The sequence below is a fragment of the Rhodopseudomonas sp. BR0M22 genome (assembly GCF_010907035.1).
Taxonomy (GTDB): domain Bacteria; phylum Pseudomonadota; class Alphaproteobacteria; order Rhizobiales; family Xanthobacteraceae; genus Rhodopseudomonas.
Genome location: NZ_QUMK01000041.1, coordinates 1 through 51,362 on the forward strand (window position 1 = coordinate 1; position 51,362 = coordinate 51,362).

General features: G+C 66.1%; 44 protein-coding genes. 19 read left to right on the forward strand and 25 right to left on the reverse strand.

The genetic code is table 11. From position 1 onward, the window contains the following. Positions 1–99 precede the first annotated feature (99 nt). The 5 genes from argH (at position 100) to DY468_RS14405 (ending at position 6,774) form a co-directional block, all read left to right on the forward strand. Positions 100–1,497: an argininosuccinate lyase gene (gene argH / locus DY468_RS14385; protein ID WP_164605490.1), complete on the forward strand. Its 1,398-nt coding sequence runs from the start codon at positions 100–102 to the stop codon at positions 1,495–1,497. Between the two features lie 55 nt (positions 1,498–1,552). After that, a complete protein-coding gene (gene lptM / locus DY468_RS14390) occupies positions 1,553–1,834 on the forward strand; it encodes an LPS translocon maturation chaperone LptM (RefSeq protein WP_164605491.1) in 282 nt (93 codons plus the stop codon). 8 nt (positions 1,835–1,842) lie between these two features. Next, positions 1,843–3,108, forward strand: coding sequence for a diaminopimelate decarboxylase (gene lysA / locus DY468_RS14395; protein WP_164605492.1), 1,266 nt, complete (start codon positions 1,843–1,845; stop codon positions 3,106–3,108). Positions 3,109–3,475: 367 nt separating this feature from the next. Further along, positions 3,476–4,045: a cytochrome b gene (locus DY468_RS14400; protein ID WP_164605493.1), complete on the forward strand. Its 570-nt coding sequence runs from the start codon at positions 3,476–3,478 to the stop codon at positions 4,043–4,045. Positions 4,046–4,224: 179 nt separating this feature from the next. Further along, positions 4,225–6,774, forward strand: coding sequence for a TIGR02302 family protein (locus DY468_RS14405; RefSeq protein WP_164605494.1), 2,550 nt, complete (start codon positions 4,225–4,227; stop codon positions 6,772–6,774). Between the two features lie 180 nt (positions 6,775–6,954). Here DY468_RS14405 and DY468_RS14410 read toward each other — a convergent pair whose 3' ends face one another. Continuing rightward, positions 6,955–7,332, reverse strand: a complete 378-nt coding sequence (locus tag DY468_RS14410) for a response regulator (protein WP_164605495.1) — start codon at positions 7,330–7,332, stop codon at positions 6,955–6,957. 59 nt (positions 7,333–7,391) lie between these two features. After that, positions 7,392–8,288, reverse strand: coding sequence for an MJ0042-type zinc finger domain-containing protein (locus tag DY468_RS14415; protein ID WP_164605496.1), 897 nt, complete (start codon positions 8,286–8,288; stop codon positions 7,392–7,394). Positions 8,289–8,431: 143 nt separating this feature from the next. Here DY468_RS14415 and ftsE point away from each other — a divergent pair, with 143 nt between their 5' ends. The 4 genes from ftsE (at position 8,432) to DY468_RS14435 (ending at position 11,777) form a co-directional block, all read left to right on the forward strand. After that, complete coding sequence (gene ftsE / locus DY468_RS14420) at positions 8,432–9,091, forward strand: cell division ATP-binding protein FtsE (protein ID WP_011160268.1); 660 nt, start codon at positions 8,432–8,434, stop codon at positions 9,089–9,091. Next, positions 9,084–10,070: a cell division protein FtsX gene (locus DY468_RS14425; protein ID WP_164605497.1), complete on the forward strand. Its 987-nt coding sequence runs from the start codon at positions 9,084–9,086 to the stop codon at positions 10,068–10,070. Before ftsE ends, DY468_RS14425 begins: the two co-directional genes overlap by 8 nt. A 158-nt stretch (positions 10,071–10,228) precedes the next feature. After that, positions 10,229–10,954, forward strand: a complete 726-nt coding sequence (locus tag DY468_RS14430) for a YdcF family protein (RefSeq protein WP_164605498.1) — start codon at positions 10,229–10,231, stop codon at positions 10,952–10,954. Between the two features lie 13 nt (positions 10,955–10,967). Next, positions 10,968–11,777 (forward strand): lysophospholipid acyltransferase family protein, encoded by an 810-nt coding sequence (locus DY468_RS14435; RefSeq protein WP_164605499.1) that lies wholly within the window; start codon positions 10,968–10,970, stop codon positions 11,775–11,777. An 18-nt stretch (positions 11,778–11,795) separates the two neighbouring features. On the opposite strand, the gene DY468_RS14440 is transcribed toward DY468_RS14435, so the two are convergent. Next, positions 11,796–12,374 (reverse strand): gamma-glutamylcyclotransferase, encoded by a 579-nt coding sequence (locus DY468_RS14440; protein WP_164605500.1) that lies wholly within the window; start codon positions 12,372–12,374, stop codon positions 11,796–11,798. 161 nt (positions 12,375–12,535) lie between these two features. Here DY468_RS14440 and DY468_RS14445 point away from each other — a divergent pair, with 161 nt between their 5' ends. Next, positions 12,536–13,729 (forward strand): DUF2125 domain-containing protein, encoded by a 1,194-nt coding sequence (locus DY468_RS14445; RefSeq protein WP_164605501.1) that lies wholly within the window; start codon positions 12,536–12,538, stop codon positions 13,727–13,729. A gap of 146 nt (positions 13,730–13,875) precedes the next feature. Here DY468_RS14445 and DY468_RS14450 read toward each other — a convergent pair whose 3' ends face one another. From DY468_RS14450 to DY468_RS14465, 4 genes are all read right to left on the reverse strand, one after another. Then, entirely contained in the window at positions 13,876–15,495 is a 1,620-nt protein-coding gene (locus tag DY468_RS14450; protein ID WP_011160262.1) for an ABC-F family ATP-binding cassette domain-containing protein, read from the reverse strand. A gap of 218 nt (positions 15,496–15,713) precedes the next feature. Next, positions 15,714–16,697 carry an arginase gene (rocF, locus tag DY468_RS14455; protein WP_164605502.1) on the reverse strand — a complete coding sequence of 328 codons (984 nt, stop codon included), beginning with the start codon at positions 16,695–16,697 and terminating at the stop codon, positions 15,714–15,716. A 53-nt stretch (positions 16,698–16,750) separates the two neighbouring features. Continuing rightward, the gene (locus DY468_RS14460; protein WP_164605503.1) at positions 16,751–17,584 is read right to left on the reverse strand and encodes an acyl-CoA thioesterase; all 834 of its coding nucleotides are present in this window, start codon (positions 17,582–17,584) and stop codon (positions 16,751–16,753) included. A gap of 284 nt (positions 17,585–17,868) precedes the next feature. After that, a complete protein-coding gene (locus DY468_RS14465) occupies positions 17,869–20,415 on the reverse strand; it encodes a glycogen/starch/alpha-glucan phosphorylase (RefSeq protein WP_164605504.1) in 2,547 nt (848 codons plus the stop codon). Positions 20,416–20,699: 284 nt separating this feature from the next. Between DY468_RS14465 and DY468_RS14470 the strand changes: the two genes are divergently transcribed. Beyond that, positions 20,700–21,131: a hypothetical protein gene (locus DY468_RS14470; protein ID WP_164605505.1), complete on the forward strand. Its 432-nt coding sequence runs from the start codon at positions 20,700–20,702 to the stop codon at positions 21,129–21,131. A gap of 204 nt (positions 21,132–21,335) precedes the next feature. Here DY468_RS14470 and DY468_RS14475 read toward each other — a convergent pair whose 3' ends face one another. The 3 genes from DY468_RS14475 to polA form a co-directional block, all read right to left on the reverse strand. Continuing rightward, positions 21,336–22,142 (reverse strand): DUF2865 domain-containing protein, encoded by an 807-nt coding sequence (locus DY468_RS14475; RefSeq protein ID WP_164605506.1) that lies wholly within the window; start codon positions 22,140–22,142, stop codon positions 21,336–21,338. Between the two features lie 101 nt (positions 22,143–22,243). Further along, the gene (gene pyrE / locus DY468_RS14480) at positions 22,244–22,807 is read right to left on the reverse strand and encodes an orotate phosphoribosyltransferase (protein ID WP_013504533.1); all 564 of its coding nucleotides are present in this window, start codon (positions 22,805–22,807) and stop codon (positions 22,244–22,246) included. Between the two features lie 324 nt (positions 22,808–23,131). After that, entirely contained in the window at positions 23,132–26,206 is a 3,075-nt protein-coding gene (polA, locus tag DY468_RS14485; protein ID WP_164605507.1) for a DNA polymerase I, read from the reverse strand. Positions 26,207–26,363: 157 nt separating this feature from the next. Between polA and DY468_RS14490 the strand changes: the two genes are divergently transcribed. Next, positions 26,364–26,678: a hypothetical protein gene (locus DY468_RS14490; protein WP_164605508.1), complete on the forward strand. Its 315-nt coding sequence runs from the start codon at positions 26,364–26,366 to the stop codon at positions 26,676–26,678. Positions 26,679–26,802: 124 nt separating this feature from the next. Here DY468_RS14490 and DY468_RS14495 read toward each other — a convergent pair whose 3' ends face one another. Continuing rightward, a complete protein-coding gene (locus DY468_RS14495; protein WP_164605509.1) occupies positions 26,803–29,637 on the reverse strand; it encodes a sulfide/dihydroorotate dehydrogenase-like FAD/NAD-binding protein in 2,835 nt (944 codons plus the stop codon). After that, positions 29,634–34,622, reverse strand: coding sequence for a 2-oxoacid:acceptor oxidoreductase family protein (locus DY468_RS14500; protein ID WP_164605510.1), 4,989 nt, complete (start codon positions 34,620–34,622; stop codon positions 29,634–29,636). The genes DY468_RS14495 and DY468_RS14500 overlap by 4 nt, the downstream gene beginning before the upstream one ends. 484 nt (positions 34,623–35,106) lie before the next feature. Between DY468_RS14500 and DY468_RS14505 the strand changes: the two genes are divergently transcribed. Further along, positions 35,107–35,676, forward strand: a complete 570-nt coding sequence (locus tag DY468_RS14505) for a DUF2478 domain-containing protein (protein ID WP_164605511.1) — start codon at positions 35,107–35,109, stop codon at positions 35,674–35,676. 44 nt (positions 35,677–35,720) lie between these two features. Here the strand turns inward: DY468_RS14505 and DY468_RS14510 are convergent, their stop codons facing one another. Then, positions 35,721–35,930: a TOBE domain-containing protein gene (locus DY468_RS14510; RefSeq protein WP_110786639.1), complete on the reverse strand. Its 210-nt coding sequence runs from the start codon at positions 35,928–35,930 to the stop codon at positions 35,721–35,723. A gap of 98 nt (positions 35,931–36,028) precedes the next feature. Between DY468_RS14510 and DY468_RS14515 the strand changes: the two genes are divergently transcribed. The 5 genes from DY468_RS14515 to DY468_RS14535 all read left to right on the forward strand — a co-directional run bounded on the left by DY468_RS14515 (position 36,029) and on the right by DY468_RS14535 (position 40,366). After that, positions 36,029–36,820 carry a TOBE domain-containing protein gene (locus DY468_RS14515; RefSeq protein WP_164605512.1) on the forward strand — a complete coding sequence of 264 codons (792 nt, stop codon included), beginning with the start codon at positions 36,029–36,031 and terminating at the stop codon, positions 36,818–36,820. A gap of 144 nt (positions 36,821–36,964) precedes the next feature. After that, a complete protein-coding gene (gene modA / locus DY468_RS14520) occupies positions 36,965–37,738 on the forward strand; it encodes a molybdate ABC transporter substrate-binding protein (RefSeq protein ID WP_011160249.1) in 774 nt (257 codons plus the stop codon). A 113-nt stretch (positions 37,739–37,851) separates the two neighbouring features. Next, the gene (modB, locus tag DY468_RS14525; RefSeq protein WP_164605513.1) at positions 37,852–38,538 is read left to right on the forward strand and encodes a molybdate ABC transporter permease subunit; all 687 of its coding nucleotides are present in this window, start codon (positions 37,852–37,854) and stop codon (positions 38,536–38,538) included. After that, the gene (gene modC / locus DY468_RS14530) at positions 38,535–39,656 is read left to right on the forward strand and encodes a molybdenum ABC transporter ATP-binding protein (protein WP_164605514.1); all 1,122 of its coding nucleotides are present in this window, start codon (positions 38,535–38,537) and stop codon (positions 39,654–39,656) included. Before modB ends, modC begins: the two co-directional genes overlap by 4 nt. A gap of 146 nt (positions 39,657–39,802) precedes the next feature. Further along, complete coding sequence (locus DY468_RS14535; RefSeq protein WP_164605515.1) at positions 39,803–40,366, forward strand: DUF2478 domain-containing protein; 564 nt, start codon at positions 39,803–39,805, stop codon at positions 40,364–40,366. Here the strand turns inward: DY468_RS14535 and DY468_RS14540 are convergent. Further along, complete coding sequence (locus tag DY468_RS14540) at positions 40,339–41,310, reverse strand: S8 family serine peptidase (protein WP_164605516.1); 972 nt, start codon at positions 41,308–41,310, stop codon at positions 40,339–40,341. The genes DY468_RS14535 and DY468_RS14540 overlap by 28 nt on opposite strands. Positions 41,311–41,862: 552 nt before the next feature. On the opposite strand from DY468_RS14540, the gene DY468_RS14545 reads away from it, so the two are divergent. Further along, a complete protein-coding gene (locus DY468_RS14545) occupies positions 41,863–43,302 on the forward strand; it encodes a tetratricopeptide repeat protein (protein ID WP_246700983.1) in 1,440 nt (479 codons plus the stop codon). 52 nt (positions 43,303–43,354) lie between these two features. On the opposite strand, the gene DY468_RS14550 is transcribed toward DY468_RS14545, so the two are convergent. The 11 genes from DY468_RS14550 to ligA form a co-directional block, all read right to left on the reverse strand. Further along, complete coding sequence (locus DY468_RS14550) at positions 43,355–44,080, reverse strand: hypothetical protein (protein ID WP_164605518.1); 726 nt, start codon at positions 44,078–44,080, stop codon at positions 43,355–43,357. Between the two features lie 128 nt (positions 44,081–44,208). Further along, a complete protein-coding gene (locus tag DY468_RS14555) occupies positions 44,209–44,463 on the reverse strand; it encodes a hypothetical protein (protein ID WP_164605519.1) in 255 nt (84 codons plus the stop codon). A gap of 192 nt (positions 44,464–44,655) precedes the next feature. After that, on the reverse strand, positions 44,656–45,429 hold the full coding sequence (locus DY468_RS14560; protein ID WP_164605520.1) for a thioesterase family protein: 774 nt from the start codon (positions 45,427–45,429) through the stop codon (positions 44,656–44,658). A 147-nt stretch (positions 45,430–45,576) separates the two neighbouring features. Further along, positions 45,577–46,545 carry an NAD(P)H-dependent flavin oxidoreductase gene (locus tag DY468_RS14565; RefSeq protein WP_164605521.1) on the reverse strand — a complete coding sequence of 323 codons (969 nt, stop codon included), beginning with the start codon at positions 46,543–46,545 and terminating at the stop codon, positions 45,577–45,579. Between the two features lie 145 nt (positions 46,546–46,690). Continuing rightward, positions 46,691–47,305, reverse strand: a complete 615-nt coding sequence (locus DY468_RS14570; protein ID WP_164605522.1) for a hypothetical protein — start codon at positions 47,303–47,305, stop codon at positions 46,691–46,693. A 49-nt stretch (positions 47,306–47,354) separates the two neighbouring features. Further along, a complete protein-coding gene (locus DY468_RS14575; protein WP_164605523.1) occupies positions 47,355–47,936 on the reverse strand; it encodes a YqaA family protein in 582 nt (193 codons plus the stop codon). Between the two features lie 99 nt (positions 47,937–48,035). Continuing rightward, complete coding sequence (gene hisE, locus DY468_RS14580) at positions 48,036–48,437, reverse strand: phosphoribosyl-ATP diphosphatase (protein ID WP_164605524.1); 402 nt, start codon at positions 48,435–48,437, stop codon at positions 48,036–48,038. A 104-nt stretch (positions 48,438–48,541) separates the two neighbouring features. Continuing rightward, positions 48,542–48,940, reverse strand: coding sequence for a hypothetical protein (locus DY468_RS14585; RefSeq protein WP_164605525.1), 399 nt, complete (start codon positions 48,938–48,940; stop codon positions 48,542–48,544). Positions 48,941–49,139: 199 nt separating this feature from the next. Further along, on the reverse strand, positions 49,140–50,099 hold the full coding sequence (locus DY468_RS14590; protein ID WP_164605526.1) for a Gfo/Idh/MocA family oxidoreductase: 960 nt from the start codon (positions 50,097–50,099) through the stop codon (positions 49,140–49,142). Position 50,100: 1 nt separating this feature from the next. After that, the gene (locus DY468_RS14595) at positions 50,101–50,955 is read right to left on the reverse strand and encodes a class III extradiol dioxygenase subunit beta (protein WP_164605527.1); all 855 of its coding nucleotides are present in this window, start codon (positions 50,953–50,955) and stop codon (positions 50,101–50,103) included. Continuing rightward, entirely contained in the window at positions 50,955–51,344 is a 390-nt protein-coding gene (gene ligA / locus DY468_RS14600) for a protocatechuate 4,5-dioxygenase subunit alpha (RefSeq protein ID WP_164605528.1), read from the reverse strand. The genes DY468_RS14595 and ligA overlap by 1 nt, the downstream gene beginning before the upstream one ends. Positions 51,345–51,362: the final 18 nt, after the last annotated feature.

A 51,362-nucleotide genomic window follows, 5' to 3' on the forward strand; every position in this document is an offset into this window, starting at 1 on the left:
GTCATCGAGCAAACGAGGTCGGCAAGCTGCGCAGGTTCGCGGGCGGCTGCTGGTGATGAGATGTGATTGAGACGCGAGCATGATCGTGAGCGGCGACAGATGAGCAACAAGATGTGGGGCGGCCGATTCACCGATCGCCCCGACGCGATCATGGAAGAGATCAACGTCTCGATCGACGTCGATCGTCATCTCTATGCCCAGGACATCACGGCGTCCAAGGCTCATGCGGCCATGCTCGCTGCGCAGGGCATTATCACCGCGAACGATGCGAAAAATATCGGCAAGGGTCTAGACACGATCCTGTCAGAGATCGGCGCCGGTAAATTCACCTTCAAGCGTGCGCTCGAAGACATTCATATGAATGTCGAGAGCCGGCTCGCCGAACTGATCGGCCCTGCCGCCGGCCGCTTGCACACCGCGCGCTCGCGCAACGATCAGGTCGCCACCGACTTCCGGCTCTATGTTCGGGATGTGCTCGACGAGACCGATGCGGCGCTGGCGGCGCTGCAGCAGGCGCTGGCCGAGCGCGCGCTCGAGCAGGCCGAGACGGTGATGCCCGGCTTCACCCATCTGCAGACCGCGCAGCCGGTCACCTTCGGCCACCATCTGATGGCCTATGTCGAGATGGTGGCGCGCGATCGCGGCCGGTTCCAGGACGCCCGCAAGCGGCTCAACGAAAGCCCGCTCGGCGCCGCGGCGCTGGCCGGCACCTCGTTCCCGATCGACCGTCACGCCACCGCCGCCAAGCTCGGCTTCGACCGGCCGATGGCGAACTCGCTCGATGCGGTGTCGGACCGCGACTTCGTGCTGGAGACGCTGTCGGCGGCCTCGATCTGCGCGGTGCATCTGTCGCGCTTCGCCGAGGAGATCGTGATCTGGACCTCGCCGCTGGTCGGCCTGATCCGGCTGTCGGACAAGTTCACCACCGGCTCGTCGATCATGCCGCAGAAGCGCAATCCGGACGCCGCCGAACTGGTCCGCGCCAAGACCGGCCGGGTGATCGGCGCGCTGAACGGCCTCTTGATCGTGATGAAGGGTCTGCCGCTCGCCTATCAAAAGGACATGCAGGAAGACAAGCAGGGCGCGATGGAAGGCTTCGCGGCGCTGTCGCTGGCGATCCGTGCGATCACCGGCATGGTCCGCGATCTCGAGCCGGAGCCGGAGCGGATGAAGGCGGCCGCGGGTGAGGGCTACGCCACCGCCACCGATCTGGCCGACTGGCTGGTGCGGACGCTGAAGATGCCGTTCCGCGAGGCGCATCACGTCACCGGCCGGATCGTCGGGCTGGCCGCCAAGAAGGGCGTGGCGCTGCACGAGCTGCCGCTCGCCGAGATGCAGGGGATCGAAAAACGCATCACCAAGGACGTGCTGGCGGTTCTCAGCGTCGAATCCTCGGTGAAGAGCCGTACCTCCTATGGCGGCACCGCGCCGAAGAACGTCCGCAGCCAGGCCAAGGCCTGGCTCAAGCGGCTCGCCAAGAACGGCAAAACGCGCTGAGGGCGGCCGCCGTCCGGCGTATTCGGGGGGCTCGCCAGCGCGGCGCAATCTCGGTATGGTGCCGCGCCAATTGGGGATATTCGACGTGAATCGCGTGACCAACCCATCGCGATGGGCGCTTCTGGTGATTGTGGCGGCGACGCTGGCGCTGGCGGGCTGCGGCCGTAAAGCCGGCCTGGATCTGCCGCCGGGCGTCGCCGATACGCCATCGGCCGCGCCGGCGACCAAGCCGGAGGCCAAGGGCGACGTGTTCGACTCGTCCTACGGCACCAACGCCCCGCCGTCCGCCGCCAAGGGGCGTAAGCGAAGCACCATTCTCGATCCGCTGCTGGACTAAGCGCCAAGATGCGTCATTTCGACTATCGCGACGGCGTGCTGCACGCCGAAGGCGTCAGCCTTGCGTCGATCGCGCAAGACGTCGGCACGCCGTTTTACTGCTACTCGACCGCCACGCTGGAGCGGCACTACCGGGTGTTCACCGAGGCCTTCGCCGGCCTTGATACGCTGGTGTGCTACGCCATGAAGGCCAATTCCAACCAGTCGGTGCTGCGCACGCTGGCCAAGCTCGGCGCCGGCGCCGACGTGGTGTCGGGCGGCGAATTGCAGCGGGCGCTGGCCGCCGGTATTCCGCCGAGCAAGATCGTGTTTTCCGGCGTCGGCAAGACCGAGCCCGAGCTGCGCGCCGCGCTCGCCCACGACATCAAGTGCCTCAACGTCGAATCCGAGCCCGAGCTCGAACTGCTGTCGCGGCTCGCGGTCGAGACCGGTCGCACCGCGCGGATTTCCCTGCGGGTCAACCCGGACGTCGACTCCGGCACCCACGCCAAGATTTCGACCGGCAAGTCCGAAAACAAGTTCGGCATTCCGATCCGTCACGCCCGCGAGGTCTATGCCCGCGCCGCCAGGCTGCCGGGCATCAAGGTTACCGGCGTCGACGTCCATATCGGCAGCCAGATCATCGACTTGGCGCCGATGGAAGCGGCATTTCGTATCGTCGCCGAATTCATCCACGTGCTGCGCGGCGATGGCCACACCGTCAGCCACGTCGATTTCGGCGGCGGCCTCGGCATCCCGTACTACGAGGATCGCGACGCGCCGCCGGAGCCGTTCGCCTATGCGGAGATGGTCAAGCGCGTCACCCACAATCTCGGCTGCGCGCTGCTGTTCGAACCCGGGCGGATGATCGTCGGCAATGCCGGCATCCTGGTCGCCAAGGTGATCTACGTGAAGCACGGCGACGGCAAGACCTTCGTGATCATCGACGCGGCGATGAACGACCTGATCCGCCCGACGCTGTACGAGGCGTATCACGAGATCCTGCCGGTGGCGGAGCCGGCGCCCGGCGCCAAGATGATGGTGGCCGATGTGGTTGGCCCGGTGTGCGAAACCGGCGACTACCTCGCGCTCGACCGCAAGCTGCCGGAGCTGAAGTCCGGCGATCTGATCGCGATCATGACCTCGGGCGCTTACGGCGCGGTGCAGGCGTGTACTTACAATACGCGCGCGCTGGTGCCTGAAGTGCTGGTGAAGGACGATCAGGTCGCGGTGGTGCGTCCACGCATCGAGGTCGAGCAACTGATCGCGATGGACAAGCCGGCGCCGTGGCTGTGAGCAGGTCGTTCCCCTGAGAAAAGTCGTCCCCCTGAGAGAAGGGGGGGACCGCCAGACGCGGCGTACAAATTCCTGGCGGTCCCGGCCGCGCTTGAAATCCATAGCCGTGAACATGCGGCTTCGCCGGCCACGCGCGCGACCGGCCGACCGTAGCGCTCCGGCGGATCAGAGCAATTTGAAGTGCTTTTTAACCTAACCGATCAACCTTAACGGAGCAGCGCCGGCTCCAATTGGAGCGCGCCGGGCTGCACATCATCGGTGGCTACTGCGATGAAACAGCCTTAGTTCGGCCCCCAAGGCATCCCAACAGGGGGGCGGCGTGGCTACGTGCCGGACCGCCACCGACCCTCGGCGAGACCTTACCACTATGACGGACCTGACTGCCGCGAATACACCCGCCGGGCCCGACAAGTACCCGGTCGTTCTCCGCATCCTGCATTGGCTGCGCGCGATTCTGATTCTTGGACTGATTGCGGCAGGCTGGACGATGACTTCGCTCGACGACGGCACCGAGGCGAAGTTTGCCCAGCTCTATCCACTGCACAAATCATTCGGCGTCCTGGTCTTCCTGATCGTGCTGGTTCAACTGGCGATTCGGAGTGCGGTGCGTCTGCCCTCAGAGCCGGTGCTGCCCGCACACGAGCGAGTACTGTCGCGCGTCGTTCACATCGCGATCTACGTGCTGCTGTTGACCGTTCCATTGATGGGTTACGCGATGTCCAGCACCTATCCGGATAGCGACGGTGTGACACTGTTCGGCCTCCCTCTCCCCGAACTGCTACCCAAGAGCGAGCCGTGGTTCCGCGTGTTCCAATTCCTGCACAAGGTCTTTGCGTACAGCCTGCTGGGGCTGGTCGGATTGCACGTCGCGGGCGCTTTGAAGCATCGCTTTGTCGATGCCGATCCGAACGCCGACGTGTTGCGGCGGATGTGGTAGGGCCTGCGCGCTCGCGCGGCGGCTGAGCAGGTTCGGGCCGGCCGTGGCCGGCACTGTGACGAGGTCCGCACGACGACGTCACGTCTTTGTGTCGGGGCCGGTCTGTCCGGGCTCGGGCCTGCTGTGCCTCATTGCCGCCGTTGTGCTACGCTGCTGTGAGCAGCAATCCGGAGAGATGGTTGAGCGGCAGCATTCCCGATCCGTCGCAGGCCCCGCACGATGAAGAGGCGGTCGCGCGGCTGCACCTGGACAAGGCGATCGGGCGCGCGACGCTGGCGATTGCCTGGGAACGGGCATGGCCGCACCTGGCGCGATTGATCAGCGTCGTCGGGCTGTTCCTGGCACTGTCGTGGGCTGGTCTCTGGCTGGTGTTGCCGTTTTCCGGCCGCATCGTCGGCATGGTGCTGCTGGCCGCGCTCGCGCTCGCCGCCCTGATCCCCGCCGTCAGGTTCCGCTGGCCGAGTCGCGACGAGGCGCTGGCGCGGCTCGACCGGAACACCGGCCTGAAGCATCGCCCGGCCACCGCTCTCGGCGACACGCTGGCGACCGGCGATCCGGTGGCGCGGGCATTGTGGCAGGCGCAGCGTGACCGCACCCTGGCGACGATCCGCGGGCTCAAGCCGGGGTTGCCGTCGCCGCGGCTGCCGATCCACGATCCTTGGGGGCTGCGGGCTCTTGTGGTGATCCTGTTGGTCGCGACCTTCTTTGCGGCCGGCGAGGAACGCACCGCGCGGGTGATGGCGGCGTTCGACTGGAACGGCGCGATGGCGCCGTCGAATGTCCGGGTCGACGCCTGGGTGACGCCGCCGGTCTATACCAACAAGCCGCCGATCATTCTGACCTCCGCGTCCAACAAGGATCTCGCCACCCCGAGCAGCGGCGCGCTGGCCGTACCAGTCGGCTCCACCTTGCTGGTCCGGTCGAGCGGCGGCGACCTCGATGTCGCGGTCAGCGGCGGCGTGGTCGAGATCAAGCCGGACAACGAAGTCCCGAAGGGCGTCAGCGAGCGGCATTTCCGCATCACCGGCGACGGCACCGCGCGCGTGCGCGCGCCGGCGAGCGAAGCCCCGTGGAGTTTCTCAGCGACGCCGGACAAGCCGCCCGCAATCGCGCTCGCCAAGGAGCCGCAGCGCCAGGCGCGCGGCTCGCTGCAACTGTCCTACAAGCTCGAAGACGATTACGGGGTGACGGAGGCCGAGGCGCGTTTCACCGCTGCGCCGGCCGCCAAGACCCCTGACGCTAAACCGGCTGATGCGCCGCGGCCGTTGTTCGAGCCGCCGCAGATCAAGCTGGTGCTGCCGAATGCCCGCACCCGTGCCGGCGTCGGCCAGACCGTGAAGGATTTCAGCGAAGATCCCTATGCGGGCGCCGAAGTGGAGCTGACGCTCACCGCCAAGGACGAGGCCGGCAACGAAGGCCGTAGCGAGCCGTTTGCGATGCGGCTGCCGGAGCGGCTGTTCACCAAGCCGCTGGCCCGCGCTTTGATCGAGCAACGCCGCATCCTGGCGCTCGACGCCAACGCCAACAAGAAAGTCCACACCGCGCTCGATGCGTTGATGATCGCCCCCGAGGTGTTCACCCCGAACGCCGGTCAGTATCTCGGGCTCTACACGATCGCCGATCAGCTCGAACGCGCCGGCACCGACGACCAGCTCCGCGAGGTCGTGAGCAATCTGTGGTCGCTGGCGGTGTCGATCGAAGACGGCGATGCGTCGGATGTCGAGAAGGCATTGCGGGCCGCGCAGGATGCTCTGAAGGACGCGCTGGAGCGCGGCGCGCCGGACGAGGAGATCAAGCAGCTCACCGACAAGCTGCGTGCGGCGCTCGACGCCTACATGCGCCAGCTCGCCGAGCAGCTTCGCAACAATCCGCAGCAGCTCGCCCGGCCGCTCGATCCGAACACCAAGGTGATGCGGCAGCAGGATCTCGACGCCATGATCCAGCGGCTGGAGCGGATGTCTCGCTCCGGCGACAAGGAGGCCGCCAAGCAACTGCTCGATCAGCTCGCGCAGATGCTCGAGAACCTGCAGATGGCCCAGCCCGGCCAGGGCGGCGACAGCGACATGGAGCAGGCGCTCAACGAACTCGGCGACATGATCCGCAAGCAGCAGCAGCTCCGCGACAAGACCTACAAGCAGGGGCAGGATCAGCGCCGCGACCGGATGCGCGGCCAGGACGGCGAGCAGAATCTCGGCGATTTGCAGCAGGATCAGCAGAACCTGCACGACCGCTTGCGCAAGCTGCAGCAGGAACTCGCCAAGCGTGGCTTCGGCCAGAACCAGCCCGGCGACAAGGGCGAGCAGGGTCAGCAAGGCCAGCAAGGCGAGGGCGGTCTCGATCAGGCCGACTCGGCGATGGGCGACGCCGAAGGCCGGCTCGGCGACGGCAATGCCGACGGCGCGGTGGACTCACAAGGCCGCGCGCTCGAAGCGCTGCGCCAGGGCGCGCAGAAACTCGCCGAAGCGATGCAACAGGGCGATGGAGACGGCCAGGCCGATGGCCAGGGCAACCGTCCCGGCCGACAACAGAGCGGCGCCAACCAGACCGATCCGCTCGGCCGTCCGCTCCGCGGCCGCGACCTCGGCGACGATCTCACCGTGAAGATTCCCGGCGAAATCGACGTTCAGCGCGTCCGCCGCATTCTCGAAGAACTCCGCCGCCGCCTCGGCGATTCCGGCCGCCCGCAGATCGAACTCGACTATATCGAGCGGCTGCTGAAGGATTATTAGGGCGGCTCACCGCCAGCCCCGTCATTCCGGGCGCTCGCGTCGCGAGCGAGCCCGGAATCCAGAAGTTGGGGCGCCGGGCGGCGCCCAAATAGGAAACTCACTGCCCGCGTCGCCCTCACCCCAGCCCTCTCCCGCAAGCGGGAGAGGGGGCGCGCTGCGAAGCGGGGATGGCGTTGGTGATTAGTTTCTCTTCTTCGCCGTGAGCGCATCCGCGACTGCTGTGCGGATGTCGGCCACCGAGAACGGCTTGGTGACGACGTCGTGCACGATCGCGTCGAGGCCGGAGGCGCGTTCGCGTTGATCGGCGAAGCCGGTCATCAGCAGGATCGTCAGTTCCGGGAAGTCGCGCGCCGCTGCCAGCGCCAGCGCGATGCCGTCCATGATCGGCATCTTGATGTCGGTCAGCAGCAGGTCGAATCTGCCGTTCTGGTTGGTGAGGATCTCCAGCGCTTCGCTGCCGTCCTCGGCCGTCACGGTTTCGTGGCCGTCCATGCCGATCGCGCGTGCGACCAGCATGCGCATCGATTCTTCGTCGTCGGCGATCAGGATGCGCGCCATCGTTCTATTCCCTCGTCGCGGCCGGCGCCGGTCCGCGTGCAACTATACTCATCATGACCTCAGGCGCCGCCTGCGGCAATGTCACGCCGGTTGAAGAAGCGCACGTCGATCGATCGCGCTTCGGCGGGCGGCGACGCCAGCCGTGTCCGGAACCAAGCGGTCTCGCCGGGCCGCAGCGCCTGCTGTTCCAGCACCGCGTTCCAGGCGTAAATCTCGGTGCCCTTGCCGTCGCGCACCGAGAATCGCAGTCGCGGCACATCGACGGTCTTCTTGGCTTGGCCGACGATCACGCCTTCGATCACCAGCACCGGCTTGGATTCCACCGTCTCGCGGCTGATCTTGACGTCCTTGATCGCCAGCCCACGCAGGTTCACGTCGAAACCGATCGTCTGGTAGAACGCCGCCGTCTGCGGCATCAGCCGGACGATGTCGACGCGCCAGATCAGCAGGCCGAGCGCCACCGACCCGAACACCGCGATCGCAAGCTGCGCGTTGAGGAGCGACTTGACCGCCTTGATCGGCTCCTGGCGCAGTTCCGTCAGCCGTTCCTTGATGCTGCTGTGGCGGCGCCTGGTGCCGAACGACGGTTTGCGTTTGCGCCGCCGCGGCAGCGGCTCTTCGTCGTCGCCCGGTGCGGGCTCGTTGGCAAGCGCGCGCACGAACGGATCGAAGTCGCCCTGCCCGGGCAGGTCCGCGGTGATCGGCGGGCTCTCGACAACGGGGGGGTCTTGCTCATCCTCGGTCACGCCCCAACCGGGGTTATTGGCAAGGTCGTTGGTGGCCGGCTGCTGTTGGTCGACCGTCATCGCGGCGACACGGACGTCGCTCTGCACGTCTTCGGGGCGCGCCAGCCAGACTTCCTTGCACCGGGAACAACGTACCGTCCGGCCGGCATCTCCCAGTTTGGCCGGATCGATCGCATAGGATGTCGTACAATGCGGGCAGACGATATGCATGGCGAATCGCTGGCTATAAGGTTCGTCCGATCGTACCGGCGTTCCGTTAACGAATCGGAAACCATAGCCGCCTCACAACGGCGGCACGGGCAGATGGCGTGGCGTGCCCTTTCTCCCCGCGCCGATCGAAATCGGAGCTGAACGTGGTCCGCTTCGAAAATGTCGGCCTGCGCTATGGGCTTGGTCCGGAGATTCTCCGCGACCTCAATTTTGCAATTCCGGCGCACTCGTTCCAGTTCCTCACCGGCCCGTCCGGTGCGGGCAAGACCTCGCTGCTGAGGCTGCTGTTCCTGTCGTTGCGGCCGACCCGCGGGCTCGTCAATCTGTTCGGCAACGACGTGTCGCTGCTCGGCAAGGACGAGGTCGCGGCGCTGCGCCAGCGCATCGGCATCGTGCTGCAGGACTTCCGCCTGCTCGACCACATGACCACCTATGAGAACGTTGCGCTGCCGTTCCGGGTCACCGGGCGTGACGAGTCGAGCTATCGCAAGGAGGTCATCGATCTGTTGAAGTGGGTCGGACTCGGCGACCGGATGGACGCGCTGCCGCCGGTGCTGTCGGGCGGCGAGAAGCAGCGCGCCGCGATCGCCCGCGCGGTGATCGGCCGGCCGCATCTGCTGCTCGCCGACGAGCCGACCGGCAACGTCGACCCGACGCTCGGGCGCCGGTTGCTGCGGCTGTTTGTGGAATTGAACAAGACCGGGACCGCGGTGGTGATCGCGACACACGACATCAATCTGATGGATCAATACGAAGCGCGCCGGCTGGTGCTGCACCAGGGTCGGCTTCACGTTTATGAATAGGCTGGGGCCGGTGCGCAGAGCCGACGAACGCGACATCATGGTCGACCTCGGGCACGAGCGCCCGCAGGTGCCGCCGAAGGCGCGCAACGCCTCGCCGATCGTGCCGCGGGCTTCGATCTCCGGCCGCGCGCTGGTCGCCGTGGTGGCGATCATGACGTTCCTGGCGTCGATGACCACCGGCGTGGTGATGTTGATCAGCGCCTCGGCGACGGAGTGGCAGTCGGAGGTCTCCAGCGAGCTGACCGTCCAGGTGCGCTCGGTGCGCGGTCGCGACCTCGATCGTGACGCCGAACAGGTCGCCGAGGTGGTGCGCAGCCAGCCCGGGATGGTCGAGGTGCGGATCTTCACCAAGGAAGAATCCGCCAAGCTGCTGGAGCCGTGGCTTGGAACCGGCCTGTCGCTCGACGACCTGCCGGTGCCGCGGGTGATCGTGGCGCGCACCGTCCCAGGCCGCGGTCTCGATTTGGCCGAACTGCGTCGCCGTGTCGCTGAAGCGGCGCCGAGCGCGACGGTCGACGATCATCGCGCCTGGATCGAACGGATGCGGTCGATGACCGGTGCCACGGTGTTCGCGGGGCTCGGCGTGCTCGGCCTCGTGATCGTCGCCACCATCATCTCGGTGTCGTTCGCCACCCGCGGCGCGATGGCGGCCAATCGGCCGATCGTCGAGGTGCTGCATTTCGTCGGCGCCAGCGATCGCTACATCGCCAATCGCTTCTTCCGCCACTTCCTTCTGCTCGGCCTGCAGGGCGGGCTGATCGGCGGCGGCGCCGCGATCTTCGTGTTCGGCTTTTCGGAATCGGTGGCGACGTGGTTTTCCGGCACCCCGGTCGGCGACCAGTTCGCGGCGCTGCTCGGCACCTTCTCGCTGCGCCCGACCGGCTATCTGGCGCTCGCCGGCATGGCGGTTCTGATTGCCGGGATCACAGCTCTGGCCTCCCGCCGCACGCTGTTCAGCACGCTGAACTCGATCGAATGAGCCGCCAATGACCGCTGAGCTACCGCCGCACCGCTGCGGTCGTTCGACCATCCGGCGGACTCCCTTTCGCCCGAAATCGCATTAGAGTCCGGGCATCTTTCGCGTGTCGCCAGCGGCGGCCGCGAAACGCTCGTTAAACGAGGCCTCTCGCACGTCCCATGCCGTCGTCGTCCGATCTCAACCCGCTCTCTTCGCCGTCAGACCGTCCGGTTCGACGCGGCGGGCGGCTGCGCGCGACGATTGTGGCGGTGCTGGCGCTCGGCTTCGTCGCCGTGGCGGGCGGCTTCGTCGTGTTTCTGGCGCAATTGCACGGCGCCGAGCAGCAACCGCGCCACAACGCGGACGGCATCGTGGTGCTGACTGGCGGCTCGTCGCGGGTTTCGGATGCGGTGGAGCTGTTGGCCGCCGGCTATGGCAAGCGGCTGCTGATCTCGGGCGTTCATCGCACCAATGGGGCCCGTGACATTTCCCGCTCGGTGCCCGAAAGCCGGGATTTGTTCAGTTGCTGCGTCGACCTCGACCGCTCCGCGGTCGATACCCGCAGCAACGCTTCCGAAACCCGGCGCTGGGTTCAGGAGCGCGGCTTCCGCTCGCTGATCGTGGTGACGTCGAATTATCATATGCCGCGTGCGATCGCCGAAATGTCGCACGCCATGCCGGACGTCGAATTGATTCCGTTCGCGGTGATCGGCGACAAGTGGCGCGACGAGCCGTGGTGGACCAGTGGCGGAACGCTGCGGCTGTTGCTATCGGAATACGCCAAATATCTCGCGGTCGAGCTGCGGGTGCGACTGTCGAAGTTCGGCATTGAGCTGATGCCCGAACCGGCCGAACAGGCCGAACCGACCGGCGCCCGCAAGTCAGCGACAGCCGCCGTCAACTGATCGGACCGTTCCGATGTTCGTGATCTTTCTGCGCTCGCTGATTTTCAACGTGTTGTTTTACCTGTTGCTGGTCGGCTGGCTGATCGTGGCGATCCCGACCTTCCTGCTGCCGCGCCGGGCGCTGATCAAGGTCGCCAAGATGTGGGGCCAGAGCAGCATCTGGCTGATGCGCCTGGTGTGCGGCACACGGGTCGAATTTCGCGGGTTGGAGAAGATTCCGCCGGGGCCGCTGATCGTCGCGCCGAAGCATCAGTCGATGTGGGAGACCTTCGCGCTGCTGCAGTTCTTCGATGCGCCGCTGTACATCCTCAAGCGCGAACTGACCTGGATTCCGGTGTTCGGCTGGCTGCTGGTCAAGGCCGACATGATCGCGATCAATCGCCGCAAAGGCGGCCGGATCCTGATGGAAATGGCCAAGAGCGCCAGCCGAGAGGTCAATCGCGGCCGTCAGTTGATCATCTTTCCGGAAGGCACCCGAACCCCGGTCGACGCGCCGCCGCACTACAAGGCCGGCGTCGCTCAGATCTACGCCGATTGCGATGTGCCGTGCCTGCCGGTCGCGCTGAATTCCGGGCTGTTCTGGCCGCGCCGGCAGTTCATGCGTTATCCCGGTACGATCGTGGTCGAGTTCCTCGATCCGCTGCCGGCCGGCTTGGAGCGGCGGGAATTCCTCACCCGCGTCAGTGCCGCGATCGAGACCGCGAGCAACCGGCTGATCGCGGAGGCGCGCAAGGAGCAGGCGGAGCTGTTCGGCCGGGTGCCGAGCGTCACGTCGCATCAGGCGAAGCAGGCGCCGAAGCCCGAACGCGGCCAGGCCGGCTGATCGCGCGCCGATTCGGCGTCAGCGCGGCGTCGGTGCGTCGTCGCGCAGCGCTTCGGCGAGCTGGTGCAGCGGCACGTCGCGGCAGCCCTGGGTTTCCAGCGCCTTCACGGTGGCGACCACATAATCGCGGTTCGGCCCGGAGCGGCCATGTCCCTGGCGGACGTGGCGGAGCTGTTCGGCAGGCGTCAGCCGCCCGGCATATTGCGCATGACCGCGATCGACCACGTAGGCCAGCGCGCTGACACGGCGGCGGGCATGGTCCTCGAGCCAGACCGAGCGCTTCACCTCGCGATACACGCTGGTCACCTGCTCGCGCTCGCGCAGGTAGGCGACCGTCGCCATTCGCTGCGCGTCAGCGACCCGGAACGCGATGCCGCGGCAGGCGCCACCGCGATCGAGCCCGAGGACCAGGCCGGGCTGCTCCGGCGTGCCGCGATGGACGAACGAATACACGCACAGCGCCCGGTGCTCGCCGATCAGCCGTGCCGGCACCCGCTCGACGAAGTCGAAGCCGGGATTCCACATCAGCGAGCCATAGCCGAACACCCAGAGGTCGCCGTCGGACAGCTCGGATTCGGTGAGGGTTTTGGCGGACATGCGTGCAGGCGGGGCTATCGTGCAAATGACAAAATCAGTCCTTACCCCATCGGGCCGTGAAGCGTGAGCGGTTTGCCGCGCGGGCCAGCCGCGTTCGCGGCATGGCGTGCGGCAGCCGGTCGCGGATTCCCTTTTCGGGCTTCTCCCCTTAAGTAGGCGCGATGGCAGATTTCCCAATTTCCCCCCGCCGCCCGTTGTGGCCCGTGCTGTTGCTCCCCGGCGTGGTGGTGCTGGCGGCGCTCGCCTGGAGCGCGTTCTGGTTGTTTTCCGCGAGTCAGGTCGATCGCATCGTCGATGAATGGCGGGCCCGCGAAGCCAAGGCCGGCCGCAGCTATGATTGCGGCCAGCGCTCGGTTGCGGGCTTTCCGTTCCGGCTGGAAGTTCGCTGCGAGAACGCCAGCGTCGCGCTGACCTCGCAGACCGCCGAGCAGGTCGCCAGCCAAACCCCGATGACGGCGAAGCTCGGTGAAATCCTGGTGGTGGCTTCGCTGTATCAGCCGAGCCTTCTGATCGCCGAGTTCAAGGGACCTGCGACCTTTGCGGATCGCGGTCAGCCGGTGTCGATGGAGCTGAACTGGAAGACCGCCGGCAGCAGCGTCGCCGGACTGCCGGCCGCGCCGGAGCGCGTCGCCCTGGTGTTCGACGAGCCGGTGCTCGACGGATTGAGCGGCGCGACCCGTGTGCCGCTCGCCCGCGCCCGGCACGCCGAGCTGCACGGCCGGCAGCGCGGGGCTTCCGGCACCGAGCCTCGCCAGCTCGAGGTCGATCTCAGCCTCGACGGCACCTCGGTGCAGAACCTGCATCCGCTGCTCGCCGATCCGCTCGACGCCCACCTTCGTCTCTTGATCAGCGGCCTGAAGGACTTCAGGCCGAAGCCGTGGCCGCAGCGCTTCCGTGAGCTGCAGGCCGCCGGAGGCCGCATCCAGTTCGAACAGGCGCGGATCCAGCAGGGCGACATGGTGGCGGTCGCCACCGGCTCGCTCGGGCTGACCCCGCAGGGCTATGTCGACGGCGAATTGCAGATGGTGGCCACCGGGCTCGATAAGGTGATCCCCAAGCTCGGCATCGACAAGATGCTGGAGCAGGGCGTGTCGCAATCGACGCTCGACCGGCTGGCGCCCGGCGTTCGCGCCAACGACGTCAACAACGTGCTCGGCGCGCTCGACCGCGCCATTCCGGGCCTCGGCCAGGTGGTGCGCAAGAACGCCAACGTCGCGGCCGTCGCCGGCATCGACGCGCTCGGCCAGGAAACCACGCTGGAAGGCCGCCCCGCCCGCGCCTTCCCGCTGCGCTTCGTCGAAGGCGCCGTGATGCTCGGCCCGCTGAAGGTAGGGCAGACCAAGCCGTTGTTCTGAGGCGATGGGACTCCACATCGCTAAGCGTCATGGCCGGGCGCGACCCGGCCACCCATCGTCTTTGCAACGACTGATTGAAGACGCACGCGGCGCGTGATGCACGCGCGCGTCAAGCCCGCGCATGACGGCGTTGTTGGGGCGACTGCTTAATGCAGCCCCGGCGCTTCATGGCCGGTGCGGGCGACGTATTCGGTGTAGCCGCCGCCGTATTTGTGGACGCCCTCCGGCGTCAGCTCCAGCACGCGGTTCGACAGCGCGGCCAGGAAGTGGCGGTCGTGCGAGACGAACAGCATGGTGCCTTCGAAGTCGGCCAGCGCCTTGATCAGCATTTCCTTGGTGGCGATGTCGAGATGGTTGGTCGGCTCGTCCAGCACCAGGAAGTTCGGCGGATCGTACAGCATCTTGGCCATCACCAGCCGGGCCTTCTCGCCGCCGGACAGCACGCGGCAGCGCTTCTCGACGTCGTCGCCGGAGAACCCGAAGCAGCCGGCGAGCGCGCGCAATGAACCCTGGCCGGCCTGCGGAAACCACTCTTCCAGCGACTGAAACACGGTGAGTTCGCCGTCGATCAGATCCATCGCGTGCTGGGCGAAGTAGCCCATCTTGACGCTGCCGCCGATCGTGACGCTGCCGTCGTCGGGCGCGGTGGCGCCGGCGACCAGCTTGAGCAGCGTCGATTTGCCGGCGCCGTTGATCCCCATCACGCACCAGCGCTCGCGGCGGCGGATCGCGAAATCCAGATCCTCGTAGATCACGTGATTGCCGTAGGCCTTGCGGACATGGCTGAGGCTGGCGACGTCTTCGCCCGAGCGCGGCGCCGGCAGGAAGTCGAACGCGATGATCTGGCGGCGGCGCGGCGGCTCGACCTTCTCGATCTTCTCCAGCTTCTTGACCCGGCTCTGCACCTGGGCGGCGTGCGAGGCGCGCGCCTTGAAGCGCTCGATGAACGCCACTTCCTTGGCGAGCATCGCCTGCTGGCGCTCGAACTGCGCCTGCTGCTGCTTGTCGGCGAGCGCGCGCTGGCCCTCGTAGAATTCGTAGTCGCCGGTGTAGCTGGTCAGCGTGCCGGCATCGATCTCGACGATCTTGTTGACGATGCGGTTCATGAAGGCGCGGTCGTGCGAGGTCATCAGGAGCGCGCCCTCGAAGCCCTTGAGGAACTGCTCGAGCCAGATCAGGCTTTCGATGTCGAGATGGTTCGACGGTTCGTCGAGCAGCATCACGTCCGGCCGCATCAACAGAATGCGGGCGAGCGCCACGCGCATCTTCCAGCCGCCCGACAGATTGCCGACGTCGCCGTCCATCATCTCCTGGCTGAACGACAGGCCGGCCAGCACCTCGCGGGCGCGGCCTTCGAGCGCGTAGCCGTCGAGCTCCTCGAAGCGGTGCTGTACCTCGCCGTAGCGTTCGAGGATCTGTTCCATCTCGTCGGCGCGGTCCGGATCGGCCAGCGCGTGCTCCAGCTCCTTCAGCTCGGCCGCGACCTCGCTGACCGGGCCGGCGCCCTCCATGGTCTCGGCGACCGCGCTGCGGCCGCTCATCTCGCCGACGTCCTGGCTGAAATAGCCGATGGTCAGGCCGCGATCGACCGACACCTGACCTTCGTCCGGCTGTTCCTGGCCGGTGATCATCCGGAACAGCGTGGTCTTGCCGGAGCCGTTCGGCCCGACCAGCCCGATCTTCTCGCCCCGCAGCAGCGTTGCGGAGGCTTCGATGTAGAGGATCTGGTGGCCGTTCTGCTTGGAGATGTTGTCGAGACGGATCATGGGCTCACGCGGGGGGAGAAATGCTGCGGCGCGTTTAGCCGATATGGCCGAGCGATGCCAGTTCGACGGCCCAACGCGGCGTCATTCCGGGGCGCGAGCGCAGCTCGCGAGCCCGGAATCCCGAGGAGTTCTGCGACTCCGTCTTTTCCAAAACTGCGAGATTCCGGGTTCGCTTGCTAGCGCAAGCGCCCCGGAATGACGAGCGCGGGGGAGGGCACTCACCCCTCCGGCAGCACGGCGTTGGTCGGGGTCACCCGGTCGGTGATCTGCATGCCGAACAGGCTGCCAATGAGTTCGACCGCGACGCGGGCGGTGCGGCCGCGTTCGTCGAGGAAGGGGTTGAGTTCGACGATGTCGACCGAGCGGACGAGGCCGGAGTCGTGCAGCAGCTCCATCACCAGGTGCGCCTCGCGATAGGTGGCGCCGCCCGGCACGGTGGTGCCGACGCCGGGCGCCACCGCGGGATCGAGCACGTCGACGTCGAACGACAGATGTAGCACCCCGCCGGCTTTGCTGACGCGGTCGATAACGCGGCGGATCAGCACGCCGACGCCGAATTCGTCGATTCCCCGCATGTCGACCACCGGGATCGCGCGTTGGCGCACCAGCTCTTTCTCGAGCGGATCGATCGAGCGGATGCCGAACAGGTCGAGCCGGCTCGGCGGAACAGAGACCCGCGGCTCGTCGCCGAGCAGATGATCGAGTCCCGGCTCGCCGCACAGGAACGCCGCCGACATGCCGTGCATGTTGGCGGTCAGCGTCGTCGCCGGCGTGTTGTAGTCGGCATGGGCATCGAACCACAGCACGAACAGCGGCTTGCTTTGTTCTTGCCAGTAGCGCGCCACGCCGTTGACCGAGCCCATCGACAGGCTGTGATCGCCGCCCATGAACAGCGGCACCGCGCCCGATCTCGCCAGCTCATAGGCGCGCGCCGAGATCGCCCCGACCCAGCTCTTCACCTCGGTGTAGTAATTCGCGTTGGCCGGCGCCGGATCGTTGCCGCCATCGAATGCAGGCCGCGTCATGTCGCCGAGATCCTCGACCGCAAAGCCGAGCTGATCGAGCACGCGGCCGATACCCGCGGTGCGCAGCGCGGCGGGTCCCATCAGCGTGCCGCGCAGGCCGGCGCCGATCTCGATCGGCACGCCGAGCAGCGCGACGCGCCGTGCGGACTCGCTGTGAGCGGCTTCGGTCTGCGACATGGCGGTGACGCCCCTTCAAACGCGCGCGACGCGCGCCGGAGCGCTGCGCCAACTCAGGCCTTGAAATAGGTGATCTGATGCGTCGTCGCCAGCAGCCGCCCGCTCGGCGACCACAATTCGCCGGTCTGGTCGGAGAAGCTCTTGTGAAACACGTTGGCGTCGGCGACACCGAGCACCGCGGTGATCGGCTCGGCGGCGAGATCGGCGGCGTCGACGTGGAAATAGGTCGTCATCGACACCGTGCCGATCGGCAATAATTCGCCGCGGACGTGGAAGATCCGCGCGAAGAACGCATCCGCGATCGCCGACAACGACAACAAATCGAGCGTGCGCGGCACGGCGTGGCCGATCCACGCTTTGGTGTGTGGGCTCGCCGGCTCCGGCAGCGGCCCGCCGCCGAAGTTCGGCTCGTTCTCGACGAAGCGAAACTCGAACTGACGGATCCATGACGCCGCCACGCCGCCGCGCACATACACCGGGGCTTCGTCATAGGCCGCAGTCTTCGGCATCTCGGCCGGGCGGTGCGTCCAGGTCTCGCGACGCTGCGCAAACACCGCGGTGGCGAATACTTCGACGCCGGCGTCGCCTTGGCTGAGTTCGATGCCCCAATGCTGGGTCGAGCGCGTCGCCTTGATCAGCCGCGGCGTCAGCTCGAAGCTGCCGGCGCTGATCGGCGCGCAGAAGTTGACTGTGAAAGCCAGCGGATCGCCGGCGCGCTCCGGCTGCTGCATCAGGGTGCGCAGCAGCGTCGCCGCGGTGGCTCCGCCGAATTGACCGACGAAGGCATGGTAATCGTCGCTGGTCGCGCCCTGCCAGCGTCCGTCATCGAAGTCCACGCGCGTCGCGGCGTCGAACGGATGCGGCGTGTGCTCGACCTTGGCGTCCATGGTGCGCTTCCCGTGTTGTTGCTCTTGTTGTGGCGCCGCAAGCTTGCACTGCGGCGAGGCCATGCGCAATGGCTGTCGGCCATCATGTGATGGGGCAGGGCTGCGGCGGCGCGCGGGCCACAGGCGCACGTCATTCCGGGGCGTGCGTGAAACGCGCGAACCCGGAATCTCGCAGGTGTTGGAAAACAGTGCCCTGAATCTCGGGATTCCGGGTTCGCTCGCTGGCGCGAGCGCCCCGGAATGACGGGCTCGGGGCGGAGTGTGCGCGCTCCGCAGTGTGTCGGCTATCCCGCCTGCCGCGCCGGGGAGGGTTGCGTCGCCGGCTTGGTCGGCACGTTCCAGATCTCTTCGGCGTATTCGCGAATGGTGCGGTCCGAGGAGAACCACGCCATCCGGGCGACGTTGAGGATACCGGCGCGGGTCCAGGCCGGGCCGGCGCGCCAGCGCGCGTCGATGCCGCGCTGGGCTTCGTAGTAGCTGTCGAAGTCGGCGCTGACCATGTAGTGGTCGAGATGCCGCAGCGCATGCGCGACGGAGGCGAACCGCGCCCGGTCGTCGGGCGAGAACGCGCCGGAGTCGATCGCGCGGATCGCGTTGGCGAGCGCCGGCGAGCGGTTGATGACGTCGGTGGCATCGAGCCCCTGGGCACGGCGAGCCACCACTTCGAGCGCTTCCATGCCGAAGATCGCGATGTTCTCCGCCCCCACCAGGTCACGGATTTCGATATTGGCGCCGTCGAGCGTGCCGATCGTCAGCGCGCCGTTCAGCGCCAGCTTCATATTGCCGGTGCCGGAGGCTTCCATGCCGGCGGTCGAGATCTGCTCCGACAGGTCTGCGGCCGGAATGATCACCTCGGCGAGGCTGACATTGTAGTCGGCGAGGAACACCACTTTCAGCTTGCCGCCGATCGAGGCGTCGTTGTTCACCACCTCGGCGACGTCGTTGATCAGCTTGATGATCAGCTTGGCGTAGCGATAGCTAGCCGCCGCTTTGCCGGCGAAAATCTTGACCCTCGGCACCCAGTCGCGGTTCGGATCGTCCTTGATCGCCTGATACAGCGCGATGGTCTCGAGCACGTTGAGCAATTGCCGCTTGTACTCGTGAATGCGCTTGATCTGGACGTCGAACAGCGCGCTCGGGTCGATCCGGATGTTGTTGCGCTCGCCGATCAGCCGCGCCAGCGCCACCTTGTTGCGGTGCTTGACCGAACGGAACTGCTGCTGAAACGCGCTGTCGCCGGCGAAGGCTTCGAGCCGTTCCAGCCGGGTCGGATCGTCCAGCACTTCGTCGCCGGCGACCGAGCGGATCAGGTCGGTCAGCCCCGGATTGGCCAGCGTCAGCCAGCGCCGGAAGGTGATGCCGTTGGTCTTGTTGGTGATGCGGCCCGGATACAGGAAGTTGAGATCGTGGAACACGGTCTCCTTCATCAGGTCGGAGTGCATCGCCGAGACGCCGTTGATGCGATGCGAGCCGATGAAGGCGAGGTGGCCCATCCGCACCCGGCGGCCGGCCTTCTCGTCGATCAGCGACACCGAGGCGCGGAACTCGATGTCGCCCGGGCTGCGCGCCTCGGCGAGGCCGAGATGCGCCTCGTTGATACGGTAGATGATTTCGAGGTGCCGCGGCAGCGTGCGCTGGAACAGGTCGAGCGGCCAGGTCTCCAGCGCCTCGGGCAGCAGCGTATGGTTGGTGTAGCTCAGCGTCGCGACCGTGATCTGCCAGGCGTCGTCCCAGCGCAGCGCGTGGACGTCGACCAGGAGTCGCATCAGCTCGGCGACCGCCAGCGACGGGTGGGTGTCGTTAAGCTGGATTGCGGCCTTCTTGGCGAGGTTGCGGATCTGGCCGTCGGAATCCAAATGCCGCTTGATCAGGTCCTGCAGCGAGGCGGAGACGAAGAAATACTCCTGGCGCAGCCGCAGCTCGCGGCCCGCCGGGCTCTCATCGTTCGGATACAGGAACTTGCAGATCGCCTCGGCGCGTGCCTCGTGCGCGGTCGCGCCGAGATAGTCGCCGGTATTGAACACGTCGATCAGCAGCGGGTCCGGCGCGCGCGCCGACCACAGCCGCAGCGCGTTGACGTGCTCGCCGCGCCAACCGACGATCGGGGTGTCGTAGGCGACCGCCTGCACGGTCTCGCCCGGCGTCCACACCGCGCGGGTAAAGCCCTTGGCGTCGGTGACCTGGTCGACATGGCCGCCGAACTTGACCTGATAGACGACCTCCGGCCGCTGCAGTTCCCACGGGTTGCCGAAGCTCAGCCACTCGTCCGGGAATTCCTGCTGCCAGCCGTGATTGATGATCTGGCGGAACAGGCCGTAATCGTAACGGATGCCGTAGCCGTAGGCCGGGATCTCCAGCGTCGCCATGCTCTCCATGAAGCATGCGGCGAGCCGGCCGAGGCCGCCATTGCCGAGCGCCGCGTCCGGTTCGCATTTGCGCAAATCATTGAGGCCGACGCCGAGGTCGCCGAGCGCGGCGGCGAATTGGGACAGCAGACCCATATTGTTCAGCGAATCGGTGAACAGCCGGCCGATCAGGAACTCGAGCGACAGATAATACACCCGCTTGCGGCCGGCGTCGTAGCTCTCCTTCTCGGACACCAGCCAGCGGTGCACGATCCGGTCGCGCAGCGCCAAGGCGGAGGCCTTGTACCAATCGTGCTTGGTCGCGTGCGCGGCCTCCTTGCCGATCGCCAGCGTCAGCTTGGCGAGGATCGCGCTTTTGATCTCGGCGAGCGCCAGCTCATCCAGAGGCGCCGACTGGGAGGAATTTTTTTCTGGTAGCGACTGCACGGGCAAGTGACCATTCCAAGCGGACGAGACCACGACCATACAAACAATAGTCCCGGATCGAAACCCGTGACGAGGGCATCGTTGCGGCGCGGTGCCTGGGTTTTGTGCAAAAAGCCGCGACTCCCGGTGCCTGCAAGCCAGGCGATCGCTCGGTTCTGAGTCCTGAACGCTCAGATCGGAGGCCGATCGGGCCGGATCCCGCCCGAGACAAGGGATGGCGGTAAGAACAAAATTAGAACATTATGCAAGGTCTTGAGTTATCATTTCGATTCGGCGCGCGGCGCCGTCTATATCTATGGTCTGTTCAAGCTTCCGAGGACGAGATGTCCACCATCGCCTTCGACCAGACGGCGCTCACCCGGATCGCCGATTTCGCCCGTTCGCTGTCGCGGCTGCATCAGCTCGCCCGCCGGCAATGGGTCGATGACGACCAGCTCGACCGCGAGTTCAACGCGGTGTGCGTGTCGATCTGGGGTTACTGCCCGGACGATCTGGTCGACCAGATGTTCGATCCTGCCGATCTTGCCTGGCTGGATACGCTCGACGAGGCCACCGCGCGGATCTTCGCGGCCGAGCACGGCTACGATCTGGTCGACGACACCGGCATGCTGACCGACTGGTGGGGCTATTGCTGGATGATCCTGGCCGAAGCCCGCGGCCTGCTCACCGCCGAAAACCGCGCCGCCGCCCGCGCCCACCTCGAGGAATGCTACCGCACCGCCCCGAATGTGATCGGGGTGATCGTCGGCAGGTAGGCGTCGAGGCATTGCGTGGGCTGCGTAGCGCTTAAGCCGGAGGTGTCATTCCGGGGCGCTCACGAAGTGAGCGAACCCGGAATCCCGCGGTTGTTTGGTCGATAAGCCTCCCCGCGCCGCGCCGCCGCGGTGCCTTGAACGTCGAGATTCCGGGTCCGCTCGCTGGCGCGAGCGTCCCGGAATGACGGTGAGTGCGAGAGAGACTCAGTCGATGCCGGCGCGGCGGCCGTGGGGAAGCGGCTTCGGAGTCTCGACCGGCAGTGAGACGTCGCGGCCGAGCGCGGGGGGCGCCTGTTCGGCGATCTGCTCGTTGACCGGAGCGACCTTCATCTCGCCGAGGCGGGCGCGCAGGCTGGCGGTCAGGCCCGGATAGTCGGCGACCGGGGTGAAGTCCGGCGTCTGCTCGACGCCGAGACGCACGCCCGTATAGGCGGCAAGGCCGTCGGCGGTGGCGACGATGTCGCCGGCGCGCAGCGAGGTGTCCTGCGACAGGTCGATCTGCGCGAGGCCGGCGGGATCGCGGCCGTTGCAGGTGCAGTCCGGCTTCAGCGCCTTGCGATAGGCGAAGGCGTTGGGCGAGTCGGCGTAGCGCTCGCCATTGGCGGCGCGCGCGCCGTCGATCTGGCTGCCGTAATACACCTTGGCATTGCCGGCCGGGCAGAACGCCTGGCACATCTGTGCCGGGCTGGTGCCGGCGCGGAGCTGCAGCGGGAAGTACTTGCCGTCGCAGCTTCGCACGCAGAATGCCGGGCCGCCGCCCCCGGCGGACGCCTGGCGCTGCGGTTGCGGCTGCTGGTTTTGCTGATTGAGCCCGAACGGGTCGGCGAAGAAGCTGGCCTGCGCCGGCGCGCCGCGCTGCTGTGGCCGCTGCGGGCCGGAGCCGCCGAACAGAAATTCCAGCAGGTTCTGCGCCGAGGCGATCTCAGGCGTGGCGAACACCGGCAAAGCGAGCGCGGCCCCGAGGACGAGCGCGCGGCGCCGAAGGCGTGAATTGGTAAGAATATGACGCAACGCCCACTCCACCGACGCAACCACCCCGCGGCAAGGCCGCTGTTGGTCGCAACTTTAGAGCAGGATGGTAAACGCCGGGTTTCCGGCGGCGTCCGCGGCGCTCAGGTGTTGAGGAACTCGCTGGCCTTGTACAGTGACCGGAACGGCAGCCCGGCCTCGGCGAAGGCTTCGGTGGCGCCTTCCTCGCGGTCCACCATGGTCAGCACCAGCACGATCTCGGCCCCGGATTCCTTCACCGCTTCGACCGCCTTGATGGCCGAGCCGCCGGTGGTGGTGACGTCCTCGACGATGACGCAGCGCTTGCCGGCGAGGCTCTCGCCCTTGGCCAGGCCTTCGACCGACAGCCGGGCGCCATGTTCCTTCGGCTTCTTGCGCACGAAGAACGCCGCGATCGGATGGTTCTTCAGCCAGGACAGCTGCGCGATCGCGCCGGCCAGCGGCACCGCGCCCATCTCCAGCCCGCCGACATAGTCGACCTTCTCGTCGCGCAGCGCCTCATAGGTCAATTCGGCCAGCAGCGCGGCGCCCTCGGGATCGAGCATCGTCGGCTTCAGGTTGAAGTAGAAGTCGCTCTTGCGCCCCGACGCGAGCGTGATCTCCCCCCGGCCGAACGAACGGGTGCGGATGATGTCTGCAAGGCGGGCGCGGGACGCGGATTTGGACACGGGCGGACTCTCTAGCTTCAGCTTTGCGGAAAACGCCGCAATCTATCCCCGAGACCGCGCCGATGCCAGCGGCGCGAGGAAGGTATCAACGGGGCAAATGCCTACAGCGCCCGCCGTATTGACCGCAGCAGTGCCGCTTGGCTCAGCGCGCTCCCTCTCCCGCCCGCGGGAGAGGGTTGGGGTGAGGGCGCCCCGAGCAGTGAGTTCGCGTCTCGCGGAGAGGAGTGCCCTCACCCGGATCGCTGCGCGATCCGACCTCTCCCGCAAGCGGGCGAGGTTGCTCAGTGCCCGACGCGGATCAGCAACCCACAGCGATGGGCGCCACTAATGCGCTTCGTCCCAATTATCCGCCGCGCGTGCATCCACCTGCAGCGGGACGTTGAGGATCACCGCCGGGAACGGCGCGTCCTGCATCACGCTGCGCACCACCGGCAGCGTCGCTTCGACCTCGGCTTCCGGCACTTCGAAGATCAGTTCGTCGTGGACCTGCAGCAGCATCTGGGCGCTGAGCTTCTTTTCGGCGAGCGCGTCCTCCATCCGCACCATGGCGCGGCGGATGATGTCGGCGGCGGAGCCCTGCAGCCGGGCGTTGATCGCGGCGCGTTCGTTGAACGCGCGGATCGACGGGTTCGAGGCCTTGATGTCCGGATAGTGGCATTTGCGGCCGAACAGCGTGGTGACGTAACCATGCGTGCGGCAGAAATCGCGGGTCTCGTCCATATAGGCGCGGATGCCCGGGAAGCGCTCGAAGTAGCGCTTGATATAGGCGCCGGCTTCCTCGCGCGGGATGCCGAGCTGATTGGCGAGGCCGAACGCCGAGATGCCGTAGATAATGCCGAAATTGATCGCTTTCGCCCGGCGGCGGATCTCCGACGGCATGCCTTCGACCGGGACGCCGAACATCTCCGACGCCGTCATCGCGTGAATGTCGATGCCGTCCTGAAACGCCTTGCGCAGCGCCGGGACGTCGGCGACTTCGGACAAGAGCCGCAGCTCGATCTGCGAGTAGTCGGCCGACACCAGCTTGTTCCCTGGCGTCGCCACGAAGGCGCGGCGGATTTTGCGGCCGTCCTCCGTGCGCACCGGGATGTTCTGCAGGTTCGGCTCGTTCGACGACAGCCGGCCGGTTGTGGTGGCGGCGAGCGCATAGGTGGTGTGGACGCGGTGGGTCTGCGGATGCACGTAATTCGGCAGCGCGTCGGTGTAGGTCGAGCGCAGCTTGCTGACCTGCCGCCACTCCAGAATCTTCTTCGGGAATTCGTGGCCCTGCTCGGCGAGTTCGTCGAGCACCTGCGCCGAGGTCGACCACGCGCCGGTCTTGGTCTTGCTGCCGCCGGGCAGCCCCATCTTGCCGAACAGGATGTCGCCGAGCTGCTTCGGGCTGCCGATATTGATGTCCTCGCCGGCGAGCTCGCGGATCTCGGCCTCGATCCGCGCCGCGGTCTGGGCGAAATCGGACGACAGCCGCGACAGCACCTGGCGGTCGATCGAGATGCCGCGCCGCTCCATCCGTGCCAGCACGCCGACCAGCGGTCGCTCCAGCGTCTCGTACACCGCCGTCATGCTGCCCGCGACAAGGCGTGGCTTGAGCGCGCGCGCCAGCCGCAAGCTCACGTCGGCGCGCTCGGCCGCATAGGCGGTGGCGCGATCGATTCCGACCTGATCGAAGCCGATCTTGTTTTTACCGGTGCCGGTCAACTCGGTCAGCGTTTGCAGCGTATGGCCGAGATTGCTCTCGGACAGCGCGTCGAGCCCATGGCTGCCGCGGCCGGCATCGAGCGCGTAGGACATCAGTTGCGGATCGTCGATGTTGCGCAAGGTCAGACCATGCTGCGCCAGCAGCACCGCGGCAAACTTGATCGCGAAGCCGACCTTGGCGACGCCTGCGGATTCGAGGACCGGCTTCAGCGCATCGAGCGCGTCGCGGGTGCCGAGCTGATCGGGCGCAAGGCCGGCGGCGAACAGGCCGTCGCCATCGCCGGCCTGCTTGTGGGCCAGCGGGATGTAGCAGGCGTCGTTCGGGCCGAGCGCCAGCGCAACGCCGGTCAGCTCCGCCTGCATCGGATCGATCGAGGTCGCGACCGCTTCCAGTGCCACCACGCCGGTGTCGTGGATGCGGGCGATGACAGCGTGCAACTCGTCCAGCGTGCGTAGTGTCTTGTAGGCGGTGCGGTCGACCGGGACCTTTCGCGCAGCCTCGGCTCGCGACGCCACCAGCGCCTCCGGCGACAGCACGACGCCCGGCTTGCCGTCGCGTCCGCGTCCGGCATTCAGTGGACCACCTGGCCCCGAATCCGGCGCGCTCCCTCTCCCGCTTGCGGGAGAGGGCTGGGGTGAGGGCTCTTGCCCCGCAAACAAATCGTCGCTCGCGGCAACGGCGCTCCTCGCCAGCGTCGGAACGGCCGACTTGAGCGCCGTCTCCGCCTCGACATCCGACGGATCGATCTGCGCATACTCCGCAACGCGCCGCGTCAGCGTGGTGAATTCCATCGCCTTGAGGAACGCCACCAGTTTTCGCGCGTCGGGCTCGTGCACCGCCAGCTCTTCCAGCGGCACCTCTAACTTCACATGGTCGTCGAGCAGCACCAGCTTGCGCGAGATCCGCGCTTTCTCGGCATTCTCGATCAGCGCTTCGCGCCGCTTCGGCTGCTTGATCTCAGGTGCGCGGGCGAGCAGGGTTTCGAGGTCGCCATATTCGTTGATCAGCTGCGCGGCGGTCTTGATGCCGATGCCCGGCACGCCCGGCACGTTGTCGACGCTGTCGCCGGCCAGCGCCTGGACCTCGACGACCTTATTGGGCGGCACGCCGAATTTCTCGATCACCTCGGGCACGCCGATGCGGCGGTCCTTCATGGTGTCGTACATCACCACGCAGTCGGTCACGAGCTGCATCAGGTCCTTGTCGGACGACACGATCGTCGCCGTAGCCCCGGCCTCGCAGGCCTCGCGCACGTAAGTGGCGATCAGGTCGTCGGCCTCGAAACCGGACTGTTCCAGGCATGGCAGATCGAACGCCCGCACCGCCTCGCGGATCAGGCCGAATTGCGGGATCAGGTCCTCCGGCGCCGGCGGCCGGTGCGCCTTGTATTCGGGGTAGAGCGCGTTGCGGAAGGTGACTTCGGATTTGTCGAAGATGATCGCCAGATGCGTCGGCCGGTTCTCCGGCGGCATGTCACGCAGCAGCTTCCACAGCATGTTGCAGAAGCCGAGAACGGCATTGACCTGCAGCCCGTCCGATTTGCGGTTGAGCGGCGGCAGCGCGTGATAGGCGCGGAAGATGTAGGACGAGCCGTCGACCAGGAACACATGGTCGCCCTTGCCGGGCGGCTTGACGCCGGCCGGGGCAGGGGGCGTGGAGGCGGCGGGCGTCGCGGCGGCGGATTTGGAGCTTTTCGGCATGGCCGCAACTTAAGGGGTCTTGCGGCTTTTGGCACCCCGTTCCAGTGGGGCAGCCGGGATTTTCCCGTTGGGATATGCCTTTGGCGGTGCAGGGGGTCCGGCACTTCCGAAAGCTTAAGGGCAGGCGTATATTGTCGATGTGACAAGGACATCGACGATGCCCGACGATCCGATCAGTCTCGAACTTCTGACGCGGCTGTGCCAGCAGACGCTGCAAGAGACGCGCGCCACCCGCAAGGAGCTGGCCGAGGTGCGGACGCTGTCGCTGCAGACGATTGATTACGCCCGCCGCATCGAACGCCGCGTCGCCGAGCAACGCGACGACCTCGAACTGATGATCAAGGCCGAACTCGGCGGATCACTGGCGCATCTGCAGACGCGGATCGAGAACCACCTCCAGCCGATCGAAGACCGTCTGCGCGGGCTCGACGAGCTGGAGCAGCGCGTCCAGGCGCTGGAGGGGAAAGTCTGACCTTTCTCCATGGCCGGGCTCATCCCGGTCATCCACGCGCCAGCGTAGCGAGGTCCCAAGACGTGGATGCCCGGGACGAGCCCGGGCATGACGTGGGTGTATTGAGTTAACAGGGCCGACTCGTCTACGCGAAGCCGTGCTTCTTCTTGCTCTCCAGTTCCTGCGTCTTGAAGGCGTTGAAGCGGGGCAGGAACTTGTCCCAGTCGATGATGTGGGCGTCGATTTCCGGGCCGTCGATGCAGGCGTGCTTGCGGACCATCTTGCCGTCGATCGTCACCGGCACCATGCAGGCGCCGCACATTCCCGTGGCATCCACCATGATCGAGTTGAGGCTCGCCACGGTCTTGACGCCGTAGGGTTTGGTGAGGTCGCTGACCGCCCGCATCATCAGCGGCGGGCCGATCGCCACCACCTCGGCGATGCTGCGGCCTTTGCCTTCCTGGTTGGCCTTCATCATCTCCTCGAGCGGGCCGGTGACGAAGCCTTTGACGCCGTAGGAGCCGTCATTGGTGGTGTAGATCAGCGACAGCTGGTCGCCGAACTCCTGCTTCAGCTTGCCGACGCGCTCGTCGTCGCCGGTCCAGAACAGGAACTCCTTGGCGCGGAAGCCGGAGATCAGCGTGACGTGGTTGCCGAGCCGCAGGTGCTCGCGCATGATCGGATACACCGGCGGCAGGCCGACGCCGCCGGCGCAGAACACCACGGTCTGGTTGCCCTCATAGCGGTGCAGCTTGCTGGCGCGGCCGAGCGGGCCGGCGATGCCGGAGAACGCATCGCCGATCGCCATCCGGTTGATCTCGAGCGACGAGGTGCCCATGCCCTGCACCACGAGGTCGATGGTGCCTTTCTCTGCGTCCCAATCGGCCAGCGTCAGCGGGATCAGTTCGCCCTTCTCCCACGGCAGCACGCGGACGAACTGGCCGGCCTGGGCCGAGCGCGCCACCATCGGGGCCCGCACGGTGAACTCGACGATGCCGCCGGCGAGCGGCACCTTGCCCACGATAGTCTGCGCCACCTGGCCGAGCTCGGTGTACTTCGCGGCGCGTTCGACCCGGTCCTTGATCTCGGCCGGGGTGAACGGGATCTCGCCGACGATCTCTCGCGCCGCCGCCTGGCCGTCGCCGGCCGCGCGGATCGCGGTGGAGCCGCCACGGGCGGCGTCGCCGCCGGTGTAGACGCCGGGAATCGAAGTCCGCTGCGAGCCTTCTTCGACCTCGATGGTGCCCCATTTGTTGGTCTTCAGGCCCGGCTCGGCGTCCTTCATGATCGGGTTGGCGGTGTTGCCCAGCGCCATGATCACGAGGTCGACCGGCACCCGCTCGATCTGCCCGGTCGGCTTCGGGCTGCGGCGGCCGGACTTGTCCGGTTCGCCGAGCTCGTTGACGTCGAGCAGCGCGTGGGTGACGAAGTGGGTGTGGTCGTCGCCGATGAATTCGCGCGGCGCGCGCAGCACCGCGAGATTGATCTCCTCTTCCAGCGCGTGATGCAGCTCCTCGACGCGAGCCGGCATCTCGCTCTTGGTGCGGCGATACACGATGGTGACGTTGCCGCCGAGCCGCTTGGCGGTGCGCGCCGCGTCCATCGCGGTGTTGCCGCCGCCGATCACGAACACGTTCTTGCCCTTCACTTCGGGCAGCGGCGTCTCGTAACGGTCGTCCAGGCCGCGCATCAGGTTGACGCGGGTCAGGAACTCGTTGGCCGACATCACGCCGAGCAGATGCTCGCCGGGCACGTTCATGAAGGTCGGCAGGCCTGCGCCGGTGCCGACGAAGATCTTCCAGAAGCCTTCGGCCTTGAGGTCTTCGAGCGTCGCGGTCTTGCCGACCACGAAATTTTTCACGAACCGGCCGCCGAGCAGGATGATCTTTTCGACGACGTCGTCGATCAGCGTGTTGGGCAGGCGGAATTCCGGAATGCCGTAGCGCAACACGCCGCCGAGGTCGTGGAACGCTTCGAAGATCGTGACCGGGAAGCCCTCGACCGCCAGCAAGTACGCGTTGATCAGACCCGACGGACCGGAGCCGACCACCGCGATCGGCGGTTTCACCGCTGCCGCCCAGGGTGAGATGCGGCCGGCGAAGCGCGCATTGGCGTTGGGATCGACCAGCTTCTGATGTTCGGGCAGATACCATTCGAGCTGGCCGATTTCGATCGGACGCTTGGTATGGGTGCAGACGCCCTGGCACTGCAGTTCCTGCGGGCAGACGCGGCCGGTGACGTTCGGCAGCGGGTTGCAGCTCTCGATCAGCTCCAAGGCTTCGCGATGCTTGCCGTTGCCGAGCAGGTCCAGCATCTCGGGGATGTGGATCTTCACCGGACAGCCGCCCTTGGCTTCCTTCCGGCCCTGGATCAGAACGCCGAGCTCGCACGGCTTGTCGTCGCACTGCTTGTCGCGCATCACCTCGAGCCAGACGAACAGCTCGCACTCGCGCACCGAGTAGCCGATCGACTGGTAGCCGAGATAGCCCTGGTTCACGAGTTCGAAGTCGATCGCGCGCTCTTCCGCCGGACGGATGTAGGGCGGGATGAACGCTTCGCCCGGCCAGCCTTCCGACAGGTTCTCGAACATCGGGTAGCGACCGCGCAGGTGCACGTCGATCGCCTTGATGAACTTGCGCTTGAACTTCAGCGGCAGCGCCCAGATGAAGCGCTGCAGGATCGTCGACATGTCGTCGCCGCGTGCGAGCAGATTCCACAGCGTGGTGGTGAAGGCTTCACCCAGCTCCGGCTGCTGGAATTCCCAGACGATGGCCTGGGTGCCGTCCGCGATGAACATGTTGCGCAGCGACGCCGGGTCGTTGACCAGGCGCTTCTGCAAGAGCGCGAGCTGCTTCTGGAAGATGCCGACAGCCTCGCTGTTCTGCAGCTCTTCCAGTTCGCTCTTGGAGCTTTCCAGCGTGCTGCGCGCCTGTTGGTAGCGCAGCACGTCGCTGGAGACCGTTCCGGTGACGTCGCTCATCGAATGATCTCCGCATCGCAGTTGGCCGCTGCGCGGCTCAGTTTGGCCGACAGTTCAGCCGTCACCTTGAGCTTGCCGAACACGCCGGGGATGACGTGGGCGACGTCCTTCGGGGCGCCGTCGACGACGATCTTGGTGAGTTCGAACACTTCCGGCACGTCCTGGTAGCAGCTCTTGCAGTTGGTGCATTTGCCGAGGTCCGCATCGTCGATGTGGATCGGCTCGGCGCCGTTGCCATTGGCGGCCTTGGCGCCGTTGCTCGCCGCCGCCGCGGCCGGCGCCGGGGCGAAGCCGTTCATCAGCGCACTGAGGCCGTTCGCCGCCGGGGCGTTGGACGAGGCCGCCAGTTCGCTCATGCCGCGCGCGATCTGATCGAGCGAGGACTCGCGAGCCTTGACCTGTTCCTCGTACTGCTGTTGCAGCGCCTCCAGTTCGACGCGGTGGCTCTCGTCGAGCGCACGGACGTCGAAGCCGGCCAGCACCTGCAGCGTGCGCCAGTACTTGCGCCGTTCCTCGACCAGCGCCACCACGGTGTCGCCGACCGACAGCTTGATCAGCTTCTTGTCGGCGTCGGTGGCGTGGATGTAGGGCGTCTTGCCGACGCGCGCGGCCGGGTCAAGCGCGACGTATTCGTCGATCGGCAGCGCGTCGGCGCCCTCCTTCAGCGGCTTGAACTGCTTGCGGAAGCGGACTTCGGTGTGGGCGAAGTCGGCCGGCGTCAGCTTGGCCTTCAACAGCTGGGTGGTGCCGTTGTCATCGACATATTCGATCGACTTCGACGCCCAGTCCTGATCGGCTTCCGGATTGCCGTCGAGCGAGAAAGCGCGCTCGTTCTTGCCGGTCTTGCGCGGGTCGTGGACGAACACCGGGTTCATCCGGCTCTCGACCGCGAGGCGCGCCTGGCGGCTCGCCGCGGCGTCGCCGATGCCGTGCTCGGCTTGGCACGGCGTATAGACGTCGAGCACCGCCGGCGACGAGGTGTGGTTCAGGAACTCCATCACGTTCTTCAGGAAGTGGCCCTGCAGCGCGGTCGCGGTCTGCACCACGAACACGCTGGGATGGAACGAGGCGATCAGGCCGAGCTCCTTGCGGGATTCCTGCTTGCCGTGCTGGGCGATGCCGAACCGCGACAGGTCGCTGTCCTGGCCGGTGAGGCTCGCCGTCGAGGTCTGGCCGCCGGTGTTGGAATAGGCACCGGTGTTCAGCACCACGACCTTGATCGGGGTCTTGGTGGCGAGCAGACGCGACAGCGCGCCGAAGCCGATGTCGTAGGTGGCGCCGTCGCCGCCCATGCTCAGCACGGTCGGCAGCATCGACCGCTCTTCCGGGGTGAATTCGCTCCAGCCGAAGTAGCGGAAGTAACCCTCGTGCTTGGCCGCATCATAGGCGTCGGCGAGTTCGAGCTTGGCGATGCGCAGCGCCCGGACGTCCTCCGACGCCTTGGCGGTGAGACCTTCGAAGATGCCCTTGGCGACGGCAGGCGTGTCCTGGAACAGGCTGTTTACCCACGGATCGGTGTAGGGGTTGAACGGGAAGGTCGACGCATAGACGCTCGAGCAGCCGGTGGCGTTTGCGATCACCATACCGGACGGGCCGTTGCCGGTCGGGCCGCTCTCGTAGTTGTAGAGCCGCTTCTCCAGCGTCTTCAGGGTCTGGTCGATCCGGGCGGCGCGCGCGTCGTCGCCGGCGACCAGCGCCCGCTTGGCATTGAGCTGGTCGATCAGGTTCTCCAGCTCGCGGATGTGGTCCTTGCGGCGCTTGTCGTGGATCGCGTGGTTGGTCGAGGTGACCAGACGGATCGCGGTGACTTCGCCGCAGCCGCGGCAGGCGCCGTGGCCGCCGGTGGTCGCGTAGTAATTGGCGCGATCAAGCATCAGGCGCTTGGTCTCGCCTTCCGGCTTGGTGGCACTTTCGGTGAACCGGGCGGGAGTGTTCGGGGTGCGGCTGAGAAATTCGAACCGCGCCTGGAGCTGCTCCAGCATCGGCTCGTCCTGCTCACGATCGACCAGCGCGCCGGGGCCGCAGACGTCGATACATTCGAGACAGCCCGAGCACTTCCACGGATCGACGCTCACCGAATACAGGCCGCCGGTGCCCGGCTGGCTCTTCTCCATCGCGTCGAAGAACGGCCGGGTGCGGGCCACCGGATACACCGACAGCGCCGCCGACAGCTTGCCGAAGTTGCGGTTCAGCGTGGCGTTGTCGACGTTCAGCGCTTCGGCAGCCTGCGCCACGATGTCGTGGAACGGCTTGTCGTCCTTAGCCTGGCGATACACGTCGCGGATCGCCTCGGTCAGCGCCGGCACCTTCTCGCGAAGCGCGTCTTGCTGAGCCGGCGCGATGTCGAGCTGCTTGATCGCGGTCAGCAGCAGTTCGTGGATGTCGTGCACCGCATTCGGGATCGCCGCGTCCGGGCAGACCAACGCGCATTCCATACAACCGGTGCAGAGGTCGGCCTTGAACTCCGGCACGTTGCGTCGGAACAGGCCCTTGTCCTTGGCGGCGGCGGAGCCGGCCGGCATGAACATGCCGATGCCCGGCAGCACCGGCGCCTCCGCAATGGTGCCGTCGCGGAACGGCGCGGCGAGCACGTCGTCGTAGTACTCCGGATCGAGGAAGCCCGAAGCCTGCGCCGGCGCCGCGACGCGGCACATCGAGGCCGAGATCGAGGCGTCGCGCTTGGCCTTCGGCGCCGCCTTGATGGCGTCCTCGCTGAACTCCGGCGCGTCGACATCGACCTTGTGGGTGGCCTCGAGACCCTCGCGGATCACCGCCATGTTGCCTTCGACGATGTCGCCGCCCTTGGCGCCGAACTTCTTCGAGATCTGCTGACGGATCTTGTTGAGCATCGCGTCCTGCGAGGCGTCGGCGACCACGCGGTCGACATTGCCGCACACCGCGCCGATGAAGGCGATGCCCATCATGCGGGTTTCGAGTTCGGCGGTGGGTGCGTGGCGCTTGGCCACCGCGAAGGCGTCGATGACGTAGAACTTGATCTTCTTGTCGCGGATGGTCTGGCGCGCCTTGGCGGGCAGATCACGCCACACTTCGAGCGGCGACAGGTTGGTCTGCAGGATGAAGGTGCCGCCCGCGACCAGGCCGCGCAGCGGGTTGGTATGCACGAACACCTTGTGGTCCGGCGAGATCACGATCTCGACGTCTTCCAGTTCGGCATTGGTGATCTTCACCGGCTCCGGCGACAGCGTGATGTAGTAGTTGGTCGGCGCGCCGCTCTTTTCCGAGCCGTATTTCGGCGCCGACTTCGAATGCATGTCGAGCGCGCCGGCCAGGATGTCGGTGAGCAGCTTGCCGGACGCGATGGTGCCGTAGCCGCCGATCGAGTGGAAGCGGATGCGGAACGCGGAGGGCGGCAGCAGATTCGGGTTCTGCCCCGTCGGCAGCGCCATGAACTGGGTTTCCGGATACGCCGCCTTCAGCCGGTTCTGTAGCGCCTCCATCCGCGGCGACGGGTTCTCGGTGAAGAACTTGGTGCCGAGATACACGAACGGCGCCGAGTCCTGCTTCTCCATATTGGCGTAGCAGGCGATCAGGTCGCGCGGCTGCAGGTCGTGGCCGCCGAGGCCGAAGATCGCGGTGGTGATCTTCGGCAGTTTGGCCAGCGCCGGAATGCCGGCGTGACGGACGCCGGCGTCGCCGTTCTCCCGGGCCTTGCACAGCGCCTGGGTGACGAGCTGGGTCAGCGCGGTGACGTCCGAGCGCTCCAACACGGTGACGGCGGTCTTGCCCTTCAGCGCTTCGACCAGCTCGGCTTCCGGGAATGGCTGCAGCATCTTGATCGATACCACGCCGACCTTCTTGCCCTGCGAGCGCAGATAAGCCGCGACCGCTTCGGCGTCGTCGGTGACCGAGCCGAGGCCGACCACGACGTGCTCGGCGTCGTCGCACATATAGGTCATCACCGGCTTGTATTCGCGCCCCGTCAGCGCGGCGTATTCGGCCATCGCTTCGGTGACGAAGCGCGGCACCGCATTGGCGAAGTGCGTGCGGTGGTCGACCGCGCCGGCCTGGAAGTCGGGCTGGTTCTGCACGCCGCCGGTCAGGCCCGGATTGTCGATATCGACCAGCGCCGGCACGAGCTGCCGGCTGCCCTTCTCGGGCGCATTGATCCACTGCCGCTTCCACGGGCCGCGCAGCTCTTCCGGCACGTAGGAGAGCGTCTCGACCACGATAGTACCGGCATTATCGGTCTCGATCGTGTCGGCGTTGTCGTCGAGGAACTTCCTGAGCGAGGCGAGGTCGGCCGGCATGAAGTCGGCCTCGTGCCGCAGCAGATACTGCTTGAGCTGGAACACGCGGCCCTTGGCGCCGAACAGCATCTCCTGCGCCACGGTCGGGCACTTGATGCGGCCGGCCGGGTCACCGAGGAATTCCTTGAGCAGCTCCGGCTCCGGCATCAGCGCTTCGGAAAGCATGTGCGAGGTCGCAAAGCCGTCCATCGCGTTGGCGACCGGGATCAGCGAGGTCGCGGCGACTTTATAAGAGATCGCCGCGAGGTCGGCGGCTTCCTGCGGATTGGAGCCGAACAGGATGGTGTAGCCCGACGACAGCAGCGCATAGACGTCGTCGTGGCCGGCCATCACGTTCAGCGAATGCTTCGACACCACGCGCGCGGCGACCTGCAGCACGAAGCCGCCGACCTTCTTGCCGACGGTGACGTAGTGCGACTCCAGGCCGTACAAGATGCCCTGGCTCGATGAGGCGTTGGAGACGAACTTGCCGCCGGTCAGCGCCGCGCCGAGCGCGCCGGACTGCGCCGAGTGCTCGCCTTCCGGCTCGAAGAAGAACGGATGCTTGCCCCAGACGTTGCAGCCGCCGGACGAGCGGAACGCCTCATAGATTTCCGAGATCTCGGTCGAAGGCGTGATCGGGTAGCCGATGACGCCGCCGCAGACATGCCCCATCACCTGCGCCACCGCGCCGTTGCCGTGGATCACTGAGGGAATGCCAGGATATTTTGCGTTCATGGGGTCCGTCCGTTCTTGCGTGTCTTGCGTTGGATCGGCGGAGCGAACCCGCCGTGTTGCGTGGGGCCATCTCAGGGGAAAGGTGTATCGATGCCGGGCGGCTGCTGAGGCAGCGGCCGGGCAGAACCTCCTCGTGGCCTTGTGATTGACTGCTCGCGAGGTATCAGGGCCTCGCTGGCAGAGACGTTGCGTTGTGTGCGGTGCAGTAGCACGCAGGGGAAACCCCTGATTTGACGCGCATCAAAGCGCAAAAAATATGGATCAGAGAGCAATAAAATTACGCATCGCCCAAACAACAGGCGGTGCTAGTTGCTTTTGCATACGATCTTCGATCGCATCGTCCCCATTGGTCCGAAAGCAGAATTTCCGCTGGCGTCGCCTCGTTATATACTGTCATATATGACGATGGCGGAGCGCAGGGGTATCTGCCCGCCGCTCGTGCTCTCTCGACAGCGGAGCGCCGCCAAGCCGCGGCGATGGGCCGATGACCTTCGACTCTCAATGCGATCTGGCTGCTCTGGTCTATGAACGCGGCGAGGACCCGGACCAGGTGCTCGGCGAATTCGCCGCCGACCTCAATTCACAGGGATACCGCGCAGTCGGGCTGGTGCAGGTCGGCCCGCGCGGTGACGAGACCCGCGGACTGTCGGCGCGGCTGGTGCATTCCGGCGAGCAGATTTCGCTGTATCAGGATCTCGGTCCGATGGCCGAAGGCTGCAGGCTCGATCCGAGCCGCCTGCTCGATGCCGGCGCGCGGGTCGCGTGCGCCCTGGCGCAGGGAGCCGATCTGCTGATCATCAATCGGTTCGGCCAGCAGGAGACCGAAGGCAGGGGCTTGCTGCATCTGATCGTCGAGGCGCTCAGCGCCGACGTGCCGCTGGTGATCGCAGTGCCGAGCCATCGCTTCGACGCCTGGATCAAATTCGCCGACGGCATGAGCGTGCGGCTGAAATGCGAGCGGCGCGCGCTCGATCAATGGTGGGGCAAGCTGCATGGCCGCAGCTTCCGCCGTCCCGCCCACCCTCACGTCAGCGTCTGCGAGGCACTGAAGTAATGGGTGGGCGCGACCTGTTGTCGCTTGAACCGATCGCGACAGGCTTAGTCGACGGCGACCAGCACGTCGGAGGCCTTGATCACGGCCATTGCCGGCTGGCCCTTGGCGAGCTTCAGTTCTTCGGCGGATTCGTTGGTGATCGAAGCAGTTACGATCGCGCCGCCGCCGATGTCGATACGGACATGCGAGGTGGTGGCGCCCTTGATGACGTCCACGATGGTGCCCTTGAGCTGATTGCGGGCGCTGATTTTCATGGCTGTGGTCTCCTTCGTTGAGGTTGGCCAGGATGGGTATGCCGTTATATAGTTCCTGCACATGACGACCAGTCCGACCAAATGACGAGGCTGCCTGGATGTCCATAGAGGCAACCGTCACACTGAAGACGAAGGAGATTTCCGGGGTCGGCCGCGACCGCATCCGGCTGCTCCAGGCGGTCGCGCGCGAGGGCAGCATCACGGCCGGCGCCAAGGCGGCGGGCCTCAGCTACAAGGCCGCCTGGGACGCGCTCGACGCGATGACCAACCTGTTCGGCCGTCCGCTGCTGGAAACCCGCACCGGCGGCAAGGCCGGCGGCGGCGCCCAACTGACGCCGACCGGCGTCAAGGTGATCGAGGCTTTCGGCCGGCTCGAGGCCGAGATCGCACGGGTGTTTCGCAACCTCGAACCCGAACTCGCCGGCAGCGGCATCACCCCGATCAATCTCGTCTCCGGATTCTTTATGAAGACCAGCGCCCGCAACGCCCTTCGCGGCGTCATCACGGATATCAAGGCCGATACGCTCAGCGCCGAAGTCGCCGTGACGGTGTCGCCCGAGACCACGATCTACGCGCTGCTGACCGCCGAGAGCGTGCGCAGCCTCGGCCTCGTGGTCGGCCGCGAGGCGATTGTGCTGATCAAGGCGCCGTTCGTGATGATCGCGCCCGGCCACCAGCCGCCGCTGGTGTCAGCGCGCAATTGCGTGCGCGGCATCGTGCGCCGCGCCGACATCTCCGCCGTCAATGCCGAGATCGTGCTCGATATCGGCGGCGACAAGACGCTCGCCGCCTCGGTCACGGCCCGGAGTGCCGACGACCTCAAGCTGGCGCCCGGTGATCCGGCCTGCGCGGTGTTCGACGCCGCTCACGTCATCGTCGCGATCGACTGACGCGATGCACCGACCATGTTCGTCCCGATCTCATCCTTCCGAGCGGAGCGACATCATCACCAAACGAGGCGCGGGGCCGCGTCGCGCCGCTCGCCTTGTCCGCCATCACGATCAATGCGGACTTCAACCAGTAGGAGACTTCCCTTGAAAGCCATTGCCACTCTCAAGCTCGCCCTGTTCGGCGCAGCTTTCGCTGCCGGTCTTGCCTCTGCGCCGGCGCTCGCCGACTCCGCCAAGGTCGCGGTCGCGGCGAATTTCACCGAGCCGGTGAAGGAGATCGCTGCGGCGTTCAAGGCCAAGACCGGGCACGAGGTGGTGCTGTCGTTCGGCGCCAGCGGTCAGTTCTACACTCAGATCACCCAGGACGCGCCGTTCGAAGTATTCCTGTCGGCCGACTCGGCGCGGCCGAAGAAGCTCGCCGAGGAAGGCCTCGGCGTGAAGGACAGCGTGTTCACCTACGCGGTCGGCAAGCTGGTGTTGTGGAGCAAGTCGCCGGGCGTGGTGAAGGGTGAAGAGACCCTGAAGCAGGCGTCGATCGCCAAGGTGTCGATCTGCAATCCGGCCGCCGCGCCCTACGGTGCCGCCGCGGTCGAGACCATGCAGGCGCTGAAGCTGTACGACGACCTCAAGCCGAAGCTGGTCGAAGGCGCCAACATCACCCAGGCCTATCAGTTCGTGCAGACCGGCAACGCCGAGATCGGCTTCGTGGCGCTGTCGCAGGTGATCGGCGACAAGGACGGCTCGCGCTGGATGGTGCCGCAGAACCTGTACAAGCCGATCACCCAGGACGCGGTGCTGCTGAAGAAGGGCGAAGCCAACGCCGCCGCCAAGGCGTTCCTCGACTTCCTCAAGGGCCCGGAGTCGCGCGCCATCATCGAGAAGTTCGGCTACGAAGTCACCACGCCGAAGGCGAGCTGACGTTCGCAATGCGCTCTCTCCCGTCATTGCGAGCGCAGCGAAACAATCCAGCTCCAAGCACGGGGCTGGATTGCTTCGTCGCTTCGCTCCTCGCAATGACGGTTGGATAGGCCATGACCAATCTCCCCCCCGACATCTGGCAGCCGGTCTGGCTCACCATCGAACTGGCGGCGATTACCACGGTGATCCTGCTGATCGTCGGCACGCCGATCGCATGGTGGCTGGCGCGCTCCAAGGCGTGGTGGAAGGAAGGCATCGCGGCGGTGGTGGCGCTCCCGCTGGTGCTGCCGCCGACCGTGCTCGGCTTTTATCTTCTTGTGCTGATGGGGCCGGACGGGCCAGGCGGTGCGCTGGCGGCGCTGTGGGGCGGCCGCACCGTGGCGTTCACCTTCGGCGGCCTGGTGTTCGGCTCGGTGATCTATTCGATGCCGTTCGTGGTGCAGCCGATCCGCAATGCGTTCGATGCGATCGGCGATCGTCCGCTGGAAGTCGCCGCAACGCTGCGCGCGTCGCCGCTGAAGGCATTCTGGACGGTGGCGGTGCCGCTGGCGCGGCCGGGCTTTCTGGCCGGCGCGGTGCTCGGCTTCGCTCACACCGTCGGCGAGTTCGGCATCGTGCTGATGATCGGCGGCAACATTCCGGGCAGCACCAAAGTGCTGTCGGTGGCGATCTACGATTACGTCGAAACCTCGCAGTGGCGTGAGGCCAACATCCTGGCCGGCGGCATGGCGGCGTTCGCCTTCGTGGTGATCCTCACCATGATGATGCTGGAAAAACGAACTGCGCGGATCCGGGCATGAGGGCGCTGTCACCTCCCACCATTCGGGCGGCGTTTCGCGGCCAGCTCGGCGGCTTCAAGCTGGATGCCGCGTTCACGGTGCCGGCCACCGGAATCACCGGCCTGTTCGGGCCCTCCGGCTGCGGCAAGTCCAGCGTGCTGCGCTGCCTCGCCGGGCTGCAGCATCTGCCGGCAAGTAGCTGCGAAGTCAGCGGCGAAGTGTGGCAGGACGATACGACCTTCCTGAAACCGCATCATCGGCCGATCGGCTATGTGTTTCAGGAAGCAAGCCTGTTTCAGCATCTCTCGGTAAGAGCCAACCTGCTGTACGGCGCGCCGCACGAGTCGGTTAAGACCCATGCCGATGCGGTCGAGTTCGACGAAGTGATCGAACTGCTTGGGCTTGCGAAGCTGCTGGAACGATCGCCGCGCAATCTGTCCGGCGGCGAGCGTCAGCGTGTCGCGATCGGACGGGCGCTGCTGTCGCAGCCGAAACTCTTGCTAATGGACGAGCCGCTGTCGGCGCTCGACCGGCTCACCAAGGACGAGATCCTGCCGTTCCTGGAGCGGCTGCATGCGCGGCTGTCGCTGCCGGTGATTTATGTCAGCCACGACATCACCGAGATCGAACGGCTCGCCGATCATCTGGTGCTTATGCAGGCCGGCAAGGTGCTGGCGGTCGGGCCGCTCGCCGAGCTGCAGAGCGATCCCAAGCTGCCATTGGCGATCGCACGCGATGCAGCCGTCAATTTCGACGCCGAGGTCGAAAGCTACGATTCCAACTATGGCCTGGTGACGCTGCAGATCGACGGCGGGCGGCTGCTGGTGCCGTCGGCGCCCGTGGCGAGTGGCGAACTCCGCCGGGTTCGGATCGCCGCCAGCGACGTCAGCCTGGCGCGTGAGCTGCCGCAGGCGAGTTCGATCCTCAACGCGGTGGCGGCGCGGATCGTCACCACCTCGCCGGTCGGCGCCAACGAGATGCTGGTGGTGCTGGCGCTCGGCCGCGAAGGTCATGGCGGCCGGCTGTTGGCGCGGCTCAGCCGGCGGTCATGGGATCTGCTCCGGCTCGCCGAAGGGGTCGACGTCTATGCGCAGATCAAGGGCGTCGCGCTCGCGCCAGGGCGTGATGGCCACGCGTAGTTGGCGGCGCTGACGTGCCGCGAGGCGGCACGAAGTTCGCATTCTCTTTGTTGATCGCTGCAACGGCGGCGCGGGCTACTACGCGACTACCAGTCGTGTCGGGTCAACGACGCCTTGCGTCCGTATCTCATGGAGGAGAATCGACAATGTCGTTCGAAAGCAATCAACTGATGCCGATCGCGGCGCTGCGCGGCGGGCCGGGGACGCCGGCTGCCGACGTGCTCACCGCGTTCGCGCTGCGCCGCAAGGCCGAAGGCGTCGACGTCGTCGGCGTGATCGCCCCGCCCGAGGATGCCAGCCACGGTCATGGCGGCGGTCACGAAGGCTGCGAGTGCCGCAGCGAGCTGATCGATATCGCCACCGGCGACCGCTACGCGATGCATCAGGATCTCGGCTCGGGATCGCAGGCCTGCAATCTCAACTCGTCGTCGCTGGCTTTGGCGGCGGGGGCGGTCGAACGCGCGGTAGCGCGCAAGCCGGCGCTGGTGGTGCTGAGCCGGTTCGGCGGCCAGGAGGCGGTGCGCGGCGGCTTGATGTCGGCGTTCCAGGCGGCGATCGCGGCCGGCGTGCCGGTGGCCTGTGTGGTGGCGCCAAAGGCCGAGGACGTCTGGAACGACTTCGCCCAGGGGCTGTCGGTGTCGCTGCCGCCGGAGGCGGATGCGCTGGAAGCGTGGTGGCGCGATCACGCCCGCGGACGAAACGCGGCGTGATCGGATCGGGTCGCGCCCGCCCGGGCGCGATACCAAGCCTCGAACAAGCTCGACGCATAGATGCCCTCGTAGCGTCCGGTCAGATAGGCAGCGGCCGCTTCGAGGCTCTTGCGTCCCGTCCAGGTCGCCAGGGAGGCGGATCCGACCGTCGTCCCTTGCGGCGTCGCAGTCATCCGAATGGCTTCGGCGACGGCCGCCGGATTGACCGAAAGCCCCGCGCTGCGTTGCACGCTCAGCAACAACGCAGCGGCGCCGGCGACCAAAGCGGCGGCGACGTTCGGATTGCTCCGTTGCACGACCCGTCCCTCGAGAGCTGCGCCAGAGACGCTCTCCCCCGGCGCGGCGATCCCGAGTTCGACCGAATTGTCGTCGAGATCTTCGAGGAGGTGCCCGGCGCCGTCGAGCGCTCCAACCGACAGCAGGTTTGCGGCGCCGCAGCTGCGCAGCAGCGTGCTGCAACCATGACGGCCGGGGATGGTGATGATCAGCACATTGCCGGCATTGCAGCGGGTGATCACCCGCGCCAGCATGCGATCGGGATACCAAGGTTGTTCGAAGGATCCAGCGCCGATCAGGATAACCTGAGCGCCGTGATCGAGAGCCCGCGTCATCGCGTCTGCGAGATCGGCCTGCGCACACAGCGGCCGATCTTCGCTGAAGATTGGCGCGATCAGGCCGCGGCACAATGGTGCGATACCCTCGACCGACCGGCAGGGCTGGCCGAAGATCAGGCTGGCCAAGTGGGTGCCCTGCGCGCTGGGGGGCGCGTCTTCGCCGCTGCGCTGCATCACGGCGGTATCGAGCGGCGTCAATGGCGCTCCGACAAAACAATCGTGAGTGCGATCGACGGCGCCATCCAGCACCGCCACGATGATATTGCGATCGCCACCACCGAACGCAAACAGCAGCTCCTGGTGGAACTCGCTTCCAGAAACGCTCACCATAACCCCGCCCGCATCTTCCGCCGGCTTACATGCGAATTTGTCGCATGTGGTTGCGGTGACGCATTCGCCACAACCACCGGTATTGGTCTCTCGTTATTTCGCGATTTTTAAATCGGTCAAGAGACTTCCCGCATAATTCCTTATTGGGTCGGGTTGCGCCTGCTTATCGATGCAGGTCTTGCGTGAAAATGGCGTGATAGTCGCGTGAAAAGTGTTATTCTGACCGAGACGCAGGAAGGATACGGGATGAGGGCCGCAAATTCGGAGCGGTACGCGCTTCGGTTGCTTGGACCTTTCGAGTTCACGGCGCCCGGAGGGCGCCGGGTCGAGATCACGAGTAAGAAGGGAATCGCAGTCGTCGCCATGCTCGCGTTGTCGCGCGACGGTGCGCGGACACGCGGTTGGCTGCAAGATCGGCTTTGGGGGAGTCGCCGCAGGGCGGAGGCCGCCGGCAGCCTCCGCCGTGAACTGTCGAACCTGCGCAAACTGCTGAATTCAGACGCCGAAGAACTGCTGGTCAGCGACCGGGATCGAGTCCGGCTCCGGACCGATATGATCGACATCGACCTTCTCGCGTCGCGGCCGGGGCGTGCGATTGGAGAATTCCTCGAAGGCCTCGACATTCCGAGTGAGCGCGGCTTCGGCGCGTGGTTGAGAGAGCAGCGCGACGCGCTGGTGCCGCCGGCCAATGACGTCGCGGTTTCCGCTGCGACCGCCGGTGGCACGCTGCCGAGCCACATCGTCGACATCTCGCTGCCGCCGCTCGGCTTCGCCGGGCGGCCTGCGATCGCGGTGCTGCCGTTCGCCAACGCGACCGGCGACGAGACACTCGACTATGTGGCCGAAGGCATCGGCGAGGAGCTCATCGTTGGCCTGTCGCGGATTCGGTGGCTGCCGGTGATCTCGCGCAACTCCAGCTTCTCGTTCACGGAAAGCGACGATCGCAAGCTGATCGCCCAGCGGCTCGGCGCGCAGTATCTGGTCGAGGGCCGCCTCTACCGCGCTTACGATTCCTACGGCGTGTCCGCCTCGCTGGCGGAGGCGTCCACCGGCTATTCGCTGTGGTCGCGGCGGTTCACGCTGCAGTCTCCCGCGGCGCGCGATGAACTCGAACAGTTCGTCAACGAACTGGTGGCGCAGCTCGAGAGTCGGATCGAGCACGCCGAACAGATCCGTATCCGCGGCAAGCGCCAGGATCGGCTCGGCGTCAGCGATCTGATCTGGCGGGGGCGTTGGCATCTCAACCGGCTGACGCGCGCCGATTCCGAAATGGCGCAGAAGCTTTTCGCCGAAGCGCTGGCGCTCGATCCGGATTCGCCCGAAGCCTTGATCCAGGCGACCGCGGCGCTGGCGTGGTCGATCTGGGCCGGGCGTCAGCCGCAGGATCAGATCCTGGGGATGCGCAGGCTGGCGCAGCAGGCGATGCTGGCCGATCCCGACGATGGCCGCAGCTTCATGCTGGCCGGCATTGCCGAGATGTGGCTGCGGCATACGGTCGAGGCGAAAAACCTGCTCAAGCAGGCGATCGCGCTGACGCCGAGTCTGGCGCTGGCGCATGCCCAGCTCGGCGGCTGTTTCAATCTCGCCGGCGAGCCCGATCAGGCGATCGTCCAGCTCAAGACTGCGCTGCGGCTGTCGTCGAACGATCCCAACATCTTCTATTCACTTGGCGAGCTCGCGCTCGCCTACACGATGCTGGAGCAGTGGCCGGAGGCGATCGAACACGCCACGCTCGCGCTGGCACGGCGTCCGGCCTATTGGTATGCGCATGTCCTGAAGATCAACGCGCTGGCGCGGATGGGCGAGCTCGACGCGGCGCGGCTCGCCTGCGACGAGCTGATCGCCATCAAGCCGAATTTCTCCAAACGCTTTCTGGACTGGCTGCCGTTCGTCGACCGCACCTGGGTCGATCATCTCGTTCAAGGGCTGAAGATGGTCCCCGGACGATCGCCGGATTGGCCGGAGCGGAACGATCGGGAAAACGACGCTTAGTCAGCCGCGCCGACTTGATCCGTGGTGCGACCTGCGTGTGCTGTTATCCGCGTCAGATCTGTTGGGCGACCTGTTCGAGGCCAATGGCGCGAGCCAGCTTGCGGACTTCCTGTTTCTGATCTTCGCGCAACTGGAACAGCAGCGGCATCGCGGCGTATTTGAGCTGCTGCACCTCGGCGCTGTCCGGATCGATCATCGGCGTGCCACCGTCGCGGCCCTGCGGGGTCGCGTGCAGCTTGCGACCGATCGCGCGCAACGCCTGCTCGACCGACGGCCAATAATATTCCTGCGACGACGACAGATTGAGCCGGGTCTTGATCTTGGCGATCTGGCCGTCGCTGAGCAGCGCCTCCTTCACGGCCGGCTTCGGCTTCGGTCTGTGAACCGGCGCGGTGGCGATCACCGGCGGCAGTTTGGTGGTCGCCTTCGGGGCGGCGCTGGGCTCGGATGGGGCCGCCTCGGGAATCGCAGCGACCGGCAGCTCGTCGGTCGCATAGGCGAGCTGCATCGGCTTGGCGGTGGCGGTCGGCTCGGCCGCAGTCGTGGTGGCGGCGTCGGCCGGCTGTTCCTGCGCCGGCTCCGCCTCGGAGACGTCCGGCTGCTGCAGCGCGACCTCGAGCTTATCGGCCTTCAGATCGCGGTTGGCGAGCGGCAGCTCGATCGCCGCAACGCCGGCGGAACCAGCGGCCGGCACGCTGGCGCGCGCGAGGATGCTGGCCGCGGACGCACTCGCCAGGAGTACGCACGCCAACGCAGAAAGAGTCACGGCCTTGGTCAAGCTGATCTCCGTCGCGGCGACGAACGGCCGCTGATATCGCGCCAAAATGCAGAGGAAATATGGCTGTTAGCGCTAACTATGCGCAGTTCCGCGGCGCGCTTGGTTCCCGTACTCCGCTCGCCGACCGATCACGCGGCTGCGTACATCGGCATCTCGGCGAGCTCATAGGCCTCCTGAATATCGGCGATGATCTCGGAGGCTTCCCACAGCGCGTCGGGCGCGACCGACTGGATGCTGATCGTCCAGTTGCCGCCCCTACGGGTGCGCGGCGTAGCGACGATATCGAAGCGCACCTCGCGGCACAGCGGATGGCGATGCAGCGCGTGAGCGACCCGGATGCGGAGTTCGTCGAGGGTCGCGGAAGTCTTTTCGACATACGGCATGGCGACGTCCACTTGGGCTGTGGTGCGCCTACGATGCAGGACCGGTCGTCGACAGAGCCCCGCGTCGCGGCAGCTCTTATGTTGGGCGAACATGGTTAACGCGGTGTTAAGCCGATTCTGGCGGCCGGATCGCCTCGTCAAACTACGTGGATCGCCCCCTGGCGCTCACATTCCCATCGGCTCACGGTCTGATCAGCGTTGCTCGACTACCAGGTTCTGGATCGCGCGGCCGAAATAACCATGGGTGTCGGCGAGCTTCGATGAGGCGATGCCCGCGCCGTCGGGGCCGAGCCACATCTCGGAGTTCAGCAGCACCCAGTCGCCGATCGGCTGCCGGGCGAAGAATACGTTGAGGTCGGCGTTGATGAAGGTCCAGTGCTTGAAGTCGAGGATCGACGAGGTCGCATTGCTGAAGTCGGAGGCGATCACCGCGCGCATCGCCTGCGATGTCGGCTGTCCTTCGACCAGGGCGCGGTCGGACCGATACCAGGTCGCGCCCGGTCCGATCGAGCCGAAGCCGCCATACACCTTGCGCAGCGACATCCCGCTGACGAACGGGTTGCGGGTGAAGTTTGGATCGAGCGGCGGGCAGTCGTCAGGATACGGCACGTCGAGCGGCGGATGTTCGATGTCGTCGGGTAGATCGGGCGGCGCGACGCGGATCTTCAGCACCGTGGCGCCGACCACGACGACGCCTTTCGACAGCAGCCGCACGGCGCAAAGCTGGATCTTGCGGCCTTCGCGCAGCACTTCGGTCTGGTAGGTCAGCGGCCCCACAGGCACCGGCCGCAGCAGGTCGACGGTGACGCGCGCGATCTGCATCGGTGACGGCGTCGGGATCTGCTCGGCGAGATAAGTGACCAGTGCAGACGGCGGCGAGCCGTGCTGCATCGTCGGATCCCACGGCCCGGCCGCGTTCGGGCTGGTTTCGATATTGATGCCGTCGATGCGGTAGATGGCGTCCATGAGGGGGCTTTCAGAACGGGCGAGGTCGGGACGTTGCCTCGTCATTGCGAGCGAAGCAATCCAGAGGCTCCGTGTTCGGAGCTGGATTGCTTCGTCGTTTCACTCCTCGCAATGGCAGGAGTAGCAGAGGAGACGACGGTTATCGCCTCACAGCGGCGGGTCGATCGCCTCGTCGTATTCCTTCTTGAAGCGGGCGATCAGTTCGCCGGCGGGCTGCACTTCGTTGATGCTGCCGATGCCCTGGCCCGCGCCCCAGATTTCCTTCCAGGCCTTCGGCTTGGCGCGCTCGCCGGCCTCGTCGGTGCCGAAATTCATCTTGGTCGGATCGGACTGTTCGAGATTGTCCGGGTCCATGCCGGCCGCCACGATCGACGGCTTCAGGTAGTTGCCGTGCACGCCGGTGAACAGGTTGGAATACACGATGTCGTCGGCGCCGGAGGTGGTGATCATCTCCTTGTAGCGGTCGACCGCATTGGCTTCCTTGGTGGCGATGAAGGCGGAGCCGATATAGGCGAAGTCGGCGCCGAGCACGCGGGCAGCGCGAATCGCCTTGCCGTTGGCGATCGCGCCGGACAGCGCGATCGGGCCGTTGTACCAGGCGCGTGTTTCGGTGACGAAGGCGAACGGCGACTGCGTGCCGGCATGGCCGCCGGCGCCGGCCGCCACCAGGATCAGGCCATCGGCGCCCTTTTCGACCGCCTTGTGGGCGAAGCGCTGATTGATCACGTCGTGGAAGACGATGCCGCCCCAATTATGCGCGGCTTGGTTCAGCTCTTCGCGGGCGCCGAGCGAGGTGATCAGCATCGGCACCTTGTGCTTCTCACAAAGCGCCAAGTCCGCATCGAGCCGGTTGTTGGATTTGTGCACGATCTGGTTGACGGCGAACGGCGCCGACGGACGCTCCGGATGCGCCTTGTCGTAGGCGGCGAGCTCTTCCTTGATCTGGTGCAGCCACTCGTCGAGCAGCGCGGCGGGACGCGCGTTCAGCGCAGGAAACGACCCGACCACGCCGGCCTTGCATTGCGCGATCACCAGCTCGGGACCCGAAATAATGAACAGCGGTGAGCCGATCACCGGGACCGACAGGCGGCCCTTGAACAATGCAGGCATGGGCATTTCGAGTTTCTCCTTGTTTGTTGTGTTTGGCGGCGCAGCCGCGGCGACACAAAAGCAAGCGAGCAACAGACCTGCAAGGTGGGAATTGGCGAATTCGTAGCCTTTCGGCGCAAGCGCGCGCTTCGTCGCAGCGATCAGCCGCCGGCTACTGGCACCATGCCCGTGTGACGAAATTTTCGGTGCGGCAATCGCCCGGTTCGCGTGGCCGGCCGGGGATCAGAACCTTGGCCGAGCATTTCTCGGTCGCGTCGACGCCGAGGCTCTTGCCGAGGCGGTAGCCCTTCGATCGGCACAGGATGTCGGCGGCGGCCTGACAATCGGGCCCGCTGCCCGGCACCACGGGACAGATCTGACGTCCGCTGACCATCTCCGGTACGATCGGCGACGATGGGCTGGGCGGCGGGGGCGGCACCGGTTGTGGCGCTGTCGCTTGCGGGGGCGAGGCTGGTGAGGGCGGCTGCGGATTCGCAGGGGGAGCCGGCGCGTCCTTGCTGTCGCTCCCGAACGACGGCAGCAGCGACTTCGATGGCAACAGCGACGACGGCGTCTTCAGCAGTTTCTTGATTTCATCGACCAAGCCCGGGTCGTCCGAGCGCTGCGGCGCAGGTGGTGGCGGCTGATCGGCCGGCGGCGACGGAGGCGGCGAAGATTGCGCCGCTGCAGGCGCGCCGAGCAGGACGATTGCGACCAAGGTGGCTGCGACAACGCCGGCGCGCCGCGGCACGAGATACCGGCGCAACATGCGGTTCGAGACGGGCATCGCCTAACCTACGCCGATGCGCCGGCAGATAGAAGGGCGTTGGCCGCCGCTAGACCAGCTTGAGCGCGATGACAAAGCCCAGCACCAGCAGCACCGCGCCGATCGTCACCCACATCCCGAGTCGCTTTTCGATCTGCTCGCGGATCACCACGCCGTACCGATTCAGCACCACCGCCACGATGAAGAACCGGCCGCCGCGGGCGATGATCGAGAACAGGATGAACAACCAGATGTCGTAGCCGGCAAAGCCCGAGGTGATCGTCACCAGCTTGTAGGGGATCGGGGTGAGGCCCTTGAGCAGGATGATCCAGGCGCCCCATTCGGCGTAGCCCGCGCGGAACGCCTCGACCTTGTCGGCATAGCCGTAGAGCTGGATCAGCCAGTGGCCGACCGAGTCGTACAGCAGCGCGCCGATCGCATAGCCGACCACGCCGCCCGCCACCGAGGTGACGGTGCACAGCGCCGCATAGAACCAGGCGCGCTGCGGCCGCGCCAGCGACATCGGGATCAACATCACGTCCGGCGGCACTGGAAAGAACGAGCTCTCCGCGAACGACACCAGCCCGAGAATCCAGAGGGCATAGGGTTTGTGGGCGGCGTCGATGCACCAGTCGTAGATTTTGCGCAGCATGGAGCGCGATCAACCATTCCGTCGCCGGTTTGTCCATGGCGCAAATAGCACAGATGCAGAAGAACAGGGGTTGGAGAGCGGCGGGCCGCGAACGGACTTTTAGCGGCGCTTGCGCACTGCGCGGGCCTCTTGGGTCCCTACCGGGCGGCGGCTGGCATGCTGGACCGGCGGATTGGCAATCTTGACCCGCGACTTCGGCAGCTTCTCGGCAATGCCGAGCAGAGTCTCGCGGCGTCGCATCTCGGCCCAGACGTCTTCGGGGCGAACGCCGGCCGAAGCCCACAGCACCGTCAGATTGTACAACAGGTCGGCGCTTTCGCGGACCACCGCGTCGCGATTGCCGTTGACGGCGTCGATCACCACCTCGATTGCTTCTTCGGCGAGCTTCTTGGCCATCTTGCCGGAGCCGCGCTGAAACAAGCGAGCCGTTCGCGATGTCGCCGGATCGAGATCCCGCGCCGCGAGCACGGCCTCATAAAGTCGGTCGAGCGAATCAGCCATGTTCACAACCTAGCTGATTTCGATGTCAGTCGTATAAACGCAACTCAGGCGCGATGTCCGATCCGAGGGAACGGACATCGCGCCTGAGTGCCGATTCCAGGCGTTTAATAGCCGTAGTAGTACGGTCGAGGGCCATAAGGTGCGCCATAATAGCGCGGTCCCCCGTAATAACCCGGGCCCGGTCCATAGTAATAGCGATACCGGCTCTCATAGGCGTCGCGCTGTGCCTGGGCGGCGGCGATCGTGCCGATGGTGCCGACGATTCCCGCGAAAGCGGCTGCGGCAGCAGCGCCGCCATTGCCGCCGCGCCGAACGTAACGCCGCTTTCGCGCGCTGACGTCGGTCAATGCTGCAGCTTCGGTCGCAGGCCCCGCGGTCTGCAGCTTGCCGGGAGAGGCGGCAAGCGCCGCAGCGGGCTCGAGCACCGGCACGGCCAGCGCCACGGCAGTGACGAACGCGACGGCTCGGCCGCCCGACGAAAACAAGGATTTACGCGTCTGCATCTGCATCCTCCGTCTGACGGTGTGTGTCTGGATGATCCAGCGTGACAACCTTTCTGGATCACCTAAAGTTCCGTCTTGGAAACACAAGGCCGGACTGCATGCGGTGCAGATTGGCGGTTCCGATCTGCGAAACGCAAATGGCCGGGACGAACCCGGCCATTTGGAAACGTGGGAAATTCAGCCGTTACAAGGCTGGCAATCAGTCCTTGGCGAGCTGCTGATCGAGATCGTGCAGCACTTGGTAGCAGGGCAGCACCTGTGCGACCGAAGCGTTGGGCTCGCGGCCTTCGCGAATCGCAGCGAAGAACTCGCGGTCCTGCAGCTCGATGCCGTTCATCGATACGTCGACCTTGGAGACGTCGATTTTCTCTTCCTTGCCGTTCACCAGATCGTCGTAGCGGGCGATGTAGGTGCCGTTGTCGCAGATGTAGCGGAAGAAAGTGCCGAGCGGGCCGTCATTGTTGAACGACAGCGACAGCGTGCAGATCGCACCGTTGGCGGCCTTGAGCTGGATCGACATATCCATCGCAATCCCGAGGTCGGGATGGATCGGTCCCTGCACGGCGTTCGCCTTCACGATCGGCGAGCCGGCCTGATAGGCGAACAGGTCGACGGTGTGGGCGGCGTGGTGCCACAGCAGGTGATCGGTCCAGCTCCGCGGCTGGCCGAGCGCGTTCATGTTGGTGCGGCGGAAGAAGTAGGTCTGCACATCCATCTGCTGGATGTTCAGCTCGCCGGCCTTGATCTTCTTATGCACGTACTGATGGCTCGGATTGAAGCGACGGGTGTGGCCGCACATCGCCACTAAGCCAGTCTGCTTCTGCAGATCGACCACCGCCTGCGCGTCTTTCAGCGAATCCGCCAGCGGGATTTCGACCTGGACGTGCTTGCCGGCGCGCAAACAGTCGATGCCTTGCTGCGCGTGCATCTGGGTGGGCGTGCAGAGGATAACCGCATCGACCTCTTTGATCGCCAGCGCGTCGGACAGTTCGGTCGAGACGTGGTCGATCCCGTACTTCTTGGCGACTTCCTGCGTCTGCTCCAGCCGGCGGCCGATCAGCGACACCACCTCGACGCCGTCGATGTTCTTGATGCCGTCGAGATGCTTGATGCCGAACGCACCCGCTCCCGCGAGGGCGACCTTGATCGTCTTTGCCATATCAGGCGTTCTCCAGAATGAGGTGGCCGACCGCGGTGTTGCTGGCCGGCACGTGGTAGAAACGGTGGGCGACCTTGGGCTTCGGGCCGCCGGTGGCGTCGGCCATCGCGCCGCGCGCGATCAGCCACATCACCAGCTCGATGCCTTCGGAGCCCGCCTCGCGGACGTAGTCGATATGCGGCTTCTTAGACAGCGCATCTGGATCGTTGATGATCTGGTCGAGGAAGGCGTTGTCCCATTCGCGGTTGATCAGGCCGGCGCGCGGCCCCTGCAACTGGTGGCTCATGCCGCCGGTGCCCCAGATCTGCACGTTGAGGTCTTCATCGTACGAGCGGATCGCCTTGCCGATCGCCTGGCCAAGCATGTAGCAGCGGCGGCCGGATGGCACCGGATATTGCACGACGTTGACGGCGAACGGGATCACCGGGCACGGCCAGGCTTGCGGCTCGCCGCACATCAGGCTGAGCGGCACGGTGAGGCCGTGGTCGACATCCATCTTGTTGACGATGGTAAGATCGAAATCGTCCTGGATCACCGACTGGGCGATGTGAGCTGCGAGCCGCGGATGGCCGATCACCTTCGGCACCGGGCGCGGGCCCCAGCCTTCGTCGGCCGGCGTGTATTCTGCCGCGGTGCCGATCGCGAAGGTCGGGATCAGGTCGAGGCTGAAGGCGGTGGCGTGATCGTTGAAGACGAGGAAGATCACGTCGGGCTTCTCGTTCTTCAGCCACTGTTTGGAGAACTCGTAGCCGGCGAACACCGGCTTCCAATAGTCCTCGCCGGTCTTCTTCATGTCGATCGCGGCGCCGATGGCGGGAACGTGCGAAGTGTAGACGCTGGCGGTGATCCGAGCCATTACTTCTTCTCCCCGATATAGCGGTTGCCTTCGGCGGAGCGGCCGCCATTGATCATCATGTTGCGATATTCTTCTTCGGTCATGCCGGTCATCGAGCCAGCCATCTGCTGGAAGCTCTTGCCGTCGGTGGCGCCGATCTTGGCGAGGAAATAGATGTTGCCGCCAAGCGAGATGCAGCGATTGAGATCGCGGTCGAGCACCGCCTGCTTCTGCTCCTCGGTCATCGGCCATTCGTCGAGATAAGCGCGCTCGTCAGCCTTGAAGCGGGCGCGGTTCTCGGCCTTCATCAGCGACATGCAGAATTGGTTGAGATGATAGCCTTGGCGCGACATGTCGGCGTCGAAGATCGTGGTGCCGGGCACGTCCGTATAGGGTTTGTCGAGGGGCATGGCGGAGTCTCCTCTAGG

Bases quoted from the DNA above. Each gene is read 5' to 3' on its own strand.
- DY468_RS14515 (WP_164605512.1), top strand. From the start codon at position 36,029: ATGTCCATAGAGGCAACCGTCACACTGAAGACGAAGGAGATTTCCGGG.
- rocF (WP_164605502.1), bottom strand. From the start codon at position 16,697: ATGTCGCAGACCGAAGCCGCTCACAGCGAGTCCGCACGGCGCGTCGCG.
- DY468_RS14465 (WP_164605504.1), bottom strand. From the start codon at position 20,415: ATGGTCGTGGTCTCGTCCGCTTGGAATGGTCACTTGCCCGTGCAGTCG.
- DY468_RS14545 (WP_246700983.1), top strand. From the start codon at position 41,863: ATGATCGACATCGACCTTCTCGCGTCGCGGCCGGGGCGTGCGATTGGA.
- DY468_RS14540 (WP_164605516.1), bottom strand. From the start codon at position 41,310: ATGGTGAGCGTTTCTGGAAGCGAGTTCCACCAGGAGCTGCTGTTTGCG.
- DY468_RS14555 (WP_164605519.1), bottom strand. From the start codon at position 44,463: ATGCCGTATGTCGAAAAGACTTCCGCGACCCTCGACGAACTCCGCATC.
- DY468_RS14425 (WP_164605497.1), top strand. From the start codon at position 9,084: ATGAATAGGCTGGGGCCGGTGCGCAGAGCCGACGAACGCGACATCATG.
- modB (WP_164605513.1), top strand. From the start codon at position 37,852: ATGACCAATCTCCCCCCCGACATCTGGCAGCCGGTCTGGCTCACCATC.
- hisE (WP_164605524.1), bottom strand. From the start codon at position 48,437: ATGGCTGATTCGCTCGACCGACTTTATGAGGCCGTGCTCGCGGCGCGG.
- polA (WP_164605507.1), bottom strand. From the start codon at position 26,206: ATGCCGAAAAGCTCCAAATCCGCCGCCGCGACGCCCGCCGCCTCCACG.
- ligA (WP_164605528.1), bottom strand. From the start codon at position 51,344: ATGCCCCTCGACAAACCCTATACGGACGTGCCCGGCACCACGATCTTC.
- DY468_RS14460 (WP_164605503.1), bottom strand. From the start codon at position 17,584: ATGGACGCCAAGGTCGAGCACACGCCGCATCCGTTCGACGCCGCGACG.
- DY468_RS14585 (WP_164605525.1), bottom strand. From the start codon at position 48,940: ATGCAGACGCGTAAATCCTTGTTTTCGTCGGGCGGCCGAGCCGTCGCG.
- DY468_RS14415 (WP_164605496.1), bottom strand. From the start codon at position 8,288: ATGCATATCGTCTGCCCGCATTGTACGACATCCTATGCGATCGATCCG.
- DY468_RS14450 (WP_011160262.1), bottom strand. From the start codon at position 15,495: ATGATCCGTCTCGACAACATCTCCAAGCAGAACGGCCACCAGATCCTC.
- lptM (WP_164605491.1), top strand. From the start codon at position 1,553: ATGGTGCCGCGCCAATTGGGGATATTCGACGTGAATCGCGTGACCAAC.
- DY468_RS14500 (WP_164605510.1), bottom strand. From the start codon at position 34,622: ATGAACGCAAAATATCCTGGCATTCCCTCAGTGATCCACGGCAACGGC.
- DY468_RS14505 (WP_164605511.1), top strand. From the start codon at position 35,107: ATGACCTTCGACTCTCAATGCGATCTGGCTGCTCTGGTCTATGAACGC.
- DY468_RS14535 (WP_164605515.1), top strand. From the start codon at position 39,803: ATGTCGTTCGAAAGCAATCAACTGATGCCGATCGCGGCGCTGCGCGGC.
- DY468_RS14495 (WP_164605509.1), bottom strand. From the start codon at position 29,637: ATGAGCGACGTCACCGGAACGGTCTCCAGCGACGTGCTGCGCTACCAA.
- modC (WP_164605514.1), top strand. From the start codon at position 38,535: ATGAGGGCGCTGTCACCTCCCACCATTCGGGCGGCGTTTCGCGGCCAG.
- DY468_RS14575 (WP_164605523.1), bottom strand. From the start codon at position 47,936: ATGCTGCGCAAAATCTACGACTGGTGCATCGACGCCGCCCACAAACCC.
- DY468_RS14430 (WP_164605498.1), top strand. From the start codon at position 10,229: ATGCCGTCGTCGTCCGATCTCAACCCGCTCTCTTCGCCGTCAGACCGT.
- argH (WP_164605490.1), top strand. From the start codon at position 100: ATGAGCAACAAGATGTGGGGCGGCCGATTCACCGATCGCCCCGACGCG.
- DY468_RS14490 (WP_164605508.1), top strand. From the start codon at position 26,364: ATGCCCGACGATCCGATCAGTCTCGAACTTCTGACGCGGCTGTGCCAG.
- DY468_RS14570 (WP_164605522.1), bottom strand. From the start codon at position 47,305: ATGCCCGTCTCGAACCGCATGTTGCGCCGGTATCTCGTGCCGCGGCGC.
- DY468_RS14510 (WP_110786639.1), bottom strand. From the start codon at position 35,930: ATGAAAATCAGCGCCCGCAATCAGCTCAAGGGCACCATCGTGGACGTC.
- DY468_RS14400 (WP_164605493.1), top strand. From the start codon at position 3,476: ATGACGGACCTGACTGCCGCGAATACACCCGCCGGGCCCGACAAGTAC.
- DY468_RS14435 (WP_164605499.1), top strand. From the start codon at position 10,968: ATGTTCGTGATCTTTCTGCGCTCGCTGATTTTCAACGTGTTGTTTTAC.
- DY468_RS14445 (WP_164605501.1), top strand. From the start codon at position 12,536: ATGGCAGATTTCCCAATTTCCCCCCGCCGCCCGTTGTGGCCCGTGCTG.
- DY468_RS14590 (WP_164605526.1), bottom strand. From the start codon at position 50,099: ATGGCAAAGACGATCAAGGTCGCCCTCGCGGGAGCGGGTGCGTTCGGC.
- DY468_RS14410 (WP_164605495.1), bottom strand. From the start codon at position 7,332: ATGGCGCGCATCCTGATCGCCGACGACGAAGAATCGATGCGCATGCTG.
- DY468_RS14565 (WP_164605521.1), bottom strand. From the start codon at position 46,545: ATGCCCATGCCTGCATTGTTCAAGGGCCGCCTGTCGGTCCCGGTGATC.
- DY468_RS14595 (WP_164605527.1), bottom strand. From the start codon at position 50,955: ATGGCTCGGATCACCGCCAGCGTCTACACTTCGCACGTTCCCGCCATC.
- DY468_RS14440 (WP_164605500.1), bottom strand. From the start codon at position 12,374: ATGTCCGCCAAAACCCTCACCGAATCCGAGCTGTCCGACGGCGACCTC.
- DY468_RS14560 (WP_164605520.1), bottom strand. From the start codon at position 45,429: ATGGACGCCATCTACCGCATCGACGGCATCAATATCGAAACCAGCCCG.
- DY468_RS14470 (WP_164605505.1), top strand. From the start codon at position 20,700: ATGTCCACCATCGCCTTCGACCAGACGGCGCTCACCCGGATCGCCGAT.
- lysA (WP_164605492.1), top strand. From the start codon at position 1,843: ATGCGTCATTTCGACTATCGCGACGGCGTGCTGCACGCCGAAGGCGTC.